General features: G+C 72.4%; 51 protein-coding genes and 1 tRNA gene (1 of these 52 cut by a window edge). 24 read left to right on the top strand and 28 right to left on the bottom strand.

The genetic code is table 11. The features are described 5' to 3' along the window. The 4 genes from AC0B61_RS15055 to AC0B61_RS15040 form a co-directional block, all read left to right on the top strand. A protein-coding gene (locus AC0B61_RS15055) for an APC family permease (RefSeq protein WP_471741100.1) crosses the window boundary here: on the top strand, window positions 1-372 show its end. The gene continues 1,068 nt to the left of window position 1, outside the view; the window shows 372 of its 1,440 coding nt (coding positions 1,069-1,440); its start codon lies off the left edge, out of view; it ends in the stop codon at window positions 370-372. Between the two features lie 10 nt (window positions 373-382). Beyond that, window positions 383-1,597 (top strand): exodeoxyribonuclease VII large subunit, encoded by a 1,215-nt coding sequence (gene xseA, locus AC0B61_RS15050; protein WP_471741099.1) that lies wholly within the window; start codon window positions 383-385, stop codon window positions 1,595-1,597. A gap of 43 nt (window positions 1,598-1,640) precedes the next feature. Further along, window positions 1,641-1,898 (top strand): exodeoxyribonuclease VII small subunit, encoded by a 258-nt coding sequence (locus tag AC0B61_RS15045; protein WP_471741098.1) that lies wholly within the window; start codon window positions 1,641-1,643, stop codon window positions 1,896-1,898. A gap of 143 nt (window positions 1,899-2,041) precedes the next feature. Continuing rightward, window positions 2,042-2,644 (top strand): malonic semialdehyde reductase, encoded by a 603-nt coding sequence (locus AC0B61_RS15040; protein WP_471741097.1) that lies wholly within the window; start codon window positions 2,042-2,044, stop codon window positions 2,642-2,644. Window positions 2,645-2,743: 99 nt separating this feature from the next. Here AC0B61_RS15040 and AC0B61_RS15035 read toward each other — a convergent pair whose 3' ends face one another. Beyond that, window positions 2,744-3,280, bottom strand: coding sequence for a DUF4245 domain-containing protein (locus tag AC0B61_RS15035; protein ID WP_471741096.1), 537 nt, complete (start codon window positions 3,278-3,280; stop codon window positions 2,744-2,746). 213 nt (window positions 3,281-3,493) lie between these two features. Between AC0B61_RS15035 and glpX the strand changes: the two genes are divergently transcribed. Further along, entirely contained in the window at window positions 3,494-4,534 is a 1,041-nt protein-coding gene (gene glpX, locus AC0B61_RS15030; RefSeq protein ID WP_471741095.1) for a class II fructose-bisphosphatase, read from the top strand. A gap of 142 nt (window positions 4,535-4,676) precedes the next feature. Here glpX and AC0B61_RS15025 read toward each other — a convergent pair whose 3' ends face one another. Both AC0B61_RS15025 and AC0B61_RS15020 read right to left on the bottom strand, forming a co-directional pair. Further along, complete coding sequence (locus AC0B61_RS15025) at window positions 4,677-5,036, bottom strand: WhiB family transcriptional regulator (RefSeq protein WP_471741273.1); 360 nt, start codon at window positions 5,034-5,036, stop codon at window positions 4,677-4,679. A 337-nt stretch (window positions 5,037-5,373) separates the two neighbouring features. Continuing rightward, a complete protein-coding gene (locus tag AC0B61_RS15020) occupies window positions 5,374-6,165 on the bottom strand; it encodes a DUF1707 domain-containing protein (protein WP_471741094.1) in 792 nt (263 codons plus the stop codon). A 147-nt stretch (window positions 6,166-6,312) separates the two neighbouring features. On the opposite strand from AC0B61_RS15020, the gene AC0B61_RS15015 reads away from it, so the two are divergent. Beyond that, window positions 6,313-7,980 (top strand): fumarate hydratase, encoded by a 1,668-nt coding sequence (locus AC0B61_RS15015; RefSeq protein ID WP_471741093.1) that lies wholly within the window; start codon window positions 6,313-6,315, stop codon window positions 7,978-7,980. Window positions 7,981-8,067: 87 nt separating this feature from the next. Here the strand turns inward: AC0B61_RS15015 and AC0B61_RS15010 are convergent, their stop codons facing one another. After that, a complete protein-coding gene (locus AC0B61_RS15010) occupies window positions 8,068-8,826 on the bottom strand; it encodes a GntR family transcriptional regulator (protein WP_471741092.1) in 759 nt (252 codons plus the stop codon). Window positions 8,827-8,971: 145 nt separating this feature from the next. Here AC0B61_RS15010 and AC0B61_RS15005 point away from each other — a divergent pair, with 145 nt between their 5' ends. Continuing rightward, on the top strand, window positions 8,972-9,190 hold the full coding sequence (locus AC0B61_RS15005; protein WP_471741091.1) for a hypothetical protein: 219 nt from the start codon (window positions 8,972-8,974) through the stop codon (window positions 9,188-9,190). Between the two features lie 499 nt (window positions 9,191-9,689). Here AC0B61_RS15005 and AC0B61_RS15000 read toward each other — a convergent pair whose 3' ends face one another. Then, window positions 9,690-9,974, bottom strand: a complete 285-nt coding sequence (locus AC0B61_RS15000; protein WP_471741090.1) for a hypothetical protein — start codon at window positions 9,972-9,974, stop codon at window positions 9,690-9,692. Between the two features lie 213 nt (window positions 9,975-10,187). Between AC0B61_RS15000 and AC0B61_RS14995 the strand changes: the two genes are divergently transcribed. The 3 genes from AC0B61_RS14995 to AC0B61_RS14985 all read left to right on the top strand — a co-directional run bounded on the left by AC0B61_RS14995 (window position 10,188) and on the right by AC0B61_RS14985 (window position 16,393). After that, window positions 10,188-13,178: an AfsR/SARP family transcriptional regulator gene (locus AC0B61_RS14995; RefSeq protein WP_471741089.1), complete on the top strand. Its 2,991-nt coding sequence runs from the start codon at window positions 10,188-10,190 to the stop codon at window positions 13,176-13,178. A gap of 484 nt (window positions 13,179-13,662) precedes the next feature. Next, complete coding sequence (locus tag AC0B61_RS14990) at window positions 13,663-14,427, top strand: class I SAM-dependent methyltransferase (protein WP_471741088.1); 765 nt, start codon at window positions 13,663-13,665, stop codon at window positions 14,425-14,427. A gap of 118 nt (window positions 14,428-14,545) precedes the next feature. Then, on the top strand, window positions 14,546-16,393 hold the full coding sequence (locus tag AC0B61_RS14985) for an ATP-binding SpoIIE family protein phosphatase (RefSeq protein ID WP_471741087.1): 1,848 nt from the start codon (window positions 14,546-14,548) through the stop codon (window positions 16,391-16,393). A gap of 6 nt (window positions 16,394-16,399) precedes the next feature. Here AC0B61_RS14985 and AC0B61_RS14980 read toward each other — a convergent pair whose 3' ends face one another. Further along, complete coding sequence (locus AC0B61_RS14980) at window positions 16,400-17,350, bottom strand: LysR substrate-binding domain-containing protein (RefSeq protein ID WP_471741086.1); 951 nt, start codon at window positions 17,348-17,350, stop codon at window positions 16,400-16,402. A gap of 191 nt (window positions 17,351-17,541) precedes the next feature. On the opposite strand from AC0B61_RS14980, the gene AC0B61_RS14975 reads away from it, so the two are divergent. Together AC0B61_RS14975 and AC0B61_RS14970 are read left to right on the top strand one after the other, a co-directional pair. After that, a complete protein-coding gene (locus AC0B61_RS14975) occupies window positions 17,542-18,093 on the top strand; it encodes a peroxiredoxin (RefSeq protein WP_380647111.1) in 552 nt (183 codons plus the stop codon). A 3-nt stretch (window positions 18,094-18,096) separates the two neighbouring features. Next, entirely contained in the window at window positions 18,097-18,639 is a 543-nt protein-coding gene (locus AC0B61_RS14970) for an alkyl hydroperoxide reductase (RefSeq protein WP_030236574.1), read from the top strand. A 75-nt stretch (window positions 18,640-18,714) separates the two neighbouring features. Here AC0B61_RS14970 and AC0B61_RS14965 read toward each other — a convergent pair whose 3' ends face one another. From AC0B61_RS14965 to AC0B61_RS14950, 4 genes are all read right to left on the bottom strand, one after another. Further along, window positions 18,715-20,292, bottom strand: a complete 1,578-nt coding sequence (locus AC0B61_RS14965) for an AI-2E family transporter (RefSeq protein WP_471741085.1) — start codon at window positions 20,290-20,292, stop codon at window positions 18,715-18,717. A gap of 536 nt (window positions 20,293-20,828) precedes the next feature. After that, window positions 20,829-21,566, bottom strand: coding sequence for an aggregation-promoting factor C-terminal-like domain-containing protein (locus tag AC0B61_RS14960; RefSeq protein WP_471741084.1), 738 nt, complete (start codon window positions 21,564-21,566; stop codon window positions 20,829-20,831). 449 nt (window positions 21,567-22,015) lie between these two features. Beyond that, window positions 22,016-23,350: a PhoH family protein gene (locus AC0B61_RS14955; protein WP_471741083.1), complete on the bottom strand. Its 1,335-nt coding sequence runs from the start codon at window positions 23,348-23,350 to the stop codon at window positions 22,016-22,018. A 249-nt stretch (window positions 23,351-23,599) separates the two neighbouring features. After that, window positions 23,600-24,394: an isoprenyl transferase gene (locus AC0B61_RS14950; RefSeq protein ID WP_471741082.1), complete on the bottom strand. Its 795-nt coding sequence runs from the start codon at window positions 24,392-24,394 to the stop codon at window positions 23,600-23,602. 431 nt (window positions 24,395-24,825) lie between these two features. Here AC0B61_RS14950 and AC0B61_RS14945 point away from each other — a divergent pair, with 431 nt between their 5' ends. After that, window positions 24,826-26,391: a chitinase gene (locus tag AC0B61_RS14945; protein WP_471741081.1), complete on the top strand. Its 1,566-nt coding sequence runs from the start codon at window positions 24,826-24,828 to the stop codon at window positions 26,389-26,391. A 94-nt stretch (window positions 26,392-26,485) separates the two neighbouring features. On the opposite strand, the gene AC0B61_RS14940 is transcribed toward AC0B61_RS14945, so the two are convergent. Beyond that, window positions 26,486-27,199, bottom strand: a complete 714-nt coding sequence (locus AC0B61_RS14940) for a prepilin peptidase (RefSeq protein WP_471741080.1) — start codon at window positions 27,197-27,199, stop codon at window positions 26,486-26,488. Window positions 27,200-27,449: 250 nt separating this feature from the next. Here AC0B61_RS14940 and AC0B61_RS14935 point away from each other — a divergent pair, with 250 nt between their 5' ends. After that, complete coding sequence (locus AC0B61_RS14935; protein WP_471741079.1) at window positions 27,450-28,664, top strand: pyridoxal phosphate-dependent aminotransferase; 1,215 nt, start codon at window positions 27,450-27,452, stop codon at window positions 28,662-28,664. A 199-nt stretch (window positions 28,665-28,863) separates the two neighbouring features. On the opposite strand, the gene AC0B61_RS14930 is transcribed toward AC0B61_RS14935, so the two are convergent. Continuing rightward, window positions 28,864-30,705, bottom strand: coding sequence for a phosphoenolpyruvate carboxykinase (GTP) (locus AC0B61_RS14930; protein WP_471741078.1), 1,842 nt, complete (start codon window positions 30,703-30,705; stop codon window positions 28,864-28,866). 285 nt (window positions 30,706-30,990) lie between these two features. On the opposite strand from AC0B61_RS14930, the gene trhA reads away from it, so the two are divergent. Beyond that, complete coding sequence (gene trhA, locus AC0B61_RS14925) at window positions 30,991-31,683, top strand: PAQR family membrane homeostasis protein TrhA (protein ID WP_471741077.1); 693 nt, start codon at window positions 30,991-30,993, stop codon at window positions 31,681-31,683. Here trhA and AC0B61_RS14920 read toward each other — a convergent pair. From AC0B61_RS14920 to AC0B61_RS14910, 3 genes are all read right to left on the bottom strand, one after another. Then, a complete protein-coding gene (locus AC0B61_RS14920) occupies window positions 31,654-32,241 on the bottom strand; it encodes a hypothetical protein (RefSeq protein ID WP_471741076.1) in 588 nt (195 codons plus the stop codon). The genes trhA and AC0B61_RS14920 overlap by 30 nt on opposite strands. Before the next feature lie 297 nt (window positions 32,242-32,538). Further along, window positions 32,539-33,429: a hypothetical protein gene (locus AC0B61_RS14915; protein ID WP_471741075.1), complete on the bottom strand. Its 891-nt coding sequence runs from the start codon at window positions 33,427-33,429 to the stop codon at window positions 32,539-32,541. Between the two features lie 8 nt (window positions 33,430-33,437). Then, complete coding sequence (locus AC0B61_RS14910; protein WP_471741074.1) at window positions 33,438-34,094, bottom strand: papain-like cysteine protease family protein; 657 nt, start codon at window positions 34,092-34,094, stop codon at window positions 33,438-33,440. 233 nt (window positions 34,095-34,327) lie between these two features. On the opposite strand from AC0B61_RS14910, the gene AC0B61_RS14905 reads away from it, so the two are divergent. After that, on the top strand, window positions 34,328-35,281 hold the full coding sequence (locus AC0B61_RS14905) for a hypothetical protein (protein WP_471741272.1): 954 nt from the start codon (window positions 34,328-34,330) through the stop codon (window positions 35,279-35,281). A gap of 29 nt (window positions 35,282-35,310) precedes the next feature. Here the strand turns inward: AC0B61_RS14905 and AC0B61_RS14900 are convergent, their stop codons facing one another. From AC0B61_RS14900 to mca, 3 genes are read right to left on the bottom strand one after another with little or no spacing between them, the layout of a single operon-like run. After that, window positions 35,311-37,353, bottom strand: coding sequence for a thioredoxin domain-containing protein (locus AC0B61_RS14900; RefSeq protein WP_471741073.1), 2,043 nt, complete (start codon window positions 37,351-37,353; stop codon window positions 35,311-35,313). A gap of 42 nt (window positions 37,354-37,395) precedes the next feature. Next, window positions 37,396-37,587, bottom strand: a complete 192-nt coding sequence (locus AC0B61_RS14895; RefSeq protein WP_030236613.1) for a hypothetical protein — start codon at window positions 37,585-37,587, stop codon at window positions 37,396-37,398. Window positions 37,588-37,636: 49 nt separating this feature from the next. Then, window positions 37,637-38,542, bottom strand: coding sequence for a mycothiol conjugate amidase Mca (mca, locus tag AC0B61_RS14890; RefSeq protein ID WP_471741072.1), 906 nt, complete (start codon window positions 38,540-38,542; stop codon window positions 37,637-37,639). Window positions 38,543-38,785: 243 nt separating this feature from the next. On the opposite strand from mca, the gene AC0B61_RS14885 reads away from it, so the two are divergent. Both AC0B61_RS14885 and greA read left to right on the top strand, forming a co-directional pair. Continuing rightward, window positions 38,786-39,199, top strand: a complete 414-nt coding sequence (locus tag AC0B61_RS14885; protein ID WP_471741071.1) for a DUF4307 domain-containing protein — start codon at window positions 38,786-38,788, stop codon at window positions 39,197-39,199. A 259-nt stretch (window positions 39,200-39,458) separates the two neighbouring features. Next, the gene (gene greA, locus AC0B61_RS14880; protein ID WP_471741070.1) at window positions 39,459-39,959 is read left to right on the top strand and encodes a transcription elongation factor GreA; all 501 of its coding nucleotides are present in this window, start codon (window positions 39,459-39,461) and stop codon (window positions 39,957-39,959) included. A gap of 98 nt (window positions 39,960-40,057) precedes the next feature. Here greA and AC0B61_RS14875 read toward each other — a convergent pair whose 3' ends face one another. The 3 genes from AC0B61_RS14875 to ilvA all read right to left on the bottom strand — a co-directional run bounded on the left by AC0B61_RS14875 (window position 40,058) and on the right by ilvA (window position 43,411). Next, window positions 40,058-40,915, bottom strand: a complete 858-nt coding sequence (locus AC0B61_RS14875) for an ABC transporter permease (protein WP_471741069.1) — start codon at window positions 40,913-40,915, stop codon at window positions 40,058-40,060. Between the two features lies 1 nt (window position 40,916). After that, window positions 40,917-41,993, bottom strand: coding sequence for an ATP-binding cassette domain-containing protein (locus tag AC0B61_RS14870; RefSeq protein WP_471741068.1), 1,077 nt, complete (start codon window positions 41,991-41,993; stop codon window positions 40,917-40,919). 206 nt (window positions 41,994-42,199) lie between these two features. Then, complete coding sequence (gene ilvA, locus AC0B61_RS14865) at window positions 42,200-43,411, bottom strand: threonine ammonia-lyase (protein ID WP_471741067.1); 1,212 nt, start codon at window positions 43,409-43,411, stop codon at window positions 42,200-42,202. A gap of 123 nt (window positions 43,412-43,534) precedes the next feature. On the opposite strand from ilvA, the gene AC0B61_RS14860 reads away from it, so the two are divergent. Further along, window positions 43,535-44,020 carry a MarR family winged helix-turn-helix transcriptional regulator gene (locus AC0B61_RS14860; RefSeq protein ID WP_471741066.1) on the top strand — a complete coding sequence of 162 codons (486 nt, stop codon included), beginning with the start codon at window positions 43,535-43,537 and terminating at the stop codon, window positions 44,018-44,020. A gap of 11 nt (window positions 44,021-44,031) precedes the next feature. Here AC0B61_RS14860 and AC0B61_RS14855 read toward each other — a convergent pair whose 3' ends face one another. Next, the gene (locus AC0B61_RS14855; RefSeq protein ID WP_471741065.1) at window positions 44,032-45,186 is read right to left on the bottom strand and encodes a cystathionine gamma-synthase; all 1,155 of its coding nucleotides are present in this window, start codon (window positions 45,184-45,186) and stop codon (window positions 44,032-44,034) included. A gap of 137 nt (window positions 45,187-45,323) precedes the next feature. Here AC0B61_RS14855 and msrA point away from each other — a divergent pair, with 137 nt between their 5' ends. Together msrA and AC0B61_RS14845 are read left to right on the top strand one after the other, a co-directional pair. Further along, entirely contained in the window at window positions 45,324-45,989 is a 666-nt protein-coding gene (msrA, locus tag AC0B61_RS14850) for a peptide-methionine (S)-S-oxide reductase MsrA (protein WP_471741064.1), read from the top strand. Between the two features lie 163 nt (window positions 45,990-46,152). Further along, window positions 46,153-46,515 carry a cupin domain-containing protein gene (locus AC0B61_RS14845; protein WP_471741063.1) on the top strand — a complete coding sequence of 121 codons (363 nt, stop codon included), beginning with the start codon at window positions 46,153-46,155 and terminating at the stop codon, window positions 46,513-46,515. A gap of 73 nt (window positions 46,516-46,588) precedes the next feature. On the opposite strand, the gene AC0B61_RS14840 is transcribed toward AC0B61_RS14845, so the two are convergent. From AC0B61_RS14840 to AC0B61_RS14830, 3 genes are all read right to left on the bottom strand, one after another. Then, complete coding sequence (locus AC0B61_RS14840) at window positions 46,589-47,878, bottom strand: L,D-transpeptidase (protein WP_471741062.1); 1,290 nt, start codon at window positions 47,876-47,878, stop codon at window positions 46,589-46,591. Window positions 47,879-48,064: 186 nt separating this feature from the next. Then, on the bottom strand, window positions 48,065-48,403 hold the full coding sequence (locus AC0B61_RS14835; protein WP_471741061.1) for a hypothetical protein: 339 nt from the start codon (window positions 48,401-48,403) through the stop codon (window positions 48,065-48,067). Window positions 48,404-48,991: 588 nt separating this feature from the next. Beyond that, window positions 48,992-50,392, bottom strand: coding sequence for a cystathionine beta-synthase (locus tag AC0B61_RS14830; protein WP_471741060.1), 1,401 nt, complete (start codon window positions 50,390-50,392; stop codon window positions 48,992-48,994). A gap of 239 nt (window positions 50,393-50,631) precedes the next feature. On the opposite strand from AC0B61_RS14830, the gene AC0B61_RS14825 reads away from it, so the two are divergent. The 3 genes from AC0B61_RS14825 (at window position 50,632) to AC0B61_RS14815 (ending at window position 54,243) form a co-directional block, all read left to right on the top strand. Beyond that, window positions 50,632-51,726 carry an SGNH/GDSL hydrolase family protein gene (locus AC0B61_RS14825; protein ID WP_471741059.1) on the top strand — a complete coding sequence of 365 codons (1,095 nt, stop codon included), beginning with the start codon at window positions 50,632-50,634 and terminating at the stop codon, window positions 51,724-51,726. Between the two features lie 63 nt (window positions 51,727-51,789). After that, window positions 51,790-53,010, top strand: coding sequence for an acetyl-CoA C-acetyltransferase (locus tag AC0B61_RS14820; protein WP_471741058.1), 1,221 nt, complete (start codon window positions 51,790-51,792; stop codon window positions 53,008-53,010). Between the two features lie 291 nt (window positions 53,011-53,301). Continuing rightward, a complete protein-coding gene (locus tag AC0B61_RS14815) occupies window positions 53,302-54,243 on the top strand; it encodes a hypothetical protein (RefSeq protein WP_471741057.1) in 942 nt (313 codons plus the stop codon). Between the two features lie 101 nt (window positions 54,244-54,344). Here AC0B61_RS14815 and AC0B61_RS14810 read toward each other — a convergent pair whose 3' ends face one another. From AC0B61_RS14810 to AC0B61_RS14800, 3 genes are all read right to left on the bottom strand, one after another. Next, the gene (locus AC0B61_RS14810; protein WP_471741056.1) at window positions 54,345-54,704 is read right to left on the bottom strand and encodes a hypothetical protein; all 360 of its coding nucleotides are present in this window, start codon (window positions 54,702-54,704) and stop codon (window positions 54,345-54,347) included. Window positions 54,705-54,787: 83 nt separating this feature from the next. Beyond that, entirely contained in the window at window positions 54,788-55,660 is an 873-nt protein-coding gene (locus tag AC0B61_RS14805; protein ID WP_471741055.1) for a Bax inhibitor-1/YccA family protein, read from the bottom strand. A gap of 140 nt (window positions 55,661-55,800) precedes the next feature. Beyond that, window positions 55,801-55,882: transfer RNA gene (locus AC0B61_RS14800), tRNA-Leu, on the bottom strand. Between the last annotated feature and the right edge of the window lie 393 nt (window positions 55,883-56,275).

Raw genomic sequence — 56,275 nt, 5'->3', positions numbered from 1 at the left:
GCCGACCGCGACGACGGGCTGGACCAGCTGACCTCGGTCGTGAACGTGGGCGCGCTGACCGCCTTCGCGCTGCTGCACGCCTCGGTGATCGGCTGGTACGCGGTGCGGCACGGCTCGCGGGACCGGCTGCGGCACGTGGTCGTCCCGGTGCTGGGGATCGCGGTGATCGGCGCGGTGGTCTACGAGGCCTCGACCACCGCGCAGCTCGTCGGGCTGGTCTGGCTGGCGGTCGGCCTGGTGGTGCTCGCCGTCCAGGGCACCGCCGGCCGAGGCAGCAGCGGTCGGAGCGGCACCACCGGCCGAGGCGGCCCGGGCCGCAGCGGCCCGGACTCCGCCGGTCGGGGCGCAGACGGTGTCGGCGGGCGCCGCTAGCCTCGTACGCATGGCCAACACCAGCTCCCCAGAAGCCCCGCTCCCGGTCGGCAAGGTCTCCGCGCTGATCGGCGGCTGGATCGACCGGCTCGGCGCGGTGTGGGTGGAGGGGCAGATCACCCAACTCAGCCGTCGGCCCGGGGCGGGCGTGGTGTTCCTGACCCTGCGCGATCCGCAGGCCGACGTGTCCCTCACGGTGACGTGCTTCCGCTCGGTGTTCGAGCAGGTCGCGGACGTCGTCCAGGAGGGCGCGCGGGTCGTCGTGCACGCCAAGCCGGAGTGGTACGCGGCACGCGGCCAGCTGTCGCTGCGGGCCTCCGAAATCCGGCCGGTCGGGCTGGGCGAGCTGCTGGCCCGGTTGGAGCAGCTGAAGCGGCGGCTCGCGGGGGAGGGCCTGTTCGCGGCCGAGCGCAAGAAGCCGCTGCCGTTCCTGCCGCAGTGCGTCGGCCTGGTCACCGGGCGCGGTTCGGCGGCCGAGCGGGACGTGCTGGAGAACGCCCGGCGGCGCTGGCCGGCCGTCCGCTTCGAGGTGCGCAACGTGCCGGTGCAAGGGGTCAGTGCGGTGGAGCGGGTGAGCGCGGCCGTGCGGGAGCTGGACGAGCACCCCGAGGTGGACGTGATCGTCGTGGCGCGCGGCGGCGGCAGTGTGGAGGACCTGCTGCCGTTCTCGGACGAGGGGCTGGTGCGGCTGGTCGCGGCCGCCCGTACGCCGGTGGTCAGCGCGATCGGGCACGAGCCGGACCAGCCGCTGCTGGACTTCGTCGCCGACCTGCGCGCCTCCACTCCGACCGATGCCGCCAAACGGGTGGTTCCGGACGTCGGCGAGGAGCTGGCCAAGGTCCGTCAGCTGCGCGACCGCGCCCGCCGGCACGTCCTGGCCCGGGTCGAGCGCGAGCAGCACGGGCTGGACGGGCTGCGCAGCCGCCCGGCACTGGCCGCCCCGGACCGGATGCTGGACGGCCGCGGCCAGGAGGTGGCGGCCCTGCTGGAGCGGGCCCGGCGCACCCTGCGGCACCGGCTGGACCACGGGCAGAGCGATCTCGGGCACACCCTGGCCCGCGTGGTCTCGCTCTCCCCGGCGGCCACCCTGGAGCGCGGCTACGCGGTGCTCCAGCGGACGGACGGCACGGTGGTGACCGACCCGGCGCAGGTCGCACCCGGCGAGGGGCTGAACGCCCGCGTGGCGGGCGGCGGCTTCCCGGTCACCGTGGCCGGGGAGCGGTAGCCGGGGCCCGCCGCTGTCGGTCCGAGCCCCTACGCTGGCACGCATGGCAGAGCAGCAGGAGCAGCAGGAGGCGGCGGCGCCGAACCCGGACGACGCGCTGGGCTACGAGCACGCCCGGGACGCGCTGCTGGACGTCGTCCGGCAGCTGGAGAACGGCGGGACGTCGCTGGAGGAGTCGCTGGCCCTGTGGGAGCGCGGCGAGCAGTTGGCGAAGGTGTGCCAGCGCTGGCTGGACGGCGCCCGGGCCCGGTTGGACGCCGCGCTGGCCGCCGAGGAGGACGGGGCCCCGGGCGGCGGGTGAGGCGAGGGCCGCACCGCACGGCCGGGGCGTGATGCCTATCACATCCACTGAGGGAATCGTTGAATATTCACTCAGGTTGGATGGGATGATCGGCCACGGTCGGTCACTCCGACGAACCCCCTTGCCGCATGAGGTGCAGAAGCATGACCACCGACGCCCTGGTACTCGACGCCGCCGCTCAGGACCTGCTGTTCCGCGAGGCCCGCACCGCGAACACCTTCACCGACGAGCCGGTCTCCGAGGAGCAGGTCCAGGCCATCTACAACCTGGTCAAGTTCGGCCCGACCGCCTTCAACCAGCAGCCGCTGCGCGTCGTCCTGGTCCGCTCGGCCGAGGGCCGCGAGCGCCTCGTCCAGCACCTGGCGGACGGCAACAAGGCCAAGACCTCCACCGCCCCGCTGGTCGCCATCCTGGCCGCGGACAACGAGTTCCACGAGGAGCTGCCGACCCAGTTCCCGCACTTCCCGCAGGCCAAGGACGTCTTCTTCTCGGAGCGCGCCGTCCGCGAGCGGTCCGCCTCGCTGAACGCCGCCCTGCAGGCCGCCTACTTCATCATCGGCGTGCGCGCCGCCGGCCTGGCCGCCGGCCCGATGACCGGCTTCGACGCCGAGGGCATCGACAAGGAGTTCTTCGGCGACGGCGACCACTCGGTGCTGGCCGTGGTCAACATCGGCAAGCCGGGCGACGACGCCTGGTTCCCGCGTTCGCCGCGCCTGGAGTACGACCAGGTCGTCACCACGGTCTGACGCGCCCATGCGAGAGGGCCCCGCACCGGTTCGTCCGGTGCGGGGCCCTTCGGCGTTCCTGCGGCTGAGCGTGGGCCTGCGCGTAAGCGTGCGCCTGCGCTACTTGAGCGCCTGCGCCAGCTCGGCCAGCTCCTCGTAGGAGGCGGTGCCGGTGAGCAGGGTGGTCCCGGAGCCGGTCTGGGCGGCCAGCGCGCGGGACTTCTCGCCCTGCACCCGGTCCCAGGCGCGGCCGGCCACCTCGGAGGTGCCGTCCGGCTCGCCGCCCGCGACCTTGTCGGCCAGCAGCGAGTCGCGCGGCGCGTCGCTCTGCTCGACCGCCGCGTACTGGCCGGAGGGGGTCACGAAGCCCAGGTGCCAGACGTTGCCCTTGCCGCTGCTCTGGTCGGCCGGCCGGTAGCTGACCGAGGTGGCCCGCCACTTGTCGGACAGCCCGTCCGGGGAGAGCAGCGGGTAGGGCGCGGCGCGCTTGGCGGTGGCCGCCGCCACCTTGTACTCGACCACGTGCACCGGGTCGCTGTCGGCGTCGTGCGGGAGGAACAGGTACCCGATCCAGACGACGAAACCGACCGCCAGCATCGACAGGACCATGTCCCGTACGGTCTGGCGGCCTCTCATGCCCTTGCTCTCTGCAGCCACCCCCACATGGTGACTCATCGCCGTTGCGGCCCGGCCACCCGGGGGTCCACGTCCGGGTGAACGGGGAGGAAGGGGCGGTTTCCGGCCCGCACGGCGACCTGCGCCACAGACAGTCATCTCGTGGGCAGATACGATCGCAGGACCCTCACCACGGCGTTCGACCAGGCAGTAGTCGGGCGCTTACTGGCCGTCGCGTACAGAGAGGTAACGACGATGACCACGCAGTACCCGCACCAACTTCCCAGTGCCCTGGAAGTCGCGCCCGAGGCTCCGGACCGGAACCTCGCGCTCGAACTCGTCCGGGTCACCGAGGCGGCCGCCATGGCCGCCGGCCGGTGGGTCGGACGTGGCGACAAGAACGGCGCGGACGGCGCGGCCGTCAAGGCCATGCGCACCCTCGTCTCGACCGTCTCGATGAACGGCGTGGTCGTCATCGGGGAGGGCGAGAAGGACGAAGCCCCGATGCTCTACAACGGCGAACGGGTCGGCGACGGCACCGGCGCCGAGTGCGACGTCGCGGTGGACCCGGTGGACGGCACCACCCTCACGGCCAAGGGCATGAACAGTGCCGTGGCCGTGCTGGCCGTGGCCGACCGCGGCACCATGTTCGACCCCAGCGCCGTGTTCTACATGGACAAGCTGGTGGCCGGGCCGGAGGCCGCCGAGTTCGTCGACATCACCGCCCCGCCGGCGGTCAACATCCGCCGGGTCGCCAAGGCCAAGGGCAGCGCCGCCGAGGACGTCACCGTCGTCGTACTCGACCGCCCGCGCCACGACGGCCTGGTCCGGGAGATCCGCGAGGCGGGCGCCCGGATCAAGTTCATCTCCGACGGCGACGTGGCCGGCGCCATCATGGCCGCCCGCGAAGGCACCGGCGTGGACCTGCTGATGGGCATCGGCGGCACCCCGGAGGGCATCATCGCGGCCTGCGCGATGAAGTGCATGGGCGGCGTCATCCAGGGCCGGCTGTGGCCCAAGGACGACGCCGAGCGGCAGAAGGCCCTCGACGCCGGCCACGACCTGGACCGGGTGCTCACCACCGACGACCTGGTCAGCGGCGAGAACGTGTTCTTCGTCGCCACCGGCATCACCGACGGCGAACTGCTGCGCGGTGTGCACTACCGCTCGGAGACCGCCACCACCAGCTCGCTGGTGATGCGTTCCAAGAGCGGCACGATCCGCGAGATCAACTCCACCCACAAGCTCTCGAAGCTGCGGGCCTACAGCGCGATCGACTTCGACCGCGCCAACTGACGCGCCCGACGGACCGGGCGCTCGCGACACAGCACACCGCAGCCCCGGCGGAATCCCTCCGCCGGGGCCGCGGTGCGTCCGGGCCCGGGCCTTCGGCCCGGCCTTCGGCCCCGCCCGCGGCGCCGAGGTCTCCGGCCGGCCGTCAACCGGCTATCCGGCGCGCGGCGCCCGACGTCACCCGGGCCGCCTCGCGCAACTCCGTGTCCCGGCGGCGGCGCCGGGCCAGCACCACCCGCCGCTCGGCGGCCGTCAGCCCGCCCCACACCCCGTACGGCTCCGGCTGGGCCAGCGCGTGCTCGCGGCACTCCAGCAGCACCGGGCAGCGGGCACACACCTGCTTGGCCTGCTCCTCGCGGGACAGCCGGGCCGCCGTCGGCTCCTTGGAGGGCGCGAAGAACAGCCCCACCTCGTCCCGTCGACACGCCGCACCGGTGTGCCAGGGGTCGTCCTCGGCCGCGGCGGCGCCCGGCCGGCCGGCCGAGGGCTGCGGCTGGGGAGGCACAGCGGGACCGCGCTCCAGCAACTGCGCTGCGGCGGCGGGCGAGGTGGGGCGGGACTCGATCGGATGCAGCACGGCCGTACTCCTGACGAGGCTCTCGGACACGGGGAACCCTCGCTCCCCTACCGGCTGCGAGCCCCCGCTGTCCAACCCTCCGGAACGGCCGCTGGGCCGCCTCCGGTGCGCAGCCGTACAAGAAGCGATGTGCGGAAGGAACTACCCCGCCCGGCCGCGATTCATGCACACTGCACGCAATCGACTACGGAGTGCACCCGGCCGCAACGCCGAGCGCCCGACCGGGAGTTGGCTCCCGGCCGGGCGCTGCACAGGCCAACGGACGCTAGTCGGTGCCGAGTTGGCGGCGCGCCCACTCCCTGAGCTTCTTGCCCCGGCGCGGCTTGGCGGTGCAACCGCCGAACATCGCAAGGCCCTTGACCCGGACAACCGGAGCGTACGGGTCCGCCGCGGTCTGCTCCCGGACATCGAAACCGCCGAACAGGCCCACCCCGGCGCCCTGCAGGCTGACGTTCTCCGGCACCCGGACCTCGACCCCGCCGAACAGCGCCACGACGACGATCTCCACCTCGGGAGACTCGAACACGGCGTCGCTCAGGTCGATCTCCACGCCGCCGAACACCGCGAAGGCCCTCAGCTGCGAGCCCACCCGCCAGCGGCCCTTGCGGGACGCGCCGCCGAAGACCGCCACCACCGCCGGCGACTCCTGGCGCGCGGGCGGCTGGGCCGCCGCCGCAGCGCCCGGCTGCTTCTCGAAGGACAGCGGGCGGGCCGCCAGGTCCCGGGTCAGCGGCACCAGGTCGCCGAAGGTCTTGGCGGCGTACGCGGCCCCGATGCGCTCCGCGTGCTCGTCCGCGTCCAGGCGGCCCTCCGCGTACGCGTCCCGCAGCAGTTCCGCGACCCGCTCGCGGTCGGCGTCCGAGACGCGCAGCTCCGCCTCCGCCACCGGCGGGTGCGCCGGCTGCGGTCCGGCCTGCGGCTTTGCCTCGGGCCTTGGCTCGGGCCTGAGTTCGGGCTTCACCTCGGGCTCGAGGCCCGGCCCGGGTTCGGACTTGGTCATCGGTACGGGCGCCGGCACCGGCTGCCCCCGGTCGTCGTGCGACGGCGAGTTGTCCACGGGGTCCACCCTAGTCGCTCGCACTCCAGCCCGAGTGAGCCCGGTCACGCAAGGCTGACCTGTCCGCGAGCCGCCGCCGGCCGGGTCCTACCCTGGATGGTGCTTCGCCGACGCAGCCGGACCACTGGATAGCTAAGGACCGCCCCGATGGCTCCCACGCCAGACTTCGAGTACAGCGACCTGCTCCCCCTGGGCGCTGACCCGACCCCCTACCGCAAGCTGACCTCCGAGGGTGTCTCCACCTTCGAAGCCGGCGGCCGGACCTTCCTCCAGATCGAGCCCGAGGCGCTGCGGCTGCTGACGGCCGAGGCGATGCACGACATCTCGCACTACCTGCGCCCGGCCCACCTGGCCCAGCTGCGCCGCATCCTGGACGACCCGGAGGCCAGCCCCAACGACCGGTTCGTCGCGCTGGACCTGCTGAAGAACGTCAACATCTCGGCCGGCGGCGTCCTCCCGATGTGCCAGGACACCGGCACCGCGATCGTCATGGGCAAGCGCGGCCAGAACGTGCTCACCCAGGGCGGCGACGAGTCCGCCATCGCGCGCGGCGTGTACGACGCGTACACCAAGCTCAACCTGCGCTACTCCCAGATGGCCCCGGTGACCACCTGGGACGAGAAGAACACCGGCAACAACCTGCCGGCCCAGATCGAGCTGTACGCCACCGACGGCGACGCGTACAAGTTCCTCTTCATGGCCAAGGGCGGCGGCTCCGCCAACAAGTCGTACCTGTACCAGGAGACCAAGGCCATCCTGAACGAGGCGAGCATGCTCTCGTTCCTCGAGCAGAAGATCCGCTCCCTCGGCACCGCCGCCTGCCCGCCGTACCACCTGGCCATCGTGATCGGCGGCACCAGCGCCGAGTTCGCGCTGAAGACCGCCAAGTACGCCTCGGCGCACTACCTGGACAACCTGCCGACCTCCGGCAACGCCAGGACCGGCCACGGCTTCCGCGACCTGGAGCTGGAGGCCAAGGTCACCGAGCTGACCCAGAAGATCGGCATCGGCGCCCAGTTCGGCGGCAAGTACTTCTGCCACGACGTGCGCGTGGTCCGACTGCCGCGCCACGGGGCCTCGCTGCCGGTCGCCATGGCCGTCTCCTGCTCCGCCGACCGCCAGGCGCTCGGCAAGATCACCGCCGAGGGCGTCTTCCTGGAGCAGCTGGAGACCGACCCGGCGAAGTACCTGCCGGACACCACCGACGAGCACCTGGACGACGACGTGGTGCGCGTCGACCTCGACCAGCCGATGTCCGCGATCCGCGCCGAGCTCTCCAAGTACCCGGTGAAGACCCGCCTCTCGCTCACCGGCACGCTCGTCGTCGCCCGCGACATCGCCCACGCCAAGATCAAGGAGCGCCTGGACGCCGGCGAGGGCATGCCCAAGTACCTGCAGGACCACCCGGTCTACTACGCGGGCCCGGCCAAGACCCCCGAGGGCTACGCCTCCGGCTCCTTCGGCCCCACCACGGCCGGTCGGATGGACTCCTACGTCGACCAGTTCCAGGCGGCCGGCGGCTCGATGGTCATGCTCGCCAAGGGCAACCGCAGCAAGCAGGTCACCGACGCCTGCGCCGCGCACGGCGGCTTCTACCTCGGCTCCATCGGCGGCCCGGCCGCGCGCCTCGCCCAGGACTGCATCAAGAAGGTCGAGGTCCTGGAGTACGCCGAGCTCGGCATGGAGGCCGTCTGGCGCATCGAGGTCGAGGACTTCCCGGCGTTCATCGTCGTCGACGACAAGGGCAACGACTTCTTCCGGGAGACCACGGAAGGCCCGCTGATCACCAGCCTGCGGATCCGCTCCAAGGAGTAGCCGCCGGTCGGACCGCTCCCGCACGCCCCCGTACGCCCCTTCACCGCCCCGGCCGCCCAGCGCGGCCGGGGCGGTTCGCCGTGCCCCTCACGCGTCGAAGTCGTACTCCAGGACGTAGGAGGCGGCGTCGAGGATCATCTCGTTGAGCTCGACGACCTGGCCCTCGTCGGCGAAGGCGGTGCGGCAGATCAGGATCACCGGGGTGCCGGGGCAGAGTTCGAGGCGGGCGGCCTCCTCGGCGCCGGGCATGCGGGAGCGGACCTCCTCGCGGAAGTGGACGGGCTTGGCGCCGATCTCGGCCAGGCGGGCGTAGGTGCCGCCGGGGCCGGTGTCCTCGCGGGTGATCGCGGTGCCGGCGACCAGGACGGCCGGCAGGTAGGAGGTGGAGAGCAGCACCGGCTTGCCGTCCAGGACGAAGCGGCGGCGGCGCACGCACATCGGGGAGCCCGGGGCGACCCCGAGGACCCGGGACACGTGCTCGGGGGAACCCTGTTCGGTGACCGACACCTGATCGACCACCAGGCTGCGGTTGTCGATGTCCGCGGACCATATCGACCGGCCGGAGCCCCACTGCCCCTGCGCCAGCCGCTGGATGCCGCGTCGGCGCAGCGGCCGGAAGTCCCGGACGAACACCCCCGCGCCCTTGCGGGCCTCCGCGATGCCCTCGCTCTGCAGCACGCCCAGCGCCTGGCGGGCGGTCATCCGGGCCACGCCGTACTCGTCCATGAGGTCGTTCTCGCCGGGCAGCCGGTCGCCCGCGCGGTACCGGCCGCTGTCGACGGCCGCCTTCAGGGAGTCGGCGATCCGCTGGTACTTGGGCTGCTTGTCGCCATTGCTGCCGGTCATCGCCGCTCCCTCTGCCTCGGAGAAATCGTAGGCGCGCCGCCGGTCGACGGTAAGCCGATAAGCCGGTACGACCGTTGACATCTCTAGAGATTTTAGCTTCTCTAGAGATGCTGGCCAGTCGCCTACCAGAGCGAGGAGCAGCACGGTGAGCACTCGACAGCACGACGCCCGGGCCTACCGGCCACAGGTGGGCGACCACGTCCTCGACCGCAGGACCGGACGCACCGGCATCTACATGGGCACCATCGGCGGCGAGCACTACCTGCGCCCCGAGGGCGGCGGCCGGGAATGGACCGCCGAACCGAACCACGTCTCGCCCGTTCCCGATCCCCGCGAATCAGCCGAATACGATCTTCTCCGCTAATTGCGGGCACAATCGCAGCAAACTGCAGCATTCCGGCCCGACAATCCACCGGGATGAATCCGTAATTCCGGAACGCCCCGCGCCCGCCGCCGGGCACGTTACGGATATCGCCGGTCACCATGAGTGCACCACGGGCGCGATTCGGCCACCGGGCGGACACCGACCGCCGAATGGGCACGCCCATAACCGGCAGTGCCCCCGCGCCCGGACCGGGGCGCAGGGGCACGCGGCCGGAACGGCTTACGGGTGGCCGCCGACGATGCTCGCGAAAGCCCCCGCGGCAGTCGCCACGTAGCCGACAGTCACAACGGCGGTCGACACGGCGACCATAGCGACCCGACGAAGATTGCTCATACAACCCCTCCAAACCATCGAGGCTCACCCCTCGCGGGTGAACGCCAGTTCGAGACTACATACCGTCAGGCCAGCACTCCAGAGCACAAATGCACAAAGTGCCCCGCACTCACACGATCGCCGCAGGGCACGGCACGCCACCGGCTTACGGGTGGCCGGAGATCATGCCCTCGGGCTCATAGACCTCGCCCGATTTGCCGGCGACCGGCGGAGTGGGCTCAACCACATGGTCAGCCTCGTCACCAAACAGGTCGTTCTCGAGCGCGGTCTTCTCGGCGCCAGTCGGCGCGACGTAACCAGTGGGGTTCGAGGGTGCAGTCACCGCATCCTCCACAACCTTGCCTGCCACCGCAGCGGCAGCCGGGACCTCGGTCGTCGACGCGTCCTCTGGCGTCAACGTCACCGGGGTCCCACTCTGGTCATTGGCCATGAGGCGACCGCCTTTCAGTCATCAAATGTGTTCAGCCCGACCTCCTTGGCGCGGGCGCGGGGACAGTATCGTAGGGTTGATTAAATGTCCGATAAACATCGTGCGGCCTACGGCACTGTCCGGCAGAGTCGAGCGTCCGCCTAAGCTGAAGCACCACGGCGGACCGCCGAGCGCCATTCACGGAATCGACACCACAGGCCATCGGGGGACTTCATGGAGTTTCGGGAGACGCCGCAGACCCCTGCGCTGCGCTTCCAAGTCCTCGGTCCGGTCCAAGCCTGGCTCGACGGCAAGCCGCTCTCCCTGGGGTCGCCCCAGCAACAGGCCGTTCTGACCACTCTTCTGTTGCATACCGGTCGCCCGGTCACCACGCAGGATCTGGTCGACTCGCTATGGGGCGAACGGCCGCCGGCCCAAGCGGTGGCCGCCCTCCGCACGTACGTCTCCAGACTGCGCTCGGTCATTGAGCCCCAGCGGGAGGTACGCCGGCCAGCCGAACTGCTGGTTTCGGTCGCCGACGGCTATGCCCTGCGCATTCCGGGCGAGGCCCTCGACCTCTCGGCCTTCGAACGGCTCTCCGCCGAGGCCGCGGCAGCCCGCACCTCGGGTGACAAGCGCCAGGCGCACCGACTGCTTTCGCATGCGCTGGACCTGTTCGGCGGCCGTCCGCTCACCGGCATCCCCGGCCCATACGCGGAAGCCCAGCGGCTACGGCTGGCCGAGCGGCAGGTCGCCGCCGCCGAGGAGCTGTGCGCCCTCTCCCTCGATGTCGGCCTGCACGCCGAGATCGTCGGCGAGCTCAACAGTCTGACGGCCGAACACCCGCTGCGCGAGCGCCTGCGCGAGCTGCTGATGCTGGCCCTGTACCGTTCCGGACGCCAGGCCGAAGCGCTCGGTGTCTACACCGACACCCGCAAGCTCCTGATCGAGGAGCTCGGAGTCGAACCGGGCGTCGGCCTGTCCTCGATGCACAGCCGCATCCTCGCGGCCGACCCGGCGCTCGCCGTCCCGGCCACCCCCGCCCCCGCCCCCGCCCCCGCCCCCGCCACCCTTGAGGACGACCCGACCGCATCGTCCGCGCCAGCCCAACTGCCCGCCGACATCTCGGACTTCAGCGGACGTTCGGAGCTGGTAGGCGACCTCTCGGCGGTCCTGATGAACGCCACCGGCCAGGCCGTCGTGGTGACGTCATTGGCCGGAATCGGCGGAGTCGGAAAGACGACCCTCGCCGTCCACGTCGCCCACCGCGTCCGTGCAGAGTTCCCGGACGGGCAGCTTTACGTCGACCTGCGCGGAGCCGGCGCCTCGCCCGCCGAGCCGGTGGCCGTCCTGGGCGACTTCCTGCATGCGCTCGGCGTCACCGAGAGCCCCGACTCGCTCGAACAGCGCGCCGCGCTCTACCGCTCGCTGCTCGCCAGCCGTCGAATGCTGATCCTGCTCGACAACGCGCGCGACGCCGACCAGATCCGGCCGCTCATCCCCGGAGTCTCCGGGTGCGCGGTGCTCGCCACCAGCCGCTCACGGCTGGCCAGCATCCCCGGTGCCCAGCTGTTCGACGTCGAGGAGCTGACGCCGGCCGAAGCGCTCTCGCTGTTCTCCGCCATCGTCGGCGAGCAGCGGGTCGCTGACGAGCCGGAGGCGGCCATGAAGGTTGTCACCGCCTGCGGCTTCCTGCCGCTCGCCGTCCGCATCGCGGCCGCCCGACTGGCCAGCCGCCCGCGTTGGAGCGTCTCCGACCTGGCCAGCCGGTTAGCCGACCAGCGACGGCGGCTCGACGAACTCCAGCTCGGAAACCTCGCCGTGGAGACCACCATCGGGCTCGGCTACGGACAGCTGTCCGCGGACGAGGCCCGCGCCTTTCGGCTGCTCTCCCTGATCGACTCCCCCGACATCCCATTGGCGGCCGCCGCAGCGCTGCTCGGTGTGGACGAGCGCGCCGCCGAGGACTTCGCCGAGGCATTGGTCGAGGCGAACATGCTGGAGTGCTATACCCCAGGCCGGTACCGGTATCACGACCTACTCCGGCTCTACGCTCGTCGGCAGAACGAGCGGCGCGGGGACCACGAGGAGCAGGAGCAGGCGATGCAGCAACTGCTGGACCTGCTGGTTCCAACCGTCCGCAACGCGGCCCAGGTCATCGAGCCTGACGATAAACTCCCGGAGCCGCTCAATCCGTTGAGCTCGTCAGGCCTGAATATGTCGACGAGCCAGGATGCAAGGCGGTGGCTCCGGACCGAGATCATCCTGCTCCTCAGCACGGTCGAAGCCGCCGTGCGGGGGCCGAGCTTCATCCTGCGACCGGCCGTCGATCTGTTGATCGTCATGAACAGCATCGTCGGGGATCCCACACACGGCGCACGTGTGCGCCGATCCCTTGAGAGCGCTGAACAGAACGCCGCTGCCTACGAAGACTCCGCTGCACTTGCACGGGTGCACTTCGCCTTCGGCACGCTACAGTCGATCACTAATGACTTCCAAGGCGCCGAACGATCGCTCCGCAAGAGCCTGAACCTTCAGAGTTCGGACGACATGACGATTCTGCGGTCGGCAGCGACCAACGATCTGGGGATCATTCTCAGCCTGACGAACCGCCCCGCCGAGGCCATTCCATTCTTCGAGCAAGCCCTCGCCATCAGCCGAGTGATCCGTGTTCCGATCAACGAGGCCAGGTTGCTCGGCAACATGGCTCGGGCGCAGATGAGGCTGGGAGACATCGCGACTGCGGTCCGCTCGGTCACGGAGGCGGTGATGACAGCTCGGACGTCAAGAAATGGCCCGTGCCTCGCCGACACCCTGTATCAAACCGGCGTGGTGCTGTCCTCCACCGATGACACCAAAGCCGCCATACAGCATCTGCGCGAGGCCCACCGGCTGTACCAGTCACAGCAGAACCGGCTCTGGGAGGGCTACACCCTGGCCCGCCTCGCCTCTGCGCTGATCGCCGCTGAACAGTCCGCCGAGGCCGCCGAGGCCGCCGGAGAGTCACTGGCGATCGGACAGGAGATGGACTCGGCCTACTGTCAGGGTCTGGCGAACGCGGCGCTGGGCGAGGCGTTGCTGGCCCTCGCCCAGCCTGCTCGCGGGCTGGCGTGCCTCCAGGAGGCGCACGCGACCTTCGTGCGGCTCGGTGTGCCCGAGGCCTCCCCCGTGGCGGACCTCATCAACCTGCAGCACACCGAGCCCTTCATCTCCCCCGCGCCGTAAGGCCTCCGCTCCCCCCGGAGGGCCTCCCCCGATCTGCGCGTCGGCGCTCCCGCAGCCCCCCGGCTGCGGGAGCGCCCTCAACGCTTCCCCGGCGCTGGACTCCACTGTGCACCGGACCGATTGACGTTTGATAAACGTCTGATAGTCAGCCTTCCGGCCGGAGAAACCGCAGGTCAGCGACGACAGCCCCGGCGCGTTGTGCGGCGTGCGGGGCCCCGCGCACCACCCCGCCCCGCACCGTCGTGCTTCCGCGACCCCGGCCACTTCGGCCCGAGCATGACGAGTTGGCCGGAAAGCGACCCCATGGCGCAGTGATCACGCATATTCTCAGGATTCCAGTACGCACACGAGTGTCTGCCGCGAACGCGTCGGGGTGCAGTCCGTCCGTGTGATTGCGGGGAGCGTGACACACCGCCACCGGCCGCGGCCCACCAGGCCGCCGAGGAGCCGACCGGAGGCCACGGGTGGAAGGGTGCCTCTCAACGTGACGACCGGACAGATATCCGACGCCTTCCCCGTCGGCGAGGACGCGGGGGACGACGAGCCCGAGGTCCGGCGGCGCCGGGCGGCCCGGGCCCTGCAGGCGGTCGCCTTCGACACCCTCGGTGCCGCGTACGGCGAGGCCTTCCCCGCCAAGGACGGGCAGCTGGCCTGCGGCCGGAAGGTGCTCGCCCGCCTCGAACCCGGCGCCCGGGTGCTGGACGTGGGCTGCGGCACCGGCGAGCCGACCGTCCGCCAGCTCGTCGAGGGCGGGCTGCGGGTGACCGCCGTGGACCTGTCCGACGTGATGCTCACGCTGGCCCGGCAGGCCGCCTTCCCCGGCGAATTCCCGCCGGAGTTCCATCGGATCGACCTGTACGATCTGGCCACCGAGCGCGCGGACCGGGTCTGGAACGCCCCCGGACTTGGGCCGGCCGGCCACAGCGCCTTCGCCGCCGTCACCGCGTTCTTCTCGCTGATCCTGCTGCCGCAGGACGAGGTCCCGACCGTACTCGGACGGCTGCGCGAACTCCTCCGGCCCGGCGGGCTGCTGGCACTCGGTATGGTCGAGGCGGACCTGGATCACGTTCCGCTTCCGTTCCTTGGCAGAGAGCTGCGGATCAGTGGGTATCTGAGGGAGGATCTGGAACGGGTTCTGGTCGCGGCCGGCTTCGCCGTCGAGGAGTGCTCGGGGCATCCGTACGCGCCGGCCAGTACCACGCTGCCGCCGGAGGAACAGCTGTTCCTGTGCTGTCGACGCGTCGGCTGAACGAATCCCGGCAGACCGGCCGTCACCGCGGCCGTCGCGGCCACCACGGCCGTCACGGCCGTCGCAGCGGCAGCAACAGAACAGCTCACCCACCACACCGAATCCAGGACAGGCAGCCGTGCGCGACCAGCTCAAGACCGAGGCGGAGCAGCCGCCCGCCGTCCCGGGCCAGCGCCGCCAGGTCCCGGCCCGGGCACAGGCTCCGCGGAAGCCCCCGGCCGCGCGGCCGGACCGCGCCGACCTGGCGGACCGCCTCGCCTACCTGGACTCGGCGACCCGGCGCATCAACAGCGCCCTCGACCTCGCCGCGACGCTGCGCAACATCGGCCGGGTGCTGGTCCCCACGCTGGCCGACGCCGCCGTGGTGCACCTGCGCGACCCGCTGCCCAACGTCGAACGCGAACCCGGCTTCCCGGAGGAGCTGCGGATCCACCACAGCACCGGCACCCGGATCGGCCGCCGCGGCCGCCCGGGCGGCTTCGACGACCGGCGCCGCTCCCGCTACGGCACCCGCTCGACCGCCGACAGCGGCCCGGCCACCCCGGTGACCCGCGGCGGAGCGCTCGCCCACGCCCTGCTGAGCCGCCGCCCCGCCGAGCCGGCCGTCCTCGGCACCCCCGCCGCCGAGCGCACCGAGGTGCTGCTGCGCGAGTTGTACGGCACCCGCGGGGTGGCCCGACTGGCCGCCGGCACCTCCGTCCTCGCCCTGCCGCTGCGCGGCCGCAAGGCCGTCCTCGGGCTGCTGGTGCTGATCCGCCGCCCTCCCGAACGCACCGGCCGCCCGGTCTTCGACGCCGCGGACACCGCGACCGCGGCGCACCTCGCCACCCAGGCCGGGCTGGCCGTGGACACCGCGCTGCGGTACGCCCGCGAGTGGGAGATAGCCAACGAACTCCAGCGCAGCATGCTGCCGTTGCGCCTCCCGCAGCCGCACGGCGTCCGGCTCGCCCAGCGCTACCTGCCCGGCGAGCGCGGCGCACAGGTCGGCGGCGACTGGTACGACGCCGTCCCGCTGCCCGGCAACCGGGTCGCCCTGATCGTCGGCGACGTGATGGGCCACTCGCTCACCTCGGCCGCCATCATGGGCCAACTGCGCACCAGCGCCCAGACCTTGGCGGCACTCGACCTGCCGCCGCACGAAGTGCTGTACCACCTGGACGAACAGGCCCAGCGGCTCGGCCGCGAACAGCACCTGGCCACCTGCGTGTACGCCGTCTACGACCCCATCGCCAACCGCGTGGTGCTGGCCAACGCCGGGCACGTCCCGCCGGTGCTGGTCCGCCCGGACGGGACGGCCGAACTGGTGGAGCTGGACTCCGGGGCGCCGATCGGGGTCGGCGGGGTGGACTTCAACTCGGTGGAGCTGCCCGCGCCGCCCGGCTCGGCGCTGCTGCTGTTCACCGACGGCCTGGTGGAGACCCGCACCCGCCCGATCAGCGACGGCCTGGAGGTGCTGCGCGCCCGGATCGCCGCGGCCCGCTGGCAGTCCCCGGAACAGCTGTGCCAGGAGGCGCTGCGGATCCTGCCGCCCGGCGACCGCGGGGACGACATCGCCCTTCTCGGCGCCTGCTTCGACGGCATCCCGGCCGGGGACGTCGCGCACTGGTACCTGCAGCCGCGCAACGAGACCCCGGGGCGGGCCCGCCGACTGGTCGCGCACACGCTGCGCCGCTGGGGGATGGACGAGCTCAGCGAGGCGACCGAGCTGATGGTCAGCGAGCTGGTGACCAACGCCGTCCAGCACGCCACCCGGCCGGTCACCCTGAGCCTGGTGCGCACCACCCGGCTGCGCTGCGAGGTCGGCGACGACAGCCCGCTGCTGCCGCGCCCGCGCCGTACCGGGCCGGAGGACGAACGCGGGCGCGGGCTGCAGATAGTGGCCCGGTGCGCGGACCGCTGGGGCGCGACCCGGCTGGGCACCGGCAAGGTGGTCTGGTTCGAGCAGCGGCTGCCGCCGCAGGTCTAGGGCCCGTCAGGAGACGATCCGTACCGGCAGTTCCACCAGCACCTCGCGCAGCGCGGCCGCGAAGCGCTCGTACTCGGCGCCGCGGGCCGAGCCCGGGCGGACGGCCAGCCCGATCCGGCGGCCCGGCGCCGGGGCGGCGAAGCGGACGGCGGCCAGCCGGTCGGCGCGGCCCGCCTCGACGTCCAGGGCGGTGGCGGGCAGCAGGGTCACCCCGAGGCCGCCGGCGACCAGCTGGACCAGGGTGGACAGGCCGGCCGCGCGGGTGGTCGCGCCCGCCGGGTCGGCGCCGACCTCGCGGCAGATGTCCAGCGCCTGGTCGCGCAGGCAGTGCCCCTCTTCCAGCAGCAGGACGTCCAGGTCGAGCAGCACGTCCCGCGGGACGTCGGTCCGCCCGGCGAGCGGATGGCCGGGCGGGGTGAGCAGGACGAAGTCCTCGTCGAACAGCGGGATGTCCAGGGTGGGCGAGGGCCCGCCGGCCGGGAGCGCCAGAAGCAGGACGTCCAGGCGTCCGGCGGCCAGGCCTTCCAGCAGCGAGGGGGTGCGCTCCTCGTGGACGTGCAGTTCCAGGTCCGGGAAGCCGTCGCGGACCAGCCGCAGCACGGTGGGCAGCAGGTAGGGCGCGACGGTCGGGATGACGCCGAGGTGCAGCGGCCCGGTGAACGGGCGGCGGGCGGCCTCGACCTCCTCGGTGAGCGCCTGTAGCGAGGCGAGCACCCGGCGTGCGTGCTGGTGCACCCGCTGCCCCAGAGGGGTGACAATCACCTTGCGCGTCGTACGCTCGACCAGCTGCGCGCCCAGCGACTCCTCCAGCGCCGCGACGGCCCCGGACAGCGTCGGCTGGCTCATCCCGGTGGCGGCGGCGGCCTCCCGGAAGTGCCGGTGCTCGGCGACCGCGACGAAGGCGCGCAGCTGGGCGATGGTCGGGGCGCGCGGACTGCGGGCTGTGGTGCTCGCCACAGTCCGGGCGGCTTTGGCGGGGGCGCCCCGGCGGGGGCCGGGCTGCGACGTGGGGGATTCAGTACTGATAGCAATCTCCGATCAGACACATCGAGTTTAGCTATTTCCCCGATCAGTCCACGATGTGGAATCGTGATCGGTGTCCGGAATCCGGACAAAGCTCCCCTCATCTCACTTCAGGAGAAGCGAACGTGCTCACGATCGGTGACAAGTTCCCCGAGTTCGACCTCAAGGCCTGTGTCGACCTGGACGCCGCGAACGCCTTCGCCGACATCGACCACAAGACCTACGAGGGCAAGTGGAAGGTCGTCTTCTTCTGGCCGATGGACTTCACCTTCGTCTGCCCGACCGAGATCGCCGCGTTCGGCAAGCTGAACGACGAGTTCGCGGACCGCGACGCCCAGATCCTCGGCGTCTCCGGTGACTCCGAGTTCGTGCACCACGCCTGGCGCAAGGACCACAAGGACCTGCGTGACCTGCCCTTCCCGATGCTGGCCGACATCAAGCACGACCTGATGCGCGCCTGCGGCGTCGAGGGCGAGGACGGCACCGCCCAGCGCGCCGTCTTCATCGTGGACCCGAACAACGAGATCCAGTTCGTCATGGTGACCGCCGGCTCCGTCGGCCGTAACCCCAAGGAGGTCCTGCGGGTGCTGGACGCCCTGCAGACCGACGAGCTGTGCCCGTGCAACTGGACCAAGGGCGAGGACACCCTCGACGCCCAGGCCCTGCTGGCGGGCTGAACCATGGCCCTCGACGACCTGAAGGCCGCCCTCCCGGACTACGCCAAGGACCTCAAGCTCAACCTGGGCTCGGTCATCGGCAACTCCGACCTCCCCGCCCAGCAGCTCTGGGGCACCGTGCTGTCCTGCGCGATGGCCACCCGCAGCCCCGGTCTGCTGCGCGAGCTGGAGCCCGAGGCCAAGGCCAACCTGTCCCCCGAGGCGTACACCGCCGCCAAGGGCGCGGCCGCGATCATGGGGATGAACAACGTCTACTACCGGACGCTGCACCTGCTCTCCGACAAGGAGTACAGCACGATGCGGGCCGGTCTGCGGATGAACATCATCGGCACCCCGGGCGTCGAGAAGGTCGACTTCGAGCTCTGGTGCTTCGCGGTCTCGGCCATCAACGGCTGCGGCCAGTGCCTCGACTCGCACGAGGCCGTGCTGCGCAAGGCCGGCGTCGAGCGCGAGGTCGTCCAGGCCTCGATGAAGATCGCCGCCGTCCTGCAGGCCGTGGCCGGCGTCCTCGACTCCGAGGCCGCCCTCGCCGCCGCCACCGCCTGACGCACCCGGCACCCCGCGGGCCCCTCCCGGACACCATGTCCGTGAGGGGCCCGCCGCCGTTTTCCGCCCGGGCGGTCAGTCCGTGGCCGGTCGGACGGTCGGCGCGGCGGCGGGGTGGGTGGCGGCTGGGTGGGTGGCCGCGGGCTGGGTGGCGGCGGTGCGCTCGGCGGCCTCGCGGGCGGCTTCGAGCGCGGTGAAGACGGCCTGGCCCGCCTCGTTGCGGCGGCGCAGGTGGGTGATCACCGTGTTGGTGACGGCGATCAGCGGGACGGCGACGACCGCGCCGCCGATGCCGCCGATGATGCCGCCGGCCGCGACGCCGAGGACCACGCCCAGCGGGTGCACCCGGACGGCCCGGCCGAGGATCAGCGGCTGCAGGATGTGACTCTCGACCTGCATCACCGCGATGAGCACCACCAGCACCATCAGCGCCGTCCACGGCCCCTGGGTGACCAGGGCGATCAGCACCGCGACGGTGCCGGTGACCAGCGCGCCGACCAGCGGGACGAAGGCGCCCAGGAAGATGATCACGGCCAGCGGCATCGCCAGCGGCACGCCGAGCAGGTCGATGCCGATCCCGATGCAGACCGCGTCGATGAAGGCCACGCAGACGGTGCCGCGCACGTAGGCGGTGAGCGTCGCCCAGGCCTTCGGGCCGGCGCCGGCCATCGCGAAGCGGGAGTGCCGGGGCAGCCCGCGCATCGCCCAGTTCCAGATCCGCTCGCCGTCGTAGAGGAAGAAGAAGGTGGTGAAGAAGGTCATCAGCACCGCGGTCAGCACCTCGACGGCGATCTGCGCGCCGGTGATCGAGGCCGAGGTGAGCTGGTCGGTGTTGGTGGTGATCGCCTTGGTGATCTGGTTGGCGAAGTCGGTGATCTGCTGCTGGGTCAGGTGCAGCGGCCCGGTGACCAGCCAGTCCTTCAGCTGGTTCACACCGTTCTTGACCTGGTTGGTGACGTCCGTCAGGTTGGTGGTCACCTGCCAGACCACGAACCAGCCGACCAGCCCGATCCCGGCCAGACCGCTCAGGAACACCCCGCCCGCCGCCAGCGAGCGCGGCACCCGGCGCCGGCGCAGCCAGGACACCGAGGGCTCCAGCAGCGCGGTGATCAGCAGCGAGGCCAGCACCGAGAAGGCGACCAGCCGCAGCATGTCGACCACGTAGAAGACGACGTAGAGCGCGGCACCGAGCAGCAGCAGCCGCCAGGTCGACTCGGCGGCCACCCGCAGCCCCCACGGCACCGCCTCGGCGGGGGTGGCGGGCCGGCCGGGGTGGTACTCCCGGCCGAGAGCCGCGTGGGCGGCGGGTGCGGGGGGAGCCGGCTCGGCGGGTGCGGCAGGCGCGGCCGGTGGGGAGACCTCGACGGCCTCAGCGGCCTCGACAGCCTCGGTGACCGCCGCGACCCGGGCGCCCTCGGAGCCCGTCGGCCCCGCCGCCACCGACGCCGGGGTGGGGTCGGCCCGGGGGACCGGCACCGGGCCGGATGCCTCGGCCAGCGCCGCCACGTGCCCGTCCATCAGCAGCGGGACGGCGAGTTCGTGCGGGTCGGCCGCCATCGCGGCGCGTCGGCGCCGTTCGATCACGGCGGCCGCGCTCACCACCACGGCCATGCCCTTGGCCACGGCCTTGAAGGCCTTTCCGCCCCGCGCCATCCTCGCTACCACCGCTCCCCGACCCGATCCGCCGTGCCCGGCGGTACGCCGCGGGCTCCCGCCGCGGCCGTCAGGGATGACGCTACCCGGCAAGGGGGCCGCGAGTCCGACCGCCGGTGGGTTCGCCTCGGACCACCCGCCTCGAAAATATGGACAAACAGCGATGTTTCAGGTGGTTTTGGACGTACTTCGCTGGGGAGGAGACGGGACGAGGCCCCCGGAGGGCAGCGCCCCCAAGAGCCCCTCCCCCCAGAGCCCACCCCCCGAGGGCCCGTCCCCCAGGAGCCATCCGCCGGTGGACCGGCCGGTGTGGGGAGCAACCAGGACCCCTTCCCGCGCCCCGCGTCCGCACCCGGGACCGCCCCGCCCGCGCGCGCCATGGTCAGCGCGGCACGGGCGGCGCGGCCCCACCTTCCGCGACCGACGGCCCGCCGCCCGCGGCCCGGACCGGAAACGGCGACGGCCCCCGGCTGCCCGCCCGGGAGGGCGAGCGGCCGGGGGCCGTGCGGAGTGCGCCGCCGGAGCGGCAACCGCTCCTAGTACCAGTTGTGGGCCTGCCAGAACGACCACGCGCCACAGGGGCTGCCGTAGCGGCTGTTCATGTAGCTGAGGCCCCACGTGATCTGGGTGGCCGGGTTGGTGCGCCAGTCGGCACCCGCCGACGCCATCTTCGAGCCGGGCAGCGCCTGGACCAGGCCGTACGCGCCGGAGCTCTTGTTGGTCGCCGTGTAGTCCCAGCCGCTCTCACGCTTCACGATCTGGCTGAAGCACTGGAACTGGGCGTCGCTGCCGACGATCTGCCGGGCGATGTCCTGGACCGAACCCGGGCTGACCGAGACGGGCGGCGCGCTGTCGTCGACGGCGGTCATCGCCGAGCGGGCCTTGGACCGGTTGGCGGCCTCGGTGGCCTTGCGCGCGTCGTCGGCGGCCTTGGCAGCCTTGTCCGCGTCGGCCTTGGCCTGGGCGTCCGCCTTGGCCTGGGCGTCGGCGGCGGCCTTCTGGCGCGCGGCCTCGTCGGCAGCCTTCTGCTCCGCGGCGGCCTTGGCGGCGGCGTCGGCCGAGGCCTGCTGCGCGGTCGCCTGCTGGCCGATGTTGTCACTGATGGTCTGCGCCTGGGCGCCAGAGGGGACTTCGGCAAGCAGGGTCGCGCCGGCGACATCGACCGTCTGCGTCGTCTTGCCCTCGCTGCCCGAGGCCATACCCACGACGGCACCGACAGCGGTGACGGCGGTGGCGGAGGCCACAGCGACTCCCCGGACCGAGATCCGAGTCACATGGATTCCTTCCAGCATCGCCCACGCGTGACCGTGCGGGCGCAACATGCCCCTTGGCACGGACCTCCGTACGGTGCTCTGGTCACGGGAGGTGCTGGCCCGGCGTCCGGCCGAGGTGAGGCGACCGGGCGTTGGAATCGGGCGGCGTACGGCTCTCGGTCTTCAATTGTGCGTCCACCGAACGGAGTTGGCGAACCTTCCGGGCCTGACTTCCGGAGTCCGGAAGCCCTGCCGCGCCGTACGCGGGGCCTGACAGAACCCTCACCATGCCGCACCGGGCACCGCCGACGCAATTCCCCCCTGCGTGGCGCATGTCACATTCACCGGACGGGAGTTCCCCGGACGGAAAGCACTCGATGTGATGAAACGGATGGGGCCCGCTCCGTCAGGAACGAGCCCCGAGACCTGAGTTGACCGGATTGTCCGACAATGTCCCGATCAGGGACGGATCACGGGTTGATGTCCTCCAGCATCTCCGTGACCAGCGCCGCGATCGGCGACCGCTCCGAGCGGGTGAGCGTGATGTGGGCGAACAGCGGATGCCCCTTCAACTTCTCCACCACCGCCACCACACCGTCGTACCGGCCCACCCGCAGGTTGTCCCGCTGCGCCACGTCGTGGGTGAGCACCACCCGCGAGCCCTGGCCGATCCGGGACAGCACCGTCAGCAGGACGTTCCGCTCCAGGGACTGCGCCTCGTCCACGATCACGAAGGCGTCGTGCAGCGAGCGCCCCCGGATGTGGGTCAGCGGCAGCACCTCCAGCATCCCGCGGGAGATCACCTCCTCGATCACGTCCGGGGTGGTGACGGCCGAGAGAGTGTCGAAGACCGCCTGGGCCCAGGGGCCCATCTTCTCCGCCTCGCTGCCCGGCAGGTAGCCGAGCTCCTGGCCGCCGACCGCGTACAGCGGCCGGAAGACCATCACCTTGCGGTGCTGCCTCCGCTCCAGCACCGCCTCCAGCCCCGCGCACAGCGCCAGCGCCGACTTGCCCGTCCCGGCCCGGCCGCCCATCGAGACGATGCCGATCTCCGGGTCGAGCAGCAGGTCCAGCGCCACCCGCTGCTCGGCACTGCGCCCACGCAGCCCGAACGCCTCGCGCTCGCCGCGCACCAGCCGGACCCGGCCGTCGCCGGCGACCCGGCCGAGCGCCCGGCCGCGCTCCGAGGTGAGCACCAGCCCGGTGTGGACCGGCAGCTCGCCGGCCCCGTCGACCTCCACCGCGGCGTCGTGGCCGGCCGCGAACAGCGCGTCCACCCGGTCCGCCGGGACGTGCAGTTCGGCCATGCCCGTCCAGCCGGAGGTGATCGCGAGCTCGGCCCGGTACTCCTCGGCGAGCAGGCCCACCGAGCTGGCCTTGATCCGCAGCGGCAGGTCCTTGGACACGACGGTGACGTCGTAGCCCTCGGCCTGCAGGTTGCGGGCGACCGCCAGGATCCGGGTGTCCGCCTCGCCGCCGCCGGCCCGGTACCCGGCCGGCAGTATCGACACGTCGGAGTGGTTGAGTTCGACCCGGATGGTGCCGCCGAGCTCGCCGACCGGGATCGGCTCGTCGAGCCGGCCGTGCCGGATGCGGTAGTCGTCGAGCATCCGCAGCGCCTGGCGGGCGAAGTAGCCCAGCTCCGGATGGTGCCGTTTGGCTTCCAACTCGGTGACGACCACCACCGGAAGGACGACCTCGTGCTCCTCGAAGCGGGTCATGGCGAGCGGGTCCGCCAGGAGCACGCTGGTGTCGAGAACGTACGTGCGCCGGTCTGGTGTCCGGCGGCTCTTGGAACTGCCCACTAGGCCTCCAGAGCGGATGACCCTGCGTCACCCGCGGCAAGCCGGCCCCCGCTGCCCCGGTGGCCTCGGGACCGGACTGACTGGAGTATTCCCAGGCGGGGGGCGGTGCATTCGCGCCCCCGGAGAACTGACGGATCATTGCCGGTGAACGTTTGGCCTCGCCTGGGCGCCGGGTAGGCCAGCCCTACGGCGGTCACTTCGCCTCGCGCCCGGCCGGGAGCCCCACCGGGCCGGGGGTCCGAAGGGCAGTCAGAGGCCCATTCGCCGGTGGCGCTGCTCGAACGCGCGCAGGGCCCGCAGGAAGTCGACCTTGCGGAAGGCCGGCCAGTACGCCTCGCAGAAGTAGAACTCGCTGTGCGCGCTCTGCCAGAGCAGGAAACCGGACAGCCGCTGCTCGCCCGAGGTGCGGATGATCAGGTCCGGGTCGGGCTGGTTGCGGGTGTAGAGGTGCTCGGAGATGTGTTCGACGGTCAGCACCTCGGCCAGTTCCTCGATCGAGGTTCCTCGTCCGGCGTGCTCCTGGAGCAGCGAGCGGACGGCGTCGGCGATCTCGTGCCGGCCGCCGTAGCCGACCGCGACGTTGACGGTGATGCCGTCGATGTCGGCGGTCTCCTCCGCGGCGCGCTTGAGCACGTCGGCGGTGTGCTGCGGGAGCAGGTCCAGCGCGCCGACCGGGTGGACCTTCCAGCGGCGGGCGGCGGCCAGGCCGGTGACGGCGTCCTCGATGATGCCGAGCAGCGGGACCAGCTCGTCGGCCGGGCGGTCCAGGTTGTCGGTGGAGAGCATCCAGAGGGTGACGACCTTGACGTGGGTCTCGTCGCACCAGCCGAGGAACTCGGTGATCTTGTCGGCGCCGCGCCGGTGTCCGTACGCGGTGGAGCCGCCGGTGGCCTTGGCCCAGCGGCGGTTGCCGTCCAGGATCACGCCGATGTGGTGCGGGGTGCGGGCGAGGTGGACCTCGACCCGGCGGCCGTAGAGCCCGTACATCCCGCCCAGCAGGGTGCGCAGCCCCGGCGTCCGTTCGGCGACATCGCGCAGACCCATGTTCCCGGACCCCTCCGTGCTCGTTCAGCTGGTGCGTCACCGCCCCGGCGCAGCCTACTCCCGCCCGCACGCGCACGGTAAAGCCGCAGGTAGCGGTCTGGTCACGGTCCTGTGCGGAGCCTGTCACCGCGGGCGTGTCGGAGGTCGGCGGCGGGCCTGCGGAGGGTCTGCGGCGGTCTGCAAGGGGCGCGCGGGGCACGGTGCGGGGGTGGTGGGGGCGCGGACACGGAACGGTCTCCGAATCCTTAACGGAACCGTAAGCCGTCGGTCCGATGCTTGACGACCAGCAATGGTCTAGTCCAGCTTGTGATTCCGGGACGGCAGCCTGGCCGCTGCGGTCCCCACCGGCCCACCTCGGACCTCCCCTCCCCCACACGCGGCCGCCGCGCCCCCCACCGCGGCGGCCGCTCCTCCCCCAGGAGCGTCGCCCCATGGCCCGTACGCTGAACCAGCCCGCGCACAAGCGCCGGCGCAGCCCCCTCCCGGCCGTCGCGGCCGGCGCCACCGCCCTCGCCCTGGCCGGCGGCGGCCTCGCCCTCTTCGCCGGCGGCGCCAACGCGGCCGTCGGCAACCTGGTCTCCAACGGCGGCTTCGACAGCGGGCTGGGCGGCTGGAGCTGTACCGGCGGCGCGGCCGCCGTCTCCTCGCCGGTCCACTCCGGCACCGGCGCGCTGCAGGCCACCCCGGGCGCCGGCGACACCGCCGAGTGCTCCCAGACCGTCAGCGTGCTGCCCAACTCCAGCTACACGCTGAGCGCGTGGGTCCAGGGCCCGTACGTCTACCTCGGCGCGCGCGGCACCGGCGGCACCGACCCGTCCGCCTGGTCGAACCAGAGCAGCTGGAACCAGCTGTCCACCACCTTCACCACCGGGGCGAACGCCACCACCGTCACCGTCTACCTGCACGGCTGGTACGGCCAGGGCGCCTACCTCGCCGACGACGTCACCCTGGTCGGCCCCGGCGGCACCGGAACCCCGTCGCCCACCGCGACCCCCACCCCCACGCCGACGCCGACGCCGACCGCCACGGCCACCGCGACGCCCACCCAGACCGCGACGCCGACCCCCACCCCGACCGGCACCACCCCGCCGGCCACCGGTCTGCCCGCGCACGTGGTCACCGGCTACTGGCAGAACTTCGACAACAACTCGACCCCGCAGCGGCTGAGCGACGTCCAGAGCGCGTACGACATCATCGCGGTCTCCTTCGCCGACGCCGTGCCGACCCGGACCGGCGCGATCAGCTTCACCCTGGACCCGGGCCTGTCCAAGGCGCTCGGCGGCTACACCGACGCCCAGTTCCGCGCCGACCTCAAGGCCAAGCAGGCGGCCGGCAAGAAGGTCGTCCTCTCCATCGGCGGCCAGAACGGCGCGATCACCGTCGGAGACGCCACCGCGGCCGCCAACTTCGCCGACAGCGCCTACGCGATCATCAAGGACTACGGCTTCGACGGCATCGACGTCGACCTGGAGAACGGCGTCCAGGCCGGACCGCTCGGCGACGCGCTGCACTCCCTGCAGGCCAAGGTCGGCCCCGGCTTCGTCCTGACCATGGCGCCCGAGACCATCGGGATGTACAGCACCGCCGGCGCCTACTTCCAACTGGCGCTGAGGACCAAGGACATCCTCACCGTCGTCAACACCCAGTTCTACAACTCGGGCGGCATGAACGGCTGCGACGGCAAGGTCTACAACCAGGGCACCATCGACTTCATCACCTCGCAGGTCTGCACCCACATCCAGGGCGGCCTGCGGCCCGACCAGGTCGGCATCGGCGTGCCGGCCTCGGCCAAGGCGGCGGGCGGCGGCTACGTCTCGCCGACCGTGGTCAACAACGCGCTGGACTGCCTGGCCACCGGAAACAACTGCGGCAGCTTCGTCCCGCCGGCCAAGTGGCCCACCATCCGCGGCGCGATGACCTGGTCCACCAACTGGGACGCCAACAACGGCAACGCGTTCTCGGGTGCGGTCGGCCCGTTCGTCCACAAGATGCCGTAACGCCTCGCCGCCCCGGCGCGCCGCTCCTCGGGGGTGGGGTCTGCGCGCCGGGCCGTCCCCTACTCCTGGACCCGGTACCGGGACGGCCGGACGGCTACCTCGCCAGCACGGCGGTGAGCGCGCCGAGCAGCAGGAACGGGCCCACCGGCACGTCCAGTCCGCGCACCGGGCGCCGGCGGGCCAGGGCGGCGGCGGCCCGCAGCACCGCCCACACCCCGGCGAGCACCACCGCCACGACCAACCCCCCGAGCGCCACCGGCCAGCCGTACCAGCCGAGCAGCCCGCCCAGCGCGAACCCCAGCGGGGAGTCACCGGCCCCCAACGCGCCGACCCAGACGGCGAGTTCGAGCACCGCGCCGACCGTGAGCGCCACCAGCAGGCAGCGCAGCAGCACCCCGGGCCGCCCCTCCGCCAGCGCCGCCACCACCAGCAGCGCGGCCACCCCGCCGAGCAGCGGCAGGGTCAGCCGGTACGGCAGCCGGCGCACCCGCGCGTCGACGAAGCCGAGCGCCACCCCGAGCGCGGCCGCCCAGCCCAGCGCCGCGGCCGCCGGCCCGTCCGCCGCGCACCCCACCGCGAAGGCCACCGCCACCGCGACCGCCTCCACCGTCCACGCGCCCGCGCCCAGCCTCTCCCGGCAGCCCGGGCAGCGCCCGGTCGGCGGCAGCAGCCGCACCTCGCCCGCGCACAACGGGCAGGCGTCGCACCAGGGTTCGCCCTCCGGCACGGCGAACCGGGCGACCAGCCCGCGCAGCAGCGGAGCCACCAGAAGACCGACCAGCACCGCCGCGACCACGACCGGCACCACGGGCGCACCCCCTCCTCGATCGACGCACCGGCCACATCCTCCCGCGCCGGGCGGTGTGCCGTCCGTCTCGTTCCGGATCAGGACCGGCCGGTGTTCCTCGCATACGGGAGCATTCCGGACACCGCGATCCCCCTTTGGAAGGCCCGCCACCAAGCCCGCCTGCCGATCCAAGGGCACCGCGGCGGAAGCCTCCGGAGCGTCTTTCCGGTGGTCCGCCGAAGGGCCGTCCGTACCCCTAAAGTAGGCAGGCATGCAGGTCATCCAGTCCAGCAAGCTCGCCAACGTCTGTTACGACATCCGCGGCCCGGTGCTCGAAGAGGCGATGCGGCTGGAGGAACAGGGCCACCGCATCCTCAAGCTCAACACCGGCAACCCGGCCACCTTCGGTTTCGAGGCGCCCCCGGAGATCCTCCAGGACATCCTGCGCAACCTCGCGAACGCGCACGGGTACGGCGACTCCAAGGGCCTGCTCTCCGCCCGCCGCGCCGTGGTCATGCACTACGAGGACCGCGGACTGCACGGTCTCTCCGTCGACGACGTCTTCCTCGGCAACGGCGTCTCCGAGCTGATCCAGCTGGCGATGACCGCACTGCTGGACGACGGCGACGAGGTGCTCGTCCCGGCCCCGGACTACCCGCTGTGGACCGCCTCGGTCTCGCTGGCCGGCGGCACCGCGGTGCACTACCGCTGCGACGAGCAGTCCGAGTGGTACCCGGACCTCGCCGACATCGAGGCCAAGGTCACCGACCGGACCAGGGCCATCGTGGTGATCAACCCGAACAACCCGACCGGCGCCGTCTACCCGCGCGAGGTGCTGGAGGGCATCGTCGAGATCGCCCGCCGGCACGAGCTGGTGGTCTACGCGGACGAGATCTACGACAAGATCCTCTACGACGACGCCGAGCACGTCCCGCTGGCCACCCTGGCCCCGGATCTCTTCTGCGTCACCTTCAACGGACTGTCCAAGGCGTACCGCGTCGCGGGCTTCCGCTCCGGCTGGATGGTGCTGTCCGGCGACCGGAACCGCGCCCGCAGCTACGTCGAGGGCCTCACCGTGCTCGCCTCCATGCGGCTGTGCGCCAACATGCCCGCCCAGCACGCGGTGGCCGCCGCGCTCGGCGGCCGGCAGTCGATCCGCGACCTGGTGCTCCCCGGCGGCCGGCTGCTCGCCTCCCGCGACGCCGCGCACCGGCTGCTCAACGAGATCCCCGGGGTCAGCTGCGTCAAGCCCAAGGGCGCGCTGTACGCGTTCCCGCGGCTGGACCCGAAGGTCTACAAGATCAAGGACGACGCCCGGATGGTCCTCGACCTGCTGCGCTCCCAGCGCATCCTGCTGGTCCAGGGCACCGGCTTCAACTGGCCCGAGCCGGACCACTTCCGCCTGGTCACCCTGCCGCGGCCGGAGGAGATCACCGACGCCGTGACCCGCATCGGCGAGTTCCTCGGGGGCTACACCCAGCCGTGACCACCCGGCCGTGACTTACCCGGCCGTGACCACGCGGCCGGGTCGGCGCGGGCCGCGGGAAGCACTACGGCCGGAGTCCCGGCCGGGCGATCTCCTTGGTCGGGGAAAGATCGCTCGGCGGAACTCCGGCCGTCCTGTCACTCGGCGGTTCGCTCGGTTCGTGCCGCGCGCCGCCTCTCGCTCGGTTGGGCCCTGAGGCTCAGCCGAGACGCGCGACCAGGCTTCGGTACTCGTCCCACAGTTCCTTCGGCGTGTGGTCGCCGAAGGTCTCCAGGTGGGCCGGCACGAGGGCGGCCTCCTGGCGCCAGATGTCGGCGTCCACGGTGAAGAGCAGGTCGAGGTCCTCCTGGGACAGCTTCAGGTCGCCGAGGTCGAAGCCCTCGACGGTCGGCAGCACGCCGATCGGGGTCTCGACACCCTCGCCGGTGCCCTCCAGGCGCTCGACGACCCACTTGAGCACACGGCTGTTCTCGCCGTAGCCGGGCCAGACGAACGCGCCCTCGGCGTTCTTGCGGAACCAGTTGACGTAGTAGATCTTCGGCAGCTTGGCAGGGTCCGCCTGGGCGCCGATCTTCAGCCAGTGGGCGAAGTAGTCGCCCATGTTGTAGCCGCAGAACGGCAGCATCGCGAACGGGTCGCGGCGCAGCTCGCCGACCGTGCCCTCGGCGGCGGCGGTCTTCTCGGAGGCGATGTTGGCGCCGAGGAAGACGCCGTGCTGCCAGTCGAAGGACTCGGTCACCAGCGGGACGGCGGTGGCGCGGCGGCCGCCGAACAGGATCGCCGAGATCGGCACGCCGGCCGGGTCCTCCCACTCGGGCGCGATGGTCGGGCACTGCGCGGCCGGGACGGCGAAGCGGGCGTTCGGGTGGGCGGCCGGGGTGCCGGACTCGGGGGTCCAGTCGTTGCCGCGCCAGTCGGTCAGGTGCGCCGGGGGCTCCTCGGTGAGGCCCTCCCACCACACGTCGCCGTCGTCGGTGAGGGCGACGTTGGTGAAGACGGTGTTGCCCCAGAGGGTCTCGATGGCGTTGGCGTTGGTGTCCACGCCGGTGCCGGGGGCGACGCCGAAGAAACCGGCCTCGGGGTTGATGGCGTACAGGCGGCCGTCGGCGCCGAAGCGCATCCAGGCGATGTCGTCGCCGATCGTCTCGACCTTCCAGCCCGGGATGGTCGGCTGGAGCATGGCCAGGTTGGTCTTGCCGCAGGCCGAGGGGAAAGCGGCCGCGACGTACTTGGGCTCCGCCTCGCCCGCGGAGCCGGCCGGCGGGGTGAGCTTCAGGATGAGCATGTGCTCGGCCAGCCAGCCCTCGTCGCGGGCCATGGTCGAGGCGATGCGCAGCGCGTAGCACTTCTTGCCGAGCAGGGCGTTGCCGCCGTAGCCCGAGCCGAAGGACCAGATCTCCCTGGTCTCCGGGAAGTGCGAGATGTACTTGGTGCTGTTGCACGGCCACGGCACGTCCGCCTCGCCCGCGGCGAGCGGGGCGCCGACGGTGTGCACGGCCTTGACGAAGTCGCCGTCCTCGCCGAGCTGGTCCAGCACGGCCCGGCCCATGCGGGTCATCACGCGCATCGACACGGCGACGTAGGCGGAGTCGGTGATCTCGACGCCGTACGCGGCCAGCGGGGAGCCGACCGGGCCCATCGAGAAGGGCACGACGTACATCGTGCGGCCCTTCATCGCGCCACGGAAAAGGCCCTGCTCGCCCTGGAAGACGGCCCGCATCTCGGCGGGGGCCTTCCAGTTGTTGGTCGGTCCGGCGTCCTTCTCCTGCTCGGAGCAGATGTAGGTGCGGTCCTCCACGCGTGCCACGTCCGTCGGGTCCGAGGCGGCGTAGTAGGAGTTGGGGCGCTTGTCCTCGTCGAGCTTCTTGAAGGTGCCCTGCGCCACCAGCAGGTCCGCGAGGCGCTGGTACTCCTCGGCGGAACCGTCGCACCACTCGATGCGGTCCGGCTGGGTGAGCTCGGCGATCTCGCTCACCCAAGCGAGCAGCTGCTTGTGGCGGGTGGGCGCGGATGCGCTGAGAGCAGAGATCTCGTACGACACGATCGCTCCGTTTCACGCCATCTCGGCGAGGAGACGGCGTTGCGGGGGTCTGAGGGTGCTTGCAGCGTAGCTCCGGCCTCAAGCCCGGAACGCGGCGAAGCGGCGAAATTGACGCATCTTTTACTACAGTAAGTATGATTACCGGCCGGTAAAAGGTCGCGCACATCCGGGACGGAGTGCGCGGCGCCACATGCCAAACACTCCAAAACGTCCAAGAGTGATGATCGCCACTTTCCTACGCGACAGTAACCTACGGATCCGTAGGTAGCGGGTAGCATGCTGCGCATGACTGCTGCTGTGCTCGCGGACAGCCCCGCGGAGGAACCTGCCGGGATCAGGGAGAGCAAGCCCAAGTGGCGCGGCTGGCTGCACGCCGGGATGTTCCCCGCCACGGTGGCCGCCGGGATCGTGCTGATCTGCCTGGCCGACTCCACGCCCGCCAAGATCGCCTGCGCGATCTACTCGGTCAGCGCCTGGCTGCTGTTCGGGGTCAGCGCGGTGTACCACCGCTTCCACTGGGGGCCGCGCGGGGACGCCGTACTGCGCCGGCTCGACCACGCGAACATCTTCCTGATCATCGCGGGCACCTACACGCCGTTCACGATGCTGCTGCTCAAGGGCGCCGACCAGCAGCTGCTGCTCTGGGCGGTGTGGGGCTGCGCGCTCGCCGGGATCGTGTTCCGGGTGTTCTGGGTCGGCGCGCCGCGCTGGCTGTACACCCCGGTGTACATAGCACTGGGCTGGGCCGCCGCGTTCTTCCTGCCGGACTTCCTGCGCACCGGCGGCGTCGCCGTCCTGGTGCTGATGATCGTCGGCGGGGTGCTCTACAGCATCGGTGGCGTGGTGTACGGGCTCAAGCGGCCCGACCCGTCACCGCGCTGGTTCGGTTTCCACGAGGTCTTCCACGCCTTCACCCTCGGCGCGTTCATCGTGCAGTACGTCGGCGTCTCACTGGTGGCGTACGGCACGGCCGGCTGAACCCGGCGCACTCCGACGGGCGGTCGCCCGGTCCACGGACCGGGCGGGCGCCCGTTCCGCCGTCCAGGGCCGCTCGTACGGCGCCCGGACCTGCGGGCGGCGCGGGTACGACGGGTGATCGGCCGCGCCGGGCTCCGACTGCGCGGCGGCCTCCTCGCCCGGGCCCCGGTCGTCGGCGTGCTCCTCGTGCTCGAAGGGTGCCCGGTGCTCGTGGGATGCCGGGGACGCCGACCACAGCTCCGACCGCACCGGACGGCCGGAGCCGCCCCGCGACTGCCGGGCGTCCAGCGCCTCACGGGCCCGGCGGCAGCGCTCGCAGTGCGCGGCGTCCGGGATCCCGCGGCGCGGACGGTGCCGGACCGGGGACGGCCGGCCGCGCGACGCGCGCCAGCGGCGGCCGACGTAGACCATCAGCAGCACGGTCTCCACCCCGGCGACCGCCAGGACCAGCGGGGCCCCATCGATCAGATAGGCCGCGACCACGGCCAACGCGGAGGCCACCACCGCCGCCGCCCCCCACACCTGGGCACCCGCCCGCCTGTCATCCGTGTCGGCCACTTCGGCTCCCCTTTCCCGGTGCCGGGCTCGTGGTCGGCTCCTGCCGCCCCACCCCTTCTCCCGCTCTCGGCACGCGTCGGCCAGCACTGACCGATTGCCACATCCTATCTACCGTCAGTCACCCCCGACTGCCCTCAGGCGGCGAACGACAGATCAACGTTGCGTCAATTCCTCGTGCGCGAGAAGCACTTCGGGGACACATCACGGACCGCGACCGCGCGGTGACGACCGCCGCCGGGCCACTGCGGCAACGACAGCGGGGCCCGACCCGATCGGCCGGACCCCGCTGTCCCCTCCTCACCCGCGGCGGACGCCCGCCCTCCGCCGCAGGACCGCGCCCGCGCCCACCAGCGCGGTGGCACCCAGGGCCGCGCCCGCCGTCACGGCCGGCAGCACCGAACCGCCGTCCGCCGCCGGGGCCGCCGCGGCCACCGGCTGCGACGCGGCGTCCACCTGGTAGCCGCCGCCCTCGCCCGCCCGGTCATAGGCCGAGCCGGGCAGCTTGTCCCCGTACCGCTGGTGCACCAGCTGCTGGTAGGCGGCCAGCGACACCCCGCCCGCGCCCACCGAGCGCCTGGCCTCGTCGTCCAGCGGCAGCACCCGGCCGTCGCGCAGCACGTACCAGGCGTTGACCTGCGGCTCGCGGAAGGCGGTGCCGCCCCCGCCGCTCGCGGCCTTCGCCGCGTAGTCGCTCTCGTCACCGCCGGAGGCGATGTTGACCACCCGCCAGGCGTCGCCCTGCCGGACGGTCCAGACCGAGGCGGTCTGCCCGTCCGCCGCGACCACCTTGCTGGCGGTGAACTCCGCCTTCGCCACCGGCGCGCCCGGGGTGCCGGCCACGAATCCGGCGTCCAGGACGTACACCGGCACGGTGTCGCCGTCCAACCGCGGCGCCGACGCGTTCGCCGCCCGCGCCTCCTCGGCGGCGCCGATGGTGAGCTGCTGGGTCGGCGGGACGCCCTTGCGGGCGAAGAAGTGGCCGACCCTGTCGAGCACGGCCGGGGCCTGGACCGCACCGCGGGCCTGGGCCAGCTCGGCGGCGGGCAGGGGGGCCGGGGCGGCCGCCGCCGGGGCGTCGGCGTGTGCGGCGGGGGCGTCGGCGTGTGCGGCCGGGGCGAGCGCCAGCGCGAGGCCGGCGGTGAGCAGGGCGCCGGCGGCGGCCCGACGGAGGCTGGTGAACTCGGTCATGGTCGTCCTCACGCGCCGATCCGGTACAGGGAGTGGGTCCACGAGAACGTGTCGTTGTTCACGTAGTACCAGTAGTCCGCCCAGTTGTAGCGGTAGTTGGACGGCCACGGGTCGCCCCAGTAGACCCAGTCGTTCCCGGTGTCGTAGCCGTACAGGACGTTCATGTGCCCACCGCCCGAGCTCCACTGGATGCGGGTCTCGACCGGCCGGTTCGCGTCCACCTCGGCCTGCACGGTGGTGTAGCGCAGGTAGCCGGTGACGTACGAGCCCGGGGTGATGCCGACCCGGCTCAGCCCGTTCTGCACATCGGCCAGCGTGGCCTGGCTGTTGGGGCAGCTGGAGTCGGCCGAGCGGCCGAACGCCGCGTTGCAGAACTGGTTCTGGCTGTAGTTGTAGCCGAACCAGGTGGCGATGGTGTTCCCGCTCGCCGCCCAGCACCAGTTGGTCTGCTGTTGCTGCTGCATGGTGATGTTGAGCTTCTTGTACGTGCCGGCGAGGTCGGCCGTACTGCCCGGCGCGGCGGCCTGGCGGACCTGGTGTGGGGCCCGGTCCTGGGCGGGGGCGGCGACCGCGGGCGCCGCGACCGCGGCGGTGAGCGCCGGGCCCAGCACGCCGAGGGCGAGCAGCGACACCGCACGGCGCAGCCGTATCCGTGGAACTGGCATGGGGGATGCCTCCTTGCGCGAGTGGAGCGAGGTGCTGTGTGGGGGGCGCGGTCCGGAACGCGCCCCGAGCATCGCGCCGTTGTCGGAGTCAGGTCAACGGCCCTCGGGGCGGCCCGGATCGGGTGTGAACGGCCGGGCGCAGATGTGAACGCCACCCGGGAAACCCCCACGTGAGAGGCCCGAACCGGTGACAAACCACCGCCCGGATGTGAATATTCACGGTCAAACACGGTCTGCCCGCGTCCCCCACCCAGGAGGCCGTCATCCACCGCACCGACCACGCCGACCTCGCCGCCGCCCTGCGCACCGGCCCCTTCCATCTCGCCCTGCGCACCGCCATCGCCGCCCGGGGCCTCACCCTCCACCGGATCCGCCGCCACCTCGCCCTGCGCGGCGTCAACGTCGGCCTCACCAGCCTCAGTTACTGGCAGCAGGGCCACCGCCGGCCCGAACGCCCCGAATCCCTGCGCGCCGTCGCCGCCCTGGAGGACGTCCTCGACCTGCCCGAACACTCCCTCACCCGGCTGCTCGGCCCCCGCCGCGCCGCCCTCGCCGGCCCGCCCGTCCGGCCGTACCGCGACCTCATCTCCCCGGCCGCCGCCGTCGACGGCCTGCTCACCGCCCTCGCCGGACCGCGCGACACCGGCCTGCACACCGTCACCCACATCGAACGCATCCGGCTCGGCCCCGACCGCCGGCTCACCCGCCGCGACTCCCAGCACGCCCTGCGCGCCCACCGCGACGGCATCGACCGCTACCTCGCCCTCTACCAGGGCGACCCCGGCAGCGACATCACGCTGGTCGGCGTCCGTGCCGAGGAGAACTGCCGCCCCGGCCGCATCCGCCGCGACCGGGCCCACCACCTGCTCGCCGCGGAACTCCTCCTCGACCGCCGACTACGCGCCGGCGACACCCACCTCCTCGGCTACGGCTTCGACGACGCGCCCTCCCCCGACCCCAGCTGCGAGTACGTCCGCGGCTTCAACTCCGGGGCCGGCCAGTACGTCCTGCAGGTCACCTTCCACCCCGCCGCCCTGCCGGTCCGCTGCCACCGCTTCGCCCTCCACTCCCCGGGCGAAGCCCCGTACGAGACCGAGGAGCTCACCCTCGACGGCCACCACTGCGTCCATCTCGTCGCCACCGCGCTCCGGCCGTGCCTCCTGGGCATCCGCTGGGACTGGGAGTGACGGTTCGCCCCGAGCCGGCCGCCCGGCCGCTACCCGGCCGCCGTGCCCAGCCGCGCCGCCAGCGCCGCCGGGTCGGTGGTCGGCGCGTCACAGGCGAAGTGCCGGCAGACGTACGCCGCGGGCGCGCCGCCGACCAGCGGCCGGTCCGCCAGCAGCGGCACCTCGCGCTCCCCCGGCTCGCCCACCGCGACGACCGCCCCCGGCGCCGTCCCGAGCAGCGCGGCCCGCCGCAGCGCCTCGGTGGCCGGATCCCCGGCCGGGCCGACCACGGCGACCTCGCGCGGCCCGTCGAGCAGCGCCTCGGCGACGGCCAGGCCCCAGCCGATGAACCGCGGCGCCCGCCCGGCGAGCGCGCCGACCACGCCGAGGGCCCGCTCGGCGGCCGTCCGGTGCCGCTCGGAGCCGGTGTACGCGGCGTACGTGAGCAGGGCGCCGGCGGCGGCCGTCCAGCCGGAGGGGGTGGCGTTGTCGGTCGGGTCCTGCGGGCGGCGGATCAGTTCCTCGGCGTCGTCGGCGGTGTCGTAGAGCGCGCCGGAGGCCTCGTCGGTGAAGTGCTTGAGGACCGTGTCGAGCAGGCCGCCGGCCAGTTGCAGCCACTCCGTCGCACCGGTGACGGCGTACAGCGCGAGGAAGCCCTCGGCGGTGTCCGCGTAGTCCTCCAGCACGCCCGCGTTGGCGCCGGGCCGGCCGTCCCTGGAGGTGCGCAGCAACCGGCCGTCGGGGGTGAGGTGGACGGCGAGCAGCAGGTCGGCGGCGCGTTCGGCGGCCTCGACCAGGTCGGGCCGCTCCAGCAGGGCGCCGGTCTCGGCGAGCGCGGCGATGGCGAGGCCGTTCCAGGCGGCGACCACCTTGTCGTCCCGGGCCGGTGCGGGCCGCGCCGAGCGCGCTTCGGACATCCGGCCGCGGATCGCCTCGTACTCAGCGAAGTCGTCGGGTTCGGCGAGGAGTTGGAGGACGGAGGTGCCGTGCTCGAAGGTGCCTTCGGCGGTGACGGTGAACAGCCGGGCGGCGGTGGCCGCGTCGGCGGGGCCGAGCAGGTCGACCAACTGCCCGGGCTCCCAAGCGTAGTAGGCGCCCTCGGCCGACTGCCCGGTCTCCTCGTCCAGGCTGTCGGCGTCCAGTGCGGAGGCGAACGCGCCCTCGGGCGTGCGGAGTTCGCGCAGCATGAAGTCCGCCGTCGACAGCGCGACCCGGCGGGCGAGCGCGGATCCGGTGCTCCGCCACAGGTGCAGGTAGGCGCGCAGCAGCAGGGCGTTGTCGTAGAGCATCTTCTCGAAGTGGGGCACCACCCAGCCGGCGTCGACCGCGTACCGGGCGAAGCCGCCGCCGAGCTGGTCGTGGATGCCGCCGCGCGCCATCGCCTCCCCGGTGCGGACGGCCATCTCCAGGGCCGCCTCCGAACCGGTGCGCGCGTGGTGGCGCAGCAGGAACTCGATCACCATGGCCGGCGGGAACTTGGGTGCGCCGCCGAAGCCGCCGCGGGTCTGGTCGAACTCCCGGCTGAGCGTCACCAGTGCCTGGTGCAGGTCGGTCTCGCCGGGCGGGTGGTGGGCGCCGGCCGAGTAGACCGCGGACCGGTCGGCGAGTTCGGCCCGGATCCGTCCGGCGACCTCGGCGACCTCCTGGCGCCGGTCCCGCCAGGCCGCGTCCACGCCCTCCAGCACCTGCCGGAAGGACGGCATGCCGTGCCGGGGCTCCGGCGGGAAGTAGGTGCCGAAGTAGAACGGCTCCTTGTCGGCGGTGAGGAAGACCGTCATCGGCCACCCGCCCTGCCCGGTGGCGGCCTGGACCGCCTCCATGTACACGGCGTCGACGTCCGGCCGCTCCTCCCGGTCCACCTTGACCGCGACGAACCGCTCGTTGAGGTACTCGGCGAGCCCGGCGTCCTCGAAGCTCTCGTGCGCCATCACGTGGCACCAGTGGCAGGCGGCGTACCCGACGGACAGCAGCACCGGCACACCGCGCCGCTCCGCCTCCGCGAAGGCCTCGGGCCCCCACTCCCACCAGTCGACCGGGTTCTCGGCATGCTGCTGCAGGTACGGCGAGGTCGCGTCCGCGAGACGGTTCGGCATGCCCCCATCCTCGCGCATCGGCGCGCGGCGGGGTGCCGGGGATCACTCCTTCGGAGCCTCCGGCTCCTCCACGAAGTCGACCTTCTTGAACTGCCGGTTCATCGACTTGACCAGGAACCACGTGGCCACGCCGAGGGCGGCGAAGACGACGAAGCCGAGGAGGCCGGGGGTGACCTTGGCGTCGTCGACGGCGAGGTCAGCGGCGAGGTGGACGAGGTTCACGGGGGCGCTCATATCTCTATGGTGGCCCGGCTCACGGGGAGCCGGGCCATCGGGGGGTGGTTCAGTCGCGCGTGTCTGCGGCCTCGGCCGCCAGGGTGGGGGTGCGCAGGCCGGCGAACAGGTCGTCCTCCGGCAGGTCCACGTCGACCAGGGTACGGGCGAGCTCGTAGTCCTCGGTGGGCCACACTTCGCGCTGGACCTCCAGCGGGACGCGGAACCACGGGCCGTCCGGGTCGATCTGGGTGGCGTGGGCGATCAGCGCGCGGTCGCGGGTCTCGAACCAGTCGTCGCAGCGGACCCGGGTGGTGATCTCGCGCTCCTTGCGGCCGCTCTTCTCCCAGCCCTCGATCCACTCGCCGTACGGCGAGTCGTGGCCGTGCTCGGTGAGGTACTGGTGCAGCGCCCGGATGCGGCCCATCGGGAAGCCGTGGTTGTAGTACAGCTTGAGCGGCTGCCAGGGCTCGCCGGCCTCGGGGTAGGCGTCCGGGTCGCCCGCGGCGTCGAAGGCCAGCATGGTGATCTTGTGGGTCATGATGTGGTCCGGGTGCGGGTACCCGCCGTTCTCGTCGTAGGTCGTGATGACCTGCGGCTTGAACGTCCGGATCAGCCGGACCAGCGGCTCGGCCGCCTCCTTCACGTCCTGCAGGGCGAAGCAGCCCTCCGGCAGCGGGGGCAGCGGATCCCCCTCGGGCAGGCCGGAGTCCACGAAGCCCAGCCAGGCCTGCTTGACGCCGAGGATCGCCCGCGCCTCGTCCATCTCCTTGCGCCGGACCTCGTGGATGTTCTCCTCGATGTAGGGATCCCCCTGGAGCTTGGGGTTGAGGACCGACCCGCGCTCGCCCCCCGTGCAGGTGGCCACCAGCACGTCCACACCCTGCTCGACGTACCTGGCCATGGTGGCCGCGCCCTTGCTGGACTCGTCGTCCGGGTGGGCGTGCACCGCCATCAGTCGCAACTGCTCAGTCAACGCCTTGCGTTCCTTCCACATCCTCGGGCGTTCCGCGAAGTCCGGGTCTGCCCACCGTACGAACCGCTCACTTCGGGACCGCGTCGCCGCGGGGCCGGCCCGCGGATGTCGCCGACACGGCCGGGCCCTGCCCCCGCCGGACCGGCCGCGGGCGTGCCCCTCCTATAGTGACGGACTGGAGGAGCGCCGCATTCCCCGCGTACCGCCCCACGCGGCCCCTCCCCCAGGGAAGGACGGAGTCCGATGACGGCAGAGACCACCGCCGCCGCGCTGCCCGAGGGGCGCTACGGCAGGAGCGGCGACCGCGACTCGGACCGCCGCCTGAAGGTGGTCGGCGCGGTCTGCGGCGTGCTGGGCCTGGGCGTGGTCGCCTGGCTGGGCGGTTCCTACCTGCTGCGCGAGACGAAGATCAACGGCTCGGTGCCGACCTTCCAGGTGCTCTCCGACTCCGAGGTCCGGCTGCACCTCACGGTGAGCAAGAGCGACGGGCAGGCCGGCACCTGCACGGTCCGGTCGCAGGGCGACGACCACGCGGTGGTCGGGGTGGCCGACTTCCCCGTCCCGGCGGCCGGCTCCAGCTACGACGCGGACGTCATCCTGCGCACGGCCTCCCGCGGCACCACCGCCGAACTGCTGGGCTGCACGCCGGCCAAGTAGGCCGCATATTCGATCCGGGGAGCGGGCATCCGTAGGAGGTCCCCCGCTTCGCCCTGGACACCGGGGCGCAACACCCCCGTCAATGTCGCGTCGGCGCATCTCCCGCTTGTCGGCAGGAGTTGTTAGGCTCGTGGTTTCGCCCCTTCCGCACCGGATGGTACGGGAGCGGGCGTTGCTTTGTAGTTGAGACCGATATCACCACCAACCCTGCTGACGAATCACACCCTCAGCACAGCCCCAGCACCTACGAGGAGCACCCGTGACCCAGACCAGTGAAAACGTGACCTGGCTCACTCAGGCCGGTTACGACCAGCTCAAGGCCGAGCTGGACCATCTGACCGGGCCCTGGCGCATCGAGATCGCCCAGAAGATCGAGGCGGCGCGCGAGGAGGGCGACCTCAAGGAGAACGCCGGCTACCACGCGGCGAAGGAGGAGCAGGGCAAGTACGAGCTGCGCATCCGCCAGCTGACCCAGCTGCTGGAGCGAGCCAAGGTCGGCGAGGCGCCGGCCGACTCGGGCGTGGTGGCCCCGGGCATGGTCGTCACGGTCGCCTTCGACGGCGACGAGGACGACCTCATGGAGTTCCTGCTCGCCTCCCGCGAGGTCGCGGGCGCCGCCGACCTGGACGTCTACTCGCCGCAGTCGCCGCTGGGCCGCGCGATCGACGGCAAGCAGATCGGCGACGAGGCCACCTACGACCTGCCGAACGGCAAGCCGGCCATGGTGAAGATCGTCAAGGTCGTGCCGCACGCCGGCTGATCCGGCCGCCCTCTCGCGTTCCCACGCGGCTCAAGCCTCGCCTCGGCTCAAGCCTCGCCTCGGCTCAAGGAGCGCCCCGGCTCAAGGAGCGCCCCGGCTCAGGCCGCGGACGAGCGGTACTTGCGCACCGCCAGCCACGAGAACACCGCCGTGATGACCAGCGACCAGAGCACCGAGACCAGCGCCGCGTGCTGCATCGGCCAGGCCTGGTCCACCGGCCCGACCTGGTTGCCGAACAGCACCCGGCAGGCCTGCACGGTGGCGCTGAACGGGTTCCAGTACGCGACCCCCTGCAGCCAGCCCGGCATCGAGCTGACCGGCACGAAGGCGTTGGACACGAAGGTCAGCGGGAACAGCCAGATCAGCCCGGCCGAGGTGGCCGCCTCGGGGCTGCGTACCGACAGTCCGATCAGCGCGCCGATCCAGGAGAAGGCGTAGCCGACCAGGAGCAGCAGGCCGAAGGCGCCGAGCGCGTCGAGCACCCCGTTGTGGATCCGCCAGCCGACCAGCAGCGCGACCACGCCCAGCACGACCACGATGAACGCGGTCTGCACGAGGTCGGCCAGGGTGCGGCCGACCAGCACCGCCGAGCGGGCCATCGGCAGCGAGCGGAAGCGGTCCACCAGGCCCTTGGTCATGTCCTCCGCGATGCCGGCCGAGGCGCCGGCGGTGGCGAAGGTGACGGTCTGGGCGAAGATGCCGGCCATCAGGTACTGGATGTACGTGTGGGAGCCGGAGTCCGTCCCGGGGATCCGGATCGCCCCGCCCATGACGTACGAGAACAGCAGCACGAACATGACCGGCTGCATCAGGCCGAAGACGACGATCTCCGGGATCCGGGTCATCCGGCGCAGGTTGCGCTTGGCGACCACCCAGGAGTCATGCAGGGCGGCGGCCAGTCCCCGGCGCTGCCGGGGCACCGCCCCGCCTATGGCGTGTTCGGTGGCGGTGCTCATCTCAGCGCTCCTTGCCGGCCGGGACGGCCTGCTTGTCCGGTCCTTGGCCGTCGGTGTCCTCAGCGCCGTCGGGCTTGGCCCTGCCCCGGCCGCCCCGGCCGCGTTCCCTGGGGCCGGCGCCGCCGGCCTCGTCGTCCTGCTCGGCGACGTGGCCGGTGAGGGTGAGGAAGACGTCGTCCAGGGTGGGGCGGCGCAGCCCGATGTCGTCGATCTCGATGCCGCGGGCGTCCAGTTCGCGGATGGCGTCGGCGAGCACCCGGGCGCCCCCGCTGATCGGCAGGGTGATCCGGCGGGTGTTCTTCTCGACCGCGGGCTCGCTCAGCGCGTAGCCGGACAGCGCGGCGACCGCGTCGGCGACCAGGCCGGGCTCGTGCACCACGACCTCGATCCGTTCGCCGCCGATCTGCGCCTTGAGCTGGTCGGCGGTGCCGCGCGCGATCACCCGGCCGTGGTCGACCACCGCGATGTCGTGGGCGAGCCGGTCGGCCTCCTCGAGGTACTGGGTGGTGAGCAGCAGGGTGGTGCCCTGCTCGACCAGGGTCTCGATGACCTCCCAGAGCGCGAGCCGGTTGCGCGGGTCGAGGCCGGTGGTCGGCTCGTCCAGGAACATCACCGGCGGCCGGACGACCAGTGCGGCGGCGAGGTCCAGGCGGCGGCGCATGCCGCCGGAGTAGGTCTTGGCGGTGCGGTCCTTGGCCTCGGCGAGGTTGAACCACTCCAGCAGTTCGAGCGCGCGGGCCTTCGCGGCGCGGGTGGTCATCTGATAGAGCTCGCCGACCATCGTGAGGTTCTCGAAGCCGGTCAGGTACTCGTCGACGGCCGCGTACTGGCCGGACAGGCCGATCAGGCTGCGGACCCGGTGGGGGTGCTTGAGCACGTCGACGCCGGCGACCACCGCGTGGCCGGAATCGGGGCGGAGCAGGGTGGTGAGGACCCGTACGGTGGTGGTCTTCCCGGCGCCGTTCGGGCCGAGCAGCCCGAGCACCGTGCCCTCGGGGACGTCGAGGCTGACGCCGTCCAGGGCTCGTACGTCGCCGAAGGTCTTCACCAGGTTCTCGGCTTGGATGGCTGGCGCCATGGCCTGCCTCATCTCCTCGGGCGTATGGAGCGATCTGTCCCACTCTGCCCCGTTTTCTGGCATCCGGGCGACTCCGTTTTCGACCCGGCAGGACTCGAACGCGATGTATCGCGAGTCTCCCAGTACGCGATATATCGCGTCAAGGGAGAAGGCTCCGCCATCGTGCCAGGGAGGACTGACACCGCACCGCCCCCGGCCCCCACCGCCTAACCGGCGACGACGTACCCCGCGTCCCGCAGCTCGCCGATCACCGCCGCGCAGTGCTCCGGCCCCTTGGTCTCCAGGTGCAGGTCCACCTCGACCTCGGTCAGCCCCAGCTGCGGGTCGGTCCGCACGTGCGCCACGTCCAGGACGTTGGCGTCCAGCCCGGTCAGCACGCCCAGCAGGTCCGCCAGCGAGCCCGGCTTGTCCGCCAGCCGCACCCGCAGCGACAGGTAGCGCCCGGCCGCCGCCAGCCCGTGCCGCAGCACCCGCTGCATCAGCTGCGGGTCGATGTTCCCGCCGGACAGCACCCCGACCACCGGCCCCTCGAAGGAGTCCGGCCGCTCCAGCAGGGCCGCGATCGGAGCCGCCCCGGCCGGCTCGACCACCAGTTTCAGCCGCTCCAGGCCGAGCAGCAGCGCCCGCGACAGCGCGTCCTCGGAGACCGTGCGGATGCCGTCCGCCAGGGTGTTGACCACCTCGAAGGGGATGTCCCCCGGGCGCCCGACCATGATCCCGTCGGCCATGGTGGCGAAGCGCTCCAGCGACATCGGCCGCCCGGCCGCCAGCGAGGGCGGGTACGCGGCGGCGCCGGCCGCCTGCACGCCGATCACCCGTACGTCCGGCCGCAGCGGCTTCACCGCCGCCGCGATCCCGGCGATCAGCCCGCCGCCGCCCACCCCGACGAGGATGGTCCGCACCTCGGGGCACTGCTCGAGGATCTCCAGCCCGACCGTCGCCTGGCCGGTGACCACGTCCCAGTGGTCGAAGGGGTGGATGAACACCGCCCCGGTCGCCTCCGAGTAGCGCTGCGCGGCCTGCAGCGCCTCGTCGACGGTGGCGCCGTGCAGCCGTACGTCGGCGCCGTACTCGCGGGTGGCCGCGATCTTCGGCAGCGGCGCCGCGACCGGCATGAACACCGTCGAGCGCACCCCCAGCAGGGAGGCCGCCAGCGCCACGCCCTGGGCGTGGTTCCCGGCGCTCGCCGCCACCACGCCGCCGGCCCGCTGCACCGGCGAGAGTCCCGCGATCCGCACGTACGCCCCGCGCAGCTTGAAGGAGCCGGTGCGCTGCAGGTTCTCGCACTTCAGGTGGACCGGCGCGCCGATCAGCCCGGACAGGTGCCGGCTGCTCTCCATCGGGGTCACCCGGGCGATCCCGGCGAGCATCTTCTGGGCGCCGCGGACGTCGTCGAGGGTGATCGGCCAGGTGTGCATGCCGCCAAGGGTAGAGGCCCGGGCGCGGGCGATCCGGGACGCCGGGCCTGTTCCCGGGCCCGCCGAGCCCGCGTACGCTGCTGCTTCTGAGCCTCCCTCACCGCACGACGATCGTGAGCCGCGATGACGACGACCTCGCCCCAGGCCACCGACCGCACCGACCCCGTGCACACCCGACTCCAGTACCAGCTCGCGGTGTTGGCGCGCCGCATGGAACAGGTCCGGACCTCCGGCGGCGGGGTCGGAGCGCTGGACCGGGCCGCCTACCTGCTGCTCGACCGGCTGGAGCGGCACGGGCCCGCCAACGTCAAGGCGCTGGCCGACTCCCTGGGGGTGGACTCCTCCACGGTGACCCGCCAGGTCGCCCCGCTGGTCGCGGCCGGGCTGGTCGGCCGGGTGCAGGACCCGGCCGACCGCCGTGCCGTACGGCTCGCGCTGACCTCGCACGGCGCCGGCCGGCTCGACGAAGTCCGGGACGGCCGGGCCGAGTTGACCCGCCGCCTGGTCGCCGACTGGCCGCCGGAGGAGCAGCACGCGTTCTGTGCCCTGCTGGCCCGCTTCAACCACGCGATGGAGTCGTACACGGCGGACCAGCAGGGCCGGCAGTAACGCCGAAGGCGTCAGCCCAGCGCCTGCTTGAGGTCGGCCAGCAGGTCGTCGATCGACTCGATGCCGACGGAGACGCGCACCAGGTCGGCGGGCACCTCCAGCGGGGAGCCCGCCGCCGAGGCGTGGGTCATCCGGCCCGGGTGCTCGATCAGCGACTCGACGCCGCCCAGCGACTCGCCGAGGGTGAAGAGCTGCGTACGGTTGCAGACCTCGACGGCCGCCTCCTCGCCGCCCGCGACCCGGAAGGACACCATGCCGCCGAAGGCCTTCATCTGCTTCGCGGCGATGTCGTGGCCGGCGTGCTCGGGCAGGCCGGGGTAGAGCACCTGGCTGACCTTGGGGTGGCTCGCCAGCAGCTCGGCGACCTTCTCCGCGTTGGCGCTGTGCCGGTCCATCCGGACGCCCAGCGTCTTGATGCCGCGCAGCACCAGCCAGGCGTCGAACGGGCCGGAGACGGCGCCCATCGCGTTCTGGTGGTACGCGACCTCCTCGCCGAGGGCCGCGTCGGCCAGCACCAGCGCACCGCCGACGACGTCCGAGTGGCCGCCCATGTACTTGGTGGTGGAGTGCACGACCGCGTCCGCGCCGAGCGCGATCGGCTGCTGCAGGTACGGGCTGGCGAAGGTGTTGTCGACCACCAGCAGCGCGCCGGCCTCGTGCGCGATCCCGGCGAGCGCGGCCAGGTCGGTGATGCCCAGCAGCGGGTTGGACGGGGTCTCCACCCACACCGCGCGGGTGTTGGGGCGCAGCGCCTCGCGGACGGTGGCCAGGTCCTGGGTGTTGGCCACGGAGAACTCGACGCCCCAGCGGGTCAGCACCTTGGCGAACAGCCGGAAGGTGCCGCCGTAGGCGTCGTTGGGGATCACGATGTGGTCGCCCGGCTTGAGGATGGTCCGCAGCAGGGTGTCCTCGGCGGCGAGGCCGGAGGCGAAGGCGAGGCCGCGGGAGCCGCCCTCCAGCGCCGCGAGGCACTCCTCCAGCGCGGTGCGGGTCGGGTTGGCGCTACGGCTGTACTCGTAGCCGCCCCGCAGGCCGCCCACCCCGTCCTGCTTGTAGGTGGACACCTGGTAGATCGGCGTGACGACGGCCCCGGTCTGGGGGTCTGCTTCCTGACCCGCGTGGATGGCGAGGGTCTCGAAGCCCTGGGGAAGCTGGTGCTCGGTCATGGGTCCGAGCCTAGTGGCCGTACGTCGGCGCGCTCGCCGGAACGGGGCACGACGGCCGGGAACGGACACCGCCGGAATCCGCGGGCGCCCCCGCGCGTTGAATCCGGGGCAACCCTCCCTACCCGCAGGAGCAGGCCGTGCTGTTCAACCGCCACAAGACCTCGCTCGTCCCCGCCGACCAGGCGCTGCCCGGCCGGGCGGCCCCGACCTTCGACCTGCGCGAGCCGCACACCGTGCTCGGCCACCCGCTGCTCGGCCCGTACCCGGAGGGCCTGGAGGTGGCCGACTTCGGGCTGGGCTGCTTCTGGGGCGCCGAGCGGACGTTCTGGCGCCTGCCCGGCGTCTGGACGACGCTGGTCGGCTACCAGGGCGGCTACACCCCCAACCCGACGTACGAGGAGGTGTGCAGCGGGCTGACCGGGCACACCGAGGCGGTCCGGGTGGTGTACGACCCGGCGGTGGTCTCGTACGAGCGGCTGCTGAAGACCTTCTGGGAGGCGCACGACCCGACCCAGGGCAACCGCCAGGGCAACGACGTGGGCACCCAGTACCGCTCGGCCGTCTACACCCACTCGCCCGCCCAGGCCGAGGCGGCGGCGGCCTCCCGGGACGCCTTCCAGCCGGCCCTGACCGCGCTCGGTTACGGGCCGATCACCACCGAGATCGCCCCGGCCGGCCCGTTCCACCCGGCCGAGCCGTACCACCAGCAGTACCTGTCGGAGGCCAAGAACCCCAACGGGTACTGCGGTCTCGGCGGCACCGGCGCGTCCTGCCCGATCGGCGTCGCCCGCACCCGGGGCTGAGCGCGGGCCCGGGGCTGAGCGCGGGCCCAGAGCCGAGCGCGGGCCCGGGGGGCGGCCACCCGACGCGACCGCGCCCCGGGCCGGGCGCAGACTGGAAGGACCAGCAGGGGCGGCTCGGCCACCCGCCGGCGGCCGGGCCGCTCCTCGTGGAGAGGAGCGCGCCATGTCCGGTCTGGTCCGCAAGAGCTTTGACAATCCCGAGGAAGTCCGCCCCTTCGAGCAGGACAAGGGGGAGCTTCGCCTGGTCAACCTGGAGGCCGGCCCGGTCGGCAGGGCGGTGTTCGAGCCGGGCTGGCGCTGGTCCGAGCACGTGAAGCCGATCGCCGGGACCGACAGCTGCCAGGCGCCCCACCTGGGGTACGTGGTCTCCGGGCGGATGAAGATCGTCATGGACGACAGCCAGGAGGACGAGTTCGGCCCGGGTGACTTCATGGTCTGCCCGCCCGGACACGACGCCTGGGTCCTGGGCGACGAGCCGTGCGTGATCGTCGACTGGCAGGGATTCGCGGACTACGCGAAGCGCTGACCGGCCCCGCTCGGCTCACAGCCGGGCCGGCGCGTTCCCGTCGGCGGCCCGGCTGTGAGACGGCGCCGGGCGGTCAGACGGCGCTGCCGGCCTTCCACTCGGCCCAGCTGAGGTTCCAGCCGTTCAGGCCGTTGTCCGCGGCGACCGTCTTGTCGCCGGAGTTCACGACCTCGACCACGTCGCCGACCATCGAGGACTTGTAGAACTTGTAGCCGTCGGTGCCGCTGTCCTGCGCGCCCTTGGCGTCCTGCAGGCCGACGCAGCCGTGGCTGGTGTTCTGGCCGCCGAAGATCGACGCCGAGGACCAGTAGTTGCCGTGGATGAAGGTGCCCGAGGTGGTGAGGCGCTGGGCGTGCGGCACGTCGGCGATGTCGTACTCGCTGCCCAGGTTGACGGTCTGCGAGTTCATCCGGGTCTGGGTGTACTGCTCCGAGATCACCATCTTGCCGCCCCACGTGGTGTGTTCGGGCGAGCCGCCGGAGATCTTGTAGACCGCGCTGACCTGGCCGTCGGTGGTGACGGTGAGCTTCTTGGTGGCGAGGTCGGCGACGCTGGTCTGGGCCCGGCCGATGGTGAAGCGGACGTCCTTCGACTGCGTGCCGTACACGCCCTTGGCGCCCTCGACGTCCTTGAGCCGGAGCTTGACGGTGACCACGGTGCCCTTGGCCCAGTACTCCTGCGGCCGGAAGTCGAGCCGGGTGCCGGAGAACCAGTGCCCGACGATCTCGACGCCCGGCTCCGCTATCACGGTGATCGCCTGCTGGACGGCCTTGCGGTCGGTGACCGGCTTGCTGAAGTTGATCGAGACGGGCATCCCGACGCCGACGGTCGAGCCGTCCTCGGGGGTGAAGTAGCCGACGAAGGTGTTGGCCGGGGTCGCCGTGGTGAAGACGGCGTTGGAGTCCGCCTCCAGCTTGTCCTTGTCGAGGGCGGTGGCGGCGACGGCGTACTTGGTGCCGCTGGCCGGCGCGGCGGCCGAGGTCCAGCTGGTGTTGTCGGCGGAGAGCTGGCCGGCCAGTTCCTTGCCGGTGGAGTCGGTGACCTTGACGCTGCTCAGCGTGCCGTTGGTGACGGCGACCTTGACCGGTTCGCTGAAGCTGGCGGCGGCGGCGCCGTCCGCGGGGGTGACCGTGATGACGGCGGCCGAGGTCTTCGGGGCGCTGCTGCCGCCGGAGCCGCCCGGGGCGCCGCTCGCGCTGCCGCCGGACCCGCTGCCACTGCCGCTGCCGCCGCTGCCGCCGTTGCCGCTGTTGTCATTGCAGGCCGCCAGCAGCAGGACAGGTGCCCCGATCAGTCCTGCGAGGACGCCACGTCGGCTCCAACTGGCCCCAGCCACCCGCCCCTGACCGTCCCGTGCCGTCACGTCGCGTCTCCCTGCTGATCATCCCGGGCATTTACGGATACAGAAACGCAATCCACCCGTTCACGGTTCCATCACCGAAGGGTAAGCGATCGTATGAGATGACCCAACTTCCCACCGAACAAGGACAAAACGCCCGGCCTGCCAGCGGCAGACCGGGCGTTCACGAGCCGTGACGGCGCACGGACGTCACTCGGCGGACTCCTCCACCGTGTACTCGTCCCACTCCTCGTTCTCGGGGTCGAACTCGGTCCGCGCCGACTCCCAGGTCGCCGAGGCGAGGTCCACACCGGGGACCTCGCCGATCAGGGCGACGGGGTCGATGAAGTGGGCGAGCGAACCCGACGGGTCCACCTCGATGGCCTCGACGGACTGGGCGCGCTCCTCGTCGTCGAGGTACTCGTCCTCGGCCACCGCCTGCAGGGCCGCCGCCTTGAGCGCGCCCTCGTCGGTGATCTCCGCGATGAGCTCGATCTTGACCCGGACGTAGCGCGGGGCGTCCTGGTCGGTCGTTTCAGTGCTGGTCATGCGTGCGAGCGTACGGGAAGCACGGACCGCCCGGCGCACACCGGGGAGCCGCCGGCCGGCCGGGCGCACTCGCGGCGGGACGGCACCCACGGCCGGGCGCACTCGCGGCGGACGGACGGCAGGGCGCGGCGGACGCACTGGTGGGGCCGGCCCCTCGAAGAGGGACCGGCCCCACCGCTTCCCCGCTCGGCTCCCCCACCCGGGAGCCTCGAGGACGCGCCGTACGGCGCAGTGCGGCCGCGGGAGCCGCCGCACCCTGTGACCGGCCGGAGCCGGGCAGGGGCGGGACGACGGCGCCTCCCGCGGAGGGAGGACACAGCGGCCGGGTCAGGGCCGCCCGATGTGTCCGAGCCGACCGCGGCCGTCCGGGGAGCCGCTCCCGGACGGTTGCCGTCGCCTCGTTCGGCGTCCTGCCGTTGACCACAACCATGCCGGAGCCGTGTTAACCACGTGCTGCGGGCAGGTGACGCCGGTGTACCACTTCGCCCGTGGGCGAACCCACCGGATCCGCCCGCGGCACCCGCGGTGACCGTACGTCAGCGCCCGCCGCGGTGACCGTGCGTCAGCGCCCGCCGCGGTGACCGTGCGTCAGTGCGCGCCGCGTCCGGTCAGGTAGCCCAGCAGATCCTGGCGGGTGACGATGCCCTGCGGCTTGCCCTCGACCAGGACGACGGCCGCGTCGGCCTTCTCCAGCACGGTCATCAGGTTGGTGACGGTCTCGCCCGAGCCGACCACCGGCAGCGGCTTGGACATCACCTTGTCGAGCGTGTCGCTCAGCTCGATCTCCTTGGCGAAGATGCCCTCCAGCAGCAGCTTCTCCACCACCGAGCCGATCACCTCGCCGGCCATGATGTCCGGGTGCCCGGCGCCCGGGGAGACCACCGGCATCTGCGAGACGCCGTACTCGCGCAGCACCCGGACCGCCTCGGCGACCGTCTCGTTCGGGTGCATGTGGACGAACTGCGGGACGCCGCCCTGCTCGATGCCCTCCTTGCGGACCAGCACCTCGCTGATGTGCGCCTCGTCGGTGGACGAGGGCAGGAAGCCGTAGTCGGCCATCCAGTCGTCGTTGAAGATCTTCGACAGGTAGCCGCGGCCGCCGTCGGGCAGCAGCACCACCACGACGTCGTCCGGGCCGAGCCCGCGGGCGACCTCCAGCGCGGCCACCACGGCCATGCCGCAGGAGCCGCCGACCAGCAGGCCCTCCTCCTTGGCCAGGCGGCGGGTCATCTGGAACGAGTCCTTGTCGGAGACGGCGACGATCCCGTCCGCGACGGCGCGGTCGTAGGCGGTCGGCCAGAAGTCCTCACCGACGCCCTCGACCAGGTACGGCCGGCCGGTGCCGCCCGAGTAGACCGAGCCCTCCGGGTCGGCGCCGATCACCTTGACCTTGCCGCCCGAGACCTCCTTCAGGTAGTTGCCGGTGCCGGAGATGGTGCCGCCGGTGCCGACGCCCGCCACGAAGTGGGTGATCTTCCCGTCGGTCTGCTCCCACAGCTCCGGGCCGGTGGAGTGGTAGTGCGAAGCCGGGTTCTCCGGGTTCGAGTACTGGTCCGGCTTCCAGGCGTTCGGGGTCTCCCGGACGAGGCGGTCGGACACGTTGTAGTACGAGTCCGGGTGCTCGGGGGCGACGGCGGTCGGGCAGACGACCACCTCGGCGCCGTACGCGCGCAGGGTGTTGATCTTGTCGGTCGAGACCTTGTCCGGACAGACGAAGATGCACTTGTAGCCCTTCTGCTGGGCCACGATCGCCAGGCCGACACCGGTGTTGCCGGAGGTCGGCTCGACGATGGTGCCGCCCGGCTTGAGGGCACCCGAGGCCTCGGCGGCCTCGATCATGCGCATCGCGATGCGGTCCTTCACCGAGCCGCCGGGGTTGAAGTACTCGACCTTCGCCAGCACGGTCGCGCTGATGCCCTCGGTGACCTTGTTCAGCTTGACCAGCGGCGTATTGCCGACCAGGTCGATGATCGAGTTGTGGTACCGCACGGGGGTCCTCCCGGTCTTTGGGCATGCGAGTGCTTTCGGTACTGCAAAGCCTAGGGCGTGCCACGCACCCCAGCGCTCCTTCCTCTCCGCCACCCCCCGCGGGCCCTCCCCGGCACTCCCGCTCCGGCCCCTCGGCCTCCCCCAATGGCCCACCGCCACCGGTACTCCCGCCCTCCGCGCGGGTAGGAGGGGGATAGGCCCCCGGGAGGGGCGGCAGGAGGACGCGAAGGGGGTGCCGGATGCCAGGCGCACAGGACTCGCGGGCCCGGGTGGCCCGGCGGATCGCCACCGCGGCGGCGTACGGCGGCGGCGGGCTCGGCCTGCTCGGCGTCGGCGTGGTCGGCCTGCTGCTGACCGAGAGCAAGCTCGCCATCCAGGCCATCGGCGCGCTGGAGACCGTTCCGCCCAAGGCCGACGGCGTCTACGGCGAGGACTTCGCGGACCTCGCCGCCGGCCCGCGCCCGCCACTGGTCCTGGCCGTCCTCGGGGACTCCACGGGAGCCGGCCTCGGGGTGGCGCGGGCCCGGGAGACGCCCGGCGCCCTGCTCGCCGCCGGCCTGGCCTCGGTGGCCGAGCGCCCCGTCCGGCTGGTCAACGTGGCCCGCTCCGGCGGCCGCTCCGCCGACCTCTCCGGCCAGCTGGAGCAGGCGCTGCCGTACCACCCGGACGTCGCCGTGATCATGATCGGCGCCAACGACGTGACCCGGCACAGCCCGGCCCAGCTGGCCGTCCGCCAGCTCGGCGAGGCCGTCGCCGCCCTGCGCGCCAACGGCTGCCACGTGATCGTCGGGACCTGCCCGGACCTCGGCACGATCAAGCCGGTGCGTCCGCCGCTGCGCTGGGTGGCCCGCCGGCTGAGCCGGCAGCTGGCCGCCGCCCAGACCATCGCGGTGGTGGAGGCGGGCGGCCGGACGGTCTCGCTGGGCTCGCTGCTGGGCCCGGAGTTCGCCGCGCGCCCGGAGATGTTCGCCGCCGACCGCTACCACCCCTCCGCCCAGGGCTACGCGACGGCCTCGATGGCCGTGCTGCCCTCGGTCTGCGCCGCGCTCGGCCTCTGGCCCGAGGAGGAGCACCCGGCCGCGCCCCTCGCGGGCGAGACGGTGCTGCCGGTCGCGGTGGCCGCCGCGGCGGCGGCCGGCCGGGCGGGCACCGAGGTGGCGGCCGTCGAGGCGGAGGGCGCGGGCCACCGCTGGGCCCTGCTGCGCCGGCGCCTGCGGGTCGGGCTGCCCGGCTCGGGCCTGATGGGAGGGCTCCACCCGGAGCCGGGCCCGGACGCCCCCGAGGCGCCGGGGAATACGTCGGCCAGCTCACACGCTGCTGCGGGTGACGCCTGATCTACCAGGCGGTAACTTTCCTCCCGGACGCCAGGTCCGCCGCCACCCTGCGAGGAGCCCGCCATGCCCGAAGCCGTCATCGTCAGCGCCGCCCGTTCGCCGATCGGCCGGGCCTTCAAGGGCTCGCTCAAGGACGTCCGCCCGGACGACCTCACCGCCCACATCATCCAGGCCGCCCTGGCCAAGGTCCCGCAGCTCGACCCGCGCGACATCGACGACCTGATGCTGGGCTGCGGCCTGCCCGGCGGCGAACAGGGCCACAACCTGGCCCGCATCGTGGCCGTCCAGATGGGCATGGACTACCTGCCCGGCGCCACCATCACCCGCTACTGCTCGTCCTCGCTGCAGACCACGCGGATGGCACTGCACGCGATCAAGGCGGGCGAGGGCGACGTCTTCCTCTCGGCCGGCGTGGAGACCGTCTCGCGCAGCGTGCACGGCACCTCCGACGGCATGCCGGGCACCATGAACCCGGTCTTCGACGAGGCGCAGGCCCGGACGGCCAAGCGCGCCGAGGAGGGCGGCGGCACCTGGCACGACCCGCGCGAGGACGGCCTGCTGCCGGACGCCTACATCGCGATGGGCCAGACCGCCGAGAACCTGGCCGCGCTCAAGGGCATCACCCGCGCCGAGCAGGACGAGTTCGGCGTCCGCTCCCAGAACCTCGCCGAGGCTGCCATCGCGGCCGGCTTCTGGCAGCGCGAGATCACCCCGGTGACGCTCCCCGACGGCACCGTGGTCAGCGCGGACGACGGCCCGCGGGCCGGCGTCAGCCTGGAGGGCGTCTCCGGCCTGAAGCCGGTGTTCCGCCCCGACGGCACCGTGACCGCCGGTAACTGCTGCCCCCTGAACGACGGCGCGGCCGCGCTGGTCATCATGTCCGACACCAAGGCCCGCGAGCTCGGCATCACCCCGCTCGCCCGGGTCGTCTCCACCGGCGTCAGTGGCCTCTCCCCCGAGATCATGGGCTACGGCCCGGTCGAGGCCTCCAAGCAGGCGCTCCAGCGGGCCGGCCTGACCATCGACGACATCGACCTGGTCGAGATCAACGAGGCGTTCGCGGCCCAGGTGATCCCCTCCTACCGCGACCTCGGCGTCGACCTGGACAAGCTGAACGTCAACGGCGGCGCCATCGCGGTCGGCCACCCCTTCGGCATGACCGGCGCCCGGATCACCACCACGCTGATCAACTCCCTGCAGTGGCACGACAAGCAGTTCGGTCTGGAGACCATGTGCGTCGGCGGCGGCCAGGGCATGGCGATGGTCATCGAGCGCCTCAGCTGACCTTTCGCCGCAGCCTCCGAAGGGTCTGGACCACCCATTTGGAGTGACAGTGCGTAATTGAGGGCCGGATCACACCGCGAGGTCGATCCGGCCCTCTTTTCGTTCGTTTCCGGCCCGGAAATCGACAGTGCGGAGCGGATCAACTCCACTGCGTAGAACGGTGTTACCTAACAATTTGGGGACAAGAGCGAAAGTCACGGACGAATTGGACATTCGCCACTGCGGTCACACCCCCGCATGCGGCAGTGTGGAGGCGTAACCCCGTTCCGCTCCTCGCTAGGAGTACGTTCCGTGAGCGCCGTCTACACCATCCTGCTGCTGATCCTGATCACCGTGTCCACCACCGTCCTGCTGCGCCTGCGCGGGCTCTCCCGCCGGCTGGACGCCCAGGCCGCGGCCCCGGCCGGGCCCGCGACGGTGGACGAGGCCGCGATACGCCGGGCCGTCACCGAGGCACTCGCCGCCGACCGCGAACGGGAGATCACCGAGGCCCGGGCGTTCTGGGCCGAGCAGGAGGCCCGCGCGGCCGAGGACGCGCCCCTGTTCGACCCGCCGTTCACCGGAGCGTTCTCCGGCGCCGAGGAGTGGCCGCTCTTCTTCCCCCGCCCCACCGGCCCGCAGGACGCCGCCGACAACGCCGGGACGATGGACCCGGAGTTCGGCGAGGCGCTGCGCTCCGCCCTGGAGGACCTGATCGGCGAGGACGGCACCGACGCGGCCGAGCCCGGCACCGACGGCGGCGCGCCGCTGCGCCCCGGCCACCCCGTGGGCGAGACCGCGAAGGACGCCCGGGCCCGCCGCGAGGCCGACCTGCTGGCCACCGGCCTGGAGGCCGGGCTGCTGGACCTCGACCCGGTCGTCGAGGAGGTCCCGGTCGCCGCGCCCGACCCGCGCCGCCACCCCTCGCACCCCGACTTCGTGCCGAGCCAGGCGCCGTCCCGCGAGTGGACCGACACCCGGCTGGCCGCCCTCGCCGAGGAGGGTGTCGCCCTGATCGACGTCCGCCCGGGCCCGCTGGGCACCCTGGACGTGTACGGCTTCGCCGACGGCACCACCCTCTGCGTGGCCCCGGGCGACCGGGAGGCCGCCTACCGGCTGATCGACGCGGTCCGTGCCGGTGAGCACGTCCGACTGCTCGGCGGCTCGCGCTTCTCCGGCTCGTACTCGCTGACCTTCTCCACCGACGACGAAGCCGTCTACGTGCTCGCGGACCGGGTCGTCGCCAGCATCTGACGCCGGATCACCAGCGGCATACCGCACAGCGCGCCGAAGGCCGGCCGGGTCAAGGGGTTACCGACCCGGCCGGCCTTCGGCACGTCCGGCCGCGGCAGCCGTCAGGTGCAGAGCGCCGACGTCTCCCGCACCGCCGCCACCGCGGCGGCCAGCACCTCGTCGGCCGCCGCGGCGCCGTCCGGCAGTACCGCGAGCGCGGCTGCCAGGTCGTGTCCGGCGACGGCCAGTTGGTCCCCCACCGCGAAGGCCCCGGCGTCCGGGAAGTCCCGCGCCGGCCCGTGCTCCGCCGCCAGGGCCAGCGCGGCCAGCCGCCGGGCCAGTGCCAGCCCGGCCGCCGCCCGCGAAGCGTGTCCGGGCACGGCGCCCAGCAGCTTGCTCTGCGGCAGGGAGCGGAAACGGTCCGCCAGGGCGTCGACGGCTTCGACCAGGGCCCGCACGTCCGGGGGCTGTACGTCATGCATGGCAGCGAGCCTAGGCGAAAAGCCGCCGGGCCCCGGAGCGAGTCGCTCCGGGGCCCGGCGGCAGTGGCTACGGCGGGGCTCGGTCAGTCGTCGCCGCGCAGGATCGCGATCAGCCGCAGCATCTCGACGTAGATCCAGACCAGGGACAGGGTGAGCCCGAAGGCCGCCCGCCACGACTCGCGCTGCGGCGCGCCCTGGGCGATGGCCTCCTCGATCGCCGCGAAGTCCAGCGACAGGAAGAAGGCGCCCAGGCCGATGCCGATCAGGCCGACCACGATGCCCAGCGGGCCGGAACGCAGCCCCATGTCGGCACCGAACGCCATCGCGACCAGGTTGACCAGCATCAGCAGCACGAAGCCCATCGCGATCGCGATGCCGATCCTCGTGTAGCGCGGGGTGACGCGGATCCGGCCGCTCTTGTAGGCGAACAGCATCGCCCCGAAGACCGCCGCCGTGCCCAGCACCGCCTGGATCGCGATGCCGTTCAGCATGGTGTTGAGGGCGTGCGTCAGGGCGCCCAGGAAGAAGCCCTCAAGTCCCGCGTACACCAGGATCAGCGCCGGGCTGACGCTGCGCTTGAACGAGACGACCAGGCCGACCACCATGGCCACCAGGCCGGCGCCGATCGCGAACCCGTAGTTCTCGAACGGCAACGTGAACCAGGCCACCGCGCCGGCGGCGACCAGGGTCAGCAGCGTCATGGCGGTGCGGGCGACCACGTCGTCGAGCGTCATCCGCCCGGTGGCCGCGGGGCCGGCCGACGGCCCGTTGTACAGCTGGTACAGCTGCTCGTCGGTCAGCGGGGCCTGATCCTGCGGCTGCTGGGCGTACGGGGTACCCGCGTAGGGGTTGGCGCCGTGCGGGCCCCCGGCCTGTGCGGTGTTGCCGAACCCCGCGTAGCCGGAGTCGCGGGAGAAGGACCCCTCCCGCGAGAAGACCGGGTTGCTGCTTCTCATTGCTCATTCCCTCCGTGGCGGCACTGCACCGCCCTCGGACAAGGGTAATGGCTTGGCAAAAATTCCGGGATACGCCGCGAGGAGGATCCGGTGGACGGCGCCCGGCGGGGGCGCCGTCGGAGCCCCCGCCGGTCGATCGGTGCCCGGAGCCGGACTCGAACCGGCACGGCCTCGCGGCCAAGCAGTTTTAAGCTGCCCGTGTCTGCGTTCCACCATCCGGGCGTCCTGCGAAACCACCCTGAGCCTAGTCTCCCGGCTCACCCTTTCGCATGTTCCCAGCCCCGGAAGTTGTCATGTTTCCTTGCCATCTGACGAACAGTTCGGGATTCGGTCACGAAGGATAGTGGTTCCGGCCACCGACCGGCCACCGGCCCTCCCTCAGGGTCCACGTCATACCGCAGGAGGAGGGAGCCGACCCCCCGTACGCCCAGCGGCGGTCGGGCCAACCGTCCGGCGGAGCGACGCCAGACCATGATCACGTCGCGGAGCATGGAGGTACAAGCCCACGAACCGAGGAGTTCCCGTGACCACGTCGACCGCGACCGCCGTCCGCACCGGCCGGGCGGCCGCCCGCGCCACCGGCCTGAACAAGGTCTACGGGGAGGGGGAGACCCG

The sequence above is a fragment of the Kitasatospora sp. NPDC023385 genome (genome assembly GCF_055664045.1).
The sequence above is the reverse complement of the archived record's forward strand: the minus strand, read 5'-3'. Positions and strand labels throughout refer to the sequence as shown.

Excerpts from the sequence above, each read along its gene's own strand:
- AC0B61_RS14970 (WP_030236574.1), top strand. The coding sequence starts at position 18,097 with ATGGCCCTCGACGACCTGAAGGCCGCCCTCCCGGACTACGCCAAGGAC.
- AC0B61_RS14915 (WP_471741075.1), bottom strand. The coding sequence starts at position 33,429 with ATGACCGAGTTCACCAGCCTCCGTCGGGCCGCCGCCGGCGCCCTGCTC.
- AC0B61_RS14845 (WP_471741063.1), top strand. The coding sequence starts at position 46,153 with ATGTCCGGTCTGGTCCGCAAGAGCTTTGACAATCCCGAGGAAGTCCGC.
- AC0B61_RS14950 (WP_471741082.1), bottom strand. The coding sequence starts at position 24,394 with ATGGGTCTGCGCGATGTCGCCGAACGGACGCCGGGGCTGCGCACCCTG.
- AC0B61_RS14805 (WP_471741055.1), bottom strand. The coding sequence starts at position 55,660 with ATGAGAAGCAGCAACCCGGTCTTCTCGCGGGAGGGGTCCTTCTCCCGC.
- AC0B61_RS14875 (WP_471741069.1), bottom strand. The coding sequence starts at position 40,915 with ATGAGCACCGCCACCGAACACGCCATAGGCGGGGCGGTGCCCCGGCAG.
- AC0B61_RS15045 (WP_471741098.1), top strand. The coding sequence starts at position 1,641 with ATGGCAGAGCAGCAGGAGCAGCAGGAGGCGGCGGCGCCGAACCCGGAC.
- AC0B61_RS14900 (WP_471741073.1), bottom strand. The coding sequence starts at position 37,353 with ATGCCGAACCGTCTCGCGGACGCGACCTCGCCGTACCTGCAGCAGCAT.
- AC0B61_RS14885 (WP_471741071.1), top strand. The coding sequence starts at position 38,786 with ATGACGGCAGAGACCACCGCCGCCGCGCTGCCCGAGGGGCGCTACGGC.
- trhA (WP_471741077.1), top strand. The coding sequence starts at position 30,991 with ATGACTGCTGCTGTGCTCGCGGACAGCCCCGCGGAGGAACCTGCCGGG.
- AC0B61_RS14860 (WP_471741066.1), top strand. The coding sequence starts at position 43,535 with ATGACGACGACCTCGCCCCAGGCCACCGACCGCACCGACCCCGTGCAC.
- xseA (WP_471741099.1), top strand. The coding sequence starts at position 383 with ATGGCCAACACCAGCTCCCCAGAAGCCCCGCTCCCGGTCGGCAAGGTC.
- glpX (WP_471741095.1), top strand. The coding sequence starts at position 3,494 with ATGACCACGCAGTACCCGCACCAACTTCCCAGTGCCCTGGAAGTCGCG.
- AC0B61_RS14965 (WP_471741085.1), bottom strand. The coding sequence starts at position 20,292 with ATGGCGCGGGGCGGAAAGGCCTTCAAGGCCGTGGCCAAGGGCATGGCC.
- AC0B61_RS14995 (WP_471741089.1), top strand. The coding sequence starts at position 10,188 with ATGGAGTTTCGGGAGACGCCGCAGACCCCTGCGCTGCGCTTCCAAGTC.
- ilvA (WP_471741067.1), bottom strand. The coding sequence starts at position 43,411 with ATGCACACCTGGCCGATCACCCTCGACGACGTCCGCGGCGCCCAGAAG.
- AC0B61_RS15015 (WP_471741093.1), top strand. The coding sequence starts at position 6,313 with ATGGCTCCCACGCCAGACTTCGAGTACAGCGACCTGCTCCCCCTGGGC.
- AC0B61_RS14855 (WP_471741065.1), bottom strand. The coding sequence starts at position 45,186 with ATGACCGAGCACCAGCTTCCCCAGGGCTTCGAGACCCTCGCCATCCAC.
- AC0B61_RS14810 (WP_471741056.1), bottom strand. The coding sequence starts at position 54,704 with ATGCATGACGTACAGCCCCCGGACGTGCGGGCCCTGGTCGAAGCCGTC.
- AC0B61_RS14835 (WP_471741061.1), bottom strand. The coding sequence starts at position 48,403 with ATGACCAGCACTGAAACGACCGACCAGGACGCCCCGCGCTACGTCCGG.
- AC0B61_RS15040 (WP_471741097.1), top strand. The coding sequence starts at position 2,042 with ATGACCACCGACGCCCTGGTACTCGACGCCGCCGCTCAGGACCTGCTG.
- AC0B61_RS15010 (WP_471741092.1), bottom strand. The coding sequence starts at position 8,826 with ATGACCGGCAGCAATGGCGACAAGCAGCCCAAGTACCAGCGGATCGCC.
- AC0B61_RS14895 (WP_030236613.1), bottom strand. The coding sequence starts at position 37,587 with ATGAGCGCCCCCGTGAACCTCGTCCACCTCGCCGCTGACCTCGCCGTC.
- AC0B61_RS14870 (WP_471741068.1), bottom strand. The coding sequence starts at position 41,993 with ATGGCGCCAGCCATCCAAGCCGAGAACCTGGTGAAGACCTTCGGCGAC.
- AC0B61_RS14820 (WP_471741058.1), top strand. The coding sequence starts at position 51,790 with ATGCCCGAAGCCGTCATCGTCAGCGCCGCCCGTTCGCCGATCGGCCGG.
- AC0B61_RS14945 (WP_471741081.1), top strand. The coding sequence starts at position 24,826 with ATGGCCCGTACGCTGAACCAGCCCGCGCACAAGCGCCGGCGCAGCCCC.
- AC0B61_RS14910 (WP_471741074.1), bottom strand. The coding sequence starts at position 34,094 with ATGCCAGTTCCACGGATACGGCTGCGCCGTGCGGTGTCGCTGCTCGCC.
- AC0B61_RS15000 (WP_471741090.1), bottom strand. The coding sequence starts at position 9,974 with ATGGCCAATGACCAGAGTGGGACCCCGGTGACGTTGACGCCAGAGGAC.
- AC0B61_RS14935 (WP_471741079.1), top strand. The coding sequence starts at position 27,450 with ATGCAGGTCATCCAGTCCAGCAAGCTCGCCAACGTCTGTTACGACATC.
- AC0B61_RS14825 (WP_471741059.1), top strand. The coding sequence starts at position 50,632 with ATGCCAGGCGCACAGGACTCGCGGGCCCGGGTGGCCCGGCGGATCGCC.